The organism is Prevotella sp. OH937_COT-195, assembly GCF_003932845.1.
Taxonomy (GTDB): Bacteria; Bacteroidota; Bacteroidia; order Bacteroidales; family Bacteroidaceae; genus Prevotella.
Genome location: NZ_RQZH01000021.1, coordinates 1 through 48882 on the forward strand (window position 1 = coordinate 1; position 48882 = coordinate 48882).

General features: G+C 46.5%; 55 protein-coding genes and 1 pseudogene. 9 read left to right on the forward strand and 47 right to left on the reverse strand.

Translation table 11 applies throughout. From position 1 onward, the window contains the following. The 3 genes and pseudogenes from EII32_RS08415 to EII32_RS08425 form a co-directional block, all read right to left on the reverse strand. Positions 1 to 491, reverse strand: a pseudogene (locus EII32_RS08415) (hypothetical protein); the annotation flags it as partial. Continuing rightward, positions 488 to 3160, reverse strand: coding sequence for a hypothetical protein (locus tag EII32_RS08420; protein ID WP_125234988.1), 2673 nt, complete (start codon positions 3158 to 3160; stop codon positions 488 to 490). The gene EII32_RS08420 and the pseudogene EII32_RS08415, both read right to left, overlap by 4 nt. A 2-nt stretch (positions 3161 to 3162) precedes the next feature. Next, complete coding sequence (locus EII32_RS08425) at positions 3163 to 6033, reverse strand: hypothetical protein (protein WP_125234989.1); 2871 nt, start codon at positions 6031 to 6033, stop codon at positions 3163 to 3165. A gap of 71 nt (positions 6034 to 6104) precedes the next feature. Between EII32_RS08425 and EII32_RS08430 the strand changes: the two genes are divergently transcribed. Beyond that, on the forward strand, positions 6105 to 6338 hold the full coding sequence (locus EII32_RS08430; RefSeq protein ID WP_125234990.1) for a hypothetical protein: 234 nt from the start codon (positions 6105 to 6107) through the stop codon (positions 6336 to 6338). On the opposite strand, the gene EII32_RS08435 is transcribed toward EII32_RS08430, so the two are convergent. The 14 genes from EII32_RS08435 to EII32_RS08500 form a co-directional block, all read right to left on the reverse strand. Further along, positions 6319 to 6726, reverse strand: coding sequence for a hypothetical protein (locus EII32_RS08435; protein WP_158611157.1), 408 nt, complete (start codon positions 6724 to 6726; stop codon positions 6319 to 6321). The two genes, EII32_RS08430 and EII32_RS08435, sit on opposite strands and share 20 nt — an antisense overlap. Then, complete coding sequence (locus EII32_RS08440; RefSeq protein WP_125234992.1) at positions 6663 to 6968, reverse strand: hypothetical protein; 306 nt, start codon at positions 6966 to 6968, stop codon at positions 6663 to 6665. Before EII32_RS08440 ends, EII32_RS08435 begins: the two co-directional genes overlap by 64 nt. Before the next feature lie 13 nt (positions 6969 to 6981). Continuing rightward, positions 6982 to 7431: a phage tail tube protein gene (locus EII32_RS08445; RefSeq protein WP_125234993.1), complete on the reverse strand. Its 450-nt coding sequence runs from the start codon at positions 7429 to 7431 to the stop codon at positions 6982 to 6984. A 7-nt stretch (positions 7432 to 7438) separates the two neighbouring features. After that, entirely contained in the window at positions 7439 to 7834 is a 396-nt protein-coding gene (locus EII32_RS08450) for a DUF3168 domain-containing protein (protein WP_125234994.1), read from the reverse strand. Positions 7835 to 7837: 3 nt separating this feature from the next. Next, the gene (locus tag EII32_RS08455) at positions 7838 to 8353 is read right to left on the reverse strand and encodes a hypothetical protein (RefSeq protein WP_125234995.1); all 516 of its coding nucleotides are present in this window, start codon (positions 8351 to 8353) and stop codon (positions 7838 to 7840) included. 16 nt (positions 8354 to 8369) lie between these two features. Next, the gene (locus tag EII32_RS08460; protein WP_158611159.1) at positions 8370 to 8675 is read right to left on the reverse strand and encodes a head-tail adaptor protein; all 306 of its coding nucleotides are present in this window, start codon (positions 8673 to 8675) and stop codon (positions 8370 to 8372) included. An 11-nt stretch (positions 8676 to 8686) separates the two neighbouring features. After that, positions 8687 to 8995 carry a head-tail connector protein gene (locus EII32_RS08465; protein ID WP_125234997.1) on the reverse strand — a complete coding sequence of 103 codons (309 nt, stop codon included), beginning with the start codon at positions 8993 to 8995 and terminating at the stop codon, positions 8687 to 8689. Between the two features lie 35 nt (positions 8996 to 9030). Further along, positions 9031 to 10197 carry a phage major capsid protein gene (locus tag EII32_RS08470; protein ID WP_125234998.1) on the reverse strand — a complete coding sequence of 389 codons (1167 nt, stop codon included), beginning with the start codon at positions 10195 to 10197 and terminating at the stop codon, positions 9031 to 9033. A gap of 42 nt (positions 10198 to 10239) precedes the next feature. Further along, positions 10240 to 10923, reverse strand: a complete 684-nt coding sequence (locus EII32_RS08475; protein ID WP_125234999.1) for an HK97 family phage prohead protease — start codon at positions 10921 to 10923, stop codon at positions 10240 to 10242. After that, complete coding sequence (locus tag EII32_RS08480; RefSeq protein WP_158611160.1) at positions 10910 to 12196, reverse strand: phage portal protein; 1287 nt, start codon at positions 12194 to 12196, stop codon at positions 10910 to 10912. Before EII32_RS08480 ends, EII32_RS08475 begins: the two co-directional genes overlap by 14 nt. A 207-nt stretch (positions 12197 to 12403) precedes the next feature. Next, positions 12404 to 12604 carry a helix-turn-helix domain-containing protein gene (locus EII32_RS08485; RefSeq protein WP_125235001.1) on the reverse strand — a complete coding sequence of 67 codons (201 nt, stop codon included), beginning with the start codon at positions 12602 to 12604 and terminating at the stop codon, positions 12404 to 12406. Then, on the reverse strand, positions 12601 to 12855 hold the full coding sequence (locus EII32_RS08490) for a hypothetical protein (RefSeq protein WP_125235002.1): 255 nt from the start codon (positions 12853 to 12855) through the stop codon (positions 12601 to 12603). Before EII32_RS08490 ends, EII32_RS08485 begins: the two co-directional genes overlap by 4 nt. Next, positions 12852 to 13070 (reverse strand): hypothetical protein, encoded by a 219-nt coding sequence (locus tag EII32_RS08495; protein ID WP_125235003.1) that lies wholly within the window; start codon positions 13068 to 13070, stop codon positions 12852 to 12854. Before EII32_RS08495 ends, EII32_RS08490 begins: the two co-directional genes overlap by 4 nt. A gap of 23 nt (positions 13071 to 13093) precedes the next feature. Beyond that, positions 13094 to 14101, reverse strand: coding sequence for a Rha family transcriptional regulator (locus tag EII32_RS08500; RefSeq protein ID WP_125235004.1), 1008 nt, complete (start codon positions 14099 to 14101; stop codon positions 13094 to 13096). Positions 14102 to 14421: 320 nt separating this feature from the next. Here EII32_RS08500 and EII32_RS08505 point away from each other — a divergent pair, with 320 nt between their 5' ends. Together EII32_RS08505 and EII32_RS08510 are read left to right on the forward strand one after the other, a co-directional pair. Continuing rightward, positions 14422 to 15513 carry an exonuclease domain-containing protein gene (locus EII32_RS08505; protein WP_125235005.1) on the forward strand — a complete coding sequence of 364 codons (1092 nt, stop codon included), beginning with the start codon at positions 14422 to 14424 and terminating at the stop codon, positions 15511 to 15513. Between the two features lie 12 nt (positions 15514 to 15525). Next, the gene (locus EII32_RS08510; RefSeq protein ID WP_125235006.1) at positions 15526 to 15948 is read left to right on the forward strand and encodes a hypothetical protein; all 423 of its coding nucleotides are present in this window, start codon (positions 15526 to 15528) and stop codon (positions 15946 to 15948) included. Here the strand turns inward: EII32_RS08510 and EII32_RS08515 are convergent. Next, positions 15897 to 16196 (reverse strand): hypothetical protein, encoded by a 300-nt coding sequence (locus EII32_RS08515; RefSeq protein ID WP_125235007.1) that lies wholly within the window; start codon positions 16194 to 16196, stop codon positions 15897 to 15899. The genes EII32_RS08510 and EII32_RS08515 overlap by 52 nt on opposite strands. 222 nt (positions 16197 to 16418) lie before the next feature. On the opposite strand from EII32_RS08515, the gene EII32_RS08520 reads away from it, so the two are divergent. After that, positions 16419 to 16658 (forward strand): hypothetical protein, encoded by a 240-nt coding sequence (locus tag EII32_RS08520; RefSeq protein WP_125235008.1) that lies wholly within the window; start codon positions 16419 to 16421, stop codon positions 16656 to 16658. A gap of 31 nt (positions 16659 to 16689) precedes the next feature. On the opposite strand, the gene EII32_RS08525 is transcribed toward EII32_RS08520, so the two are convergent. The 25 genes from EII32_RS08525 to EII32_RS08630 all read right to left on the reverse strand — a co-directional run bounded on the left by EII32_RS08525 (position 16690) and on the right by EII32_RS08630 (position 36749). Next, the gene (locus EII32_RS08525; protein WP_125235009.1) at positions 16690 to 18435 is read right to left on the reverse strand and encodes a terminase large subunit domain-containing protein; all 1746 of its coding nucleotides are present in this window, start codon (positions 18433 to 18435) and stop codon (positions 16690 to 16692) included. Continuing rightward, positions 18398 to 19288, reverse strand: a complete 891-nt coding sequence (locus tag EII32_RS08530; RefSeq protein ID WP_125235010.1) for a chromosome partitioning protein ParB — start codon at positions 19286 to 19288, stop codon at positions 18398 to 18400. Before EII32_RS08530 ends, EII32_RS08525 begins: the two co-directional genes overlap by 38 nt. Next, on the reverse strand, positions 19285 to 20004 hold the full coding sequence (locus EII32_RS08535) for a phBC6A51 family helix-turn-helix protein (protein WP_125235011.1): 720 nt from the start codon (positions 20002 to 20004) through the stop codon (positions 19285 to 19287). Before EII32_RS08535 ends, EII32_RS08530 begins: the two co-directional genes overlap by 4 nt. A gap of 8 nt (positions 20005 to 20012) precedes the next feature. Then, positions 20013 to 20747: a hypothetical protein gene (locus tag EII32_RS08540; RefSeq protein ID WP_125235012.1), complete on the reverse strand. Its 735-nt coding sequence runs from the start codon at positions 20745 to 20747 to the stop codon at positions 20013 to 20015. 162 nt (positions 20748 to 20909) lie between these two features. Beyond that, positions 20910 to 21242 carry an HNH endonuclease signature motif containing protein gene (locus tag EII32_RS08545; protein ID WP_125235013.1) on the reverse strand — a complete coding sequence of 111 codons (333 nt, stop codon included), beginning with the start codon at positions 21240 to 21242 and terminating at the stop codon, positions 20910 to 20912. Between the two features lie 13 nt (positions 21243 to 21255). After that, on the reverse strand, positions 21256 to 22653 hold the full coding sequence (locus EII32_RS08550) for a DEAD/DEAH box helicase (RefSeq protein WP_125235014.1): 1398 nt from the start codon (positions 22651 to 22653) through the stop codon (positions 21256 to 21258). Between the two features lie 14 nt (positions 22654 to 22667). Beyond that, complete coding sequence (locus EII32_RS08555; RefSeq protein WP_199741417.1) at positions 22668 to 23039, reverse strand: VRR-NUC domain-containing protein; 372 nt, start codon at positions 23037 to 23039, stop codon at positions 22668 to 22670. Beyond that, the gene (locus EII32_RS12150) at positions 23036 to 23209 is read right to left on the reverse strand and encodes a hypothetical protein (protein WP_158611161.1); all 174 of its coding nucleotides are present in this window, start codon (positions 23207 to 23209) and stop codon (positions 23036 to 23038) included. The genes EII32_RS08555 and EII32_RS12150 overlap by 4 nt, the downstream gene beginning before the upstream one ends. 325 nt (positions 23210 to 23534) lie before the next feature. Then, entirely contained in the window at positions 23535 to 25967 is a 2433-nt protein-coding gene (locus tag EII32_RS08560) for a virulence-associated E family protein (RefSeq protein ID WP_125235015.1), read from the reverse strand. Then, positions 25964 to 26176 carry a hypothetical protein gene (locus EII32_RS08565; RefSeq protein WP_125235016.1) on the reverse strand — a complete coding sequence of 71 codons (213 nt, stop codon included), beginning with the start codon at positions 26174 to 26176 and terminating at the stop codon, positions 25964 to 25966. The genes EII32_RS08560 and EII32_RS08565 overlap by 4 nt, the downstream gene beginning before the upstream one ends. A gap of 4 nt (positions 26177 to 26180) precedes the next feature. Beyond that, on the reverse strand, positions 26181 to 26741 hold the full coding sequence (locus tag EII32_RS08570) for a DNA cytosine methyltransferase (RefSeq protein ID WP_148096819.1): 561 nt from the start codon (positions 26739 to 26741) through the stop codon (positions 26181 to 26183). Between the two features lie 37 nt (positions 26742 to 26778). Then, the gene (locus tag EII32_RS08575; RefSeq protein ID WP_125235018.1) at positions 26779 to 27639 is read right to left on the reverse strand and encodes a DNA cytosine methyltransferase; all 861 of its coding nucleotides are present in this window, start codon (positions 27637 to 27639) and stop codon (positions 26779 to 26781) included. Beyond that, positions 27636 to 28544, reverse strand: coding sequence for a phosphoadenosine phosphosulfate reductase family protein (locus tag EII32_RS08580; RefSeq protein WP_125235019.1), 909 nt, complete (start codon positions 28542 to 28544; stop codon positions 27636 to 27638). The genes EII32_RS08575 and EII32_RS08580 overlap by 4 nt, the downstream gene beginning before the upstream one ends. 6 nt (positions 28545 to 28550) lie before the next feature. Continuing rightward, a complete protein-coding gene (gene dnaN / locus EII32_RS08585) occupies positions 28551 to 29747 on the reverse strand; it encodes a DNA polymerase III subunit beta (RefSeq protein ID WP_125235020.1) in 1197 nt (398 codons plus the stop codon). Further along, positions 29744 to 29944 carry a hypothetical protein gene (locus EII32_RS08590; protein WP_125235021.1) on the reverse strand — a complete coding sequence of 67 codons (201 nt, stop codon included), beginning with the start codon at positions 29942 to 29944 and terminating at the stop codon, positions 29744 to 29746. Before EII32_RS08590 ends, dnaN begins: the two co-directional genes overlap by 4 nt. Before the next feature lie 259 nt (positions 29945 to 30203). Next, positions 30204 to 30479, reverse strand: coding sequence for a hypothetical protein (locus tag EII32_RS08595; RefSeq protein ID WP_125235022.1), 276 nt, complete (start codon positions 30477 to 30479; stop codon positions 30204 to 30206). A gap of 66 nt (positions 30480 to 30545) precedes the next feature. Continuing rightward, positions 30546 to 31247, reverse strand: a complete 702-nt coding sequence (locus EII32_RS08600; protein ID WP_125235023.1) for a hypothetical protein — start codon at positions 31245 to 31247, stop codon at positions 30546 to 30548. Between the two features lie 294 nt (positions 31248 to 31541). Further along, positions 31542 to 31718 carry a hypothetical protein gene (locus EII32_RS12155; protein ID WP_158611162.1) on the reverse strand — a complete coding sequence of 59 codons (177 nt, stop codon included), beginning with the start codon at positions 31716 to 31718 and terminating at the stop codon, positions 31542 to 31544. 5 nt (positions 31719 to 31723) lie between these two features. Beyond that, positions 31724 to 33673 (reverse strand): DNA polymerase, encoded by a 1950-nt coding sequence (locus EII32_RS08605; RefSeq protein WP_125235024.1) that lies wholly within the window; start codon positions 33671 to 33673, stop codon positions 31724 to 31726. Positions 33674 to 33777: 104 nt separating this feature from the next. Further along, complete coding sequence (locus tag EII32_RS08610) at positions 33778 to 34338, reverse strand: DUF2815 family protein (protein WP_125235025.1); 561 nt, start codon at positions 34336 to 34338, stop codon at positions 33778 to 33780. Positions 34339 to 34408: 70 nt separating this feature from the next. After that, a complete protein-coding gene (locus EII32_RS12725; RefSeq protein WP_255416458.1) occupies positions 34409 to 34531 on the reverse strand; it encodes a hypothetical protein in 123 nt (40 codons plus the stop codon). Positions 34532 to 34542: 11 nt separating this feature from the next. Continuing rightward, entirely contained in the window at positions 34543 to 35706 is a 1164-nt protein-coding gene (locus tag EII32_RS08615; RefSeq protein ID WP_125235026.1) for a DUF2800 domain-containing protein, read from the reverse strand. 3 nt (positions 35707 to 35709) lie between these two features. Then, the gene (locus EII32_RS08620) at positions 35710 to 36216 is read right to left on the reverse strand and encodes a hypothetical protein (protein WP_125235027.1); all 507 of its coding nucleotides are present in this window, start codon (positions 36214 to 36216) and stop codon (positions 35710 to 35712) included. A gap of 129 nt (positions 36217 to 36345) precedes the next feature. Then, positions 36346 to 36552: a hypothetical protein gene (locus EII32_RS08625; protein WP_125235028.1), complete on the reverse strand. Its 207-nt coding sequence runs from the start codon at positions 36550 to 36552 to the stop codon at positions 36346 to 36348. Then, entirely contained in the window at positions 36549 to 36749 is a 201-nt protein-coding gene (locus EII32_RS08630) for a hypothetical protein (RefSeq protein ID WP_125235029.1), read from the reverse strand. The genes EII32_RS08625 and EII32_RS08630 overlap by 4 nt, the downstream gene beginning before the upstream one ends. Positions 36750 to 37009: 260 nt before the next feature. Here EII32_RS08630 and EII32_RS08635 point away from each other — a divergent pair, with 260 nt between their 5' ends. The 5 genes from EII32_RS08635 to EII32_RS08655 all read left to right on the forward strand — a co-directional run bounded on the left by EII32_RS08635 (position 37010) and on the right by EII32_RS08655 (position 40127). Next, positions 37010 to 37390 carry a hypothetical protein gene (locus tag EII32_RS08635; protein WP_125235030.1) on the forward strand — a complete coding sequence of 127 codons (381 nt, stop codon included), beginning with the start codon at positions 37010 to 37012 and terminating at the stop codon, positions 37388 to 37390. A gap of 28 nt (positions 37391 to 37418) precedes the next feature. Continuing rightward, positions 37419 to 37955, forward strand: coding sequence for a hypothetical protein (locus tag EII32_RS08640; RefSeq protein ID WP_125235031.1), 537 nt, complete (start codon positions 37419 to 37421; stop codon positions 37953 to 37955). A 1-nt stretch (position 37956) separates the two neighbouring features. Beyond that, entirely contained in the window at positions 37957 to 38535 is a 579-nt protein-coding gene (locus tag EII32_RS08645; RefSeq protein ID WP_125235032.1) for a hypothetical protein, read from the forward strand. 61 nt (positions 38536 to 38596) lie between these two features. Continuing rightward, positions 38597 to 39352, forward strand: coding sequence for a 3-oxoacyl-[acyl-carrier-protein] reductase (gene fabG, locus EII32_RS08650; protein ID WP_125235033.1), 756 nt, complete (start codon positions 38597 to 38599; stop codon positions 39350 to 39352). A 103-nt stretch (positions 39353 to 39455) separates the two neighbouring features. After that, positions 39456 to 40127, forward strand: a complete 672-nt coding sequence (locus EII32_RS08655; RefSeq protein ID WP_125235034.1) for an RluA family pseudouridine synthase — start codon at positions 39456 to 39458, stop codon at positions 40125 to 40127. A 25-nt stretch (positions 40128 to 40152) separates the two neighbouring features. Here the strand turns inward: EII32_RS08655 and EII32_RS08660 are convergent, their stop codons facing one another. From EII32_RS08660 to EII32_RS08675, 4 genes are all read right to left on the reverse strand, one after another. Beyond that, a complete protein-coding gene (locus EII32_RS08660) occupies positions 40153 to 40899 on the reverse strand; it encodes a hypothetical protein (RefSeq protein WP_125235035.1) in 747 nt (248 codons plus the stop codon). A 518-nt stretch (positions 40900 to 41417) separates the two neighbouring features. Then, on the reverse strand, positions 41418 to 43793 hold the full coding sequence (locus tag EII32_RS08665; RefSeq protein WP_125235036.1) for a BamA/TamA family outer membrane protein: 2376 nt from the start codon (positions 43791 to 43793) through the stop codon (positions 41418 to 41420). Beyond that, positions 43771 to 48414, reverse strand: coding sequence for a translocation/assembly module TamB domain-containing protein (locus tag EII32_RS08670; RefSeq protein ID WP_125235037.1), 4644 nt, complete (start codon positions 48412 to 48414; stop codon positions 43771 to 43773). The genes EII32_RS08665 and EII32_RS08670 overlap by 23 nt, the downstream gene beginning before the upstream one ends. Positions 48415 to 48598: 184 nt before the next feature. After that, positions 48599 to 48882: hypothetical protein (locus EII32_RS08675; protein WP_233582352.1), on the reverse strand; the 284-nt coding region annotated here is incomplete at its 5' end.

Sequence of the window (48882 nt, forward strand, 5' to 3'; positions counted from 1 at the left end):
GCGGTGAAGAAGTCCGTTATGACATGGCTCCTACCCTCTGCGTCCTCCCACATCTTGAAGCCCTTGTCGCTCAAGATGTCAGAGCCGGTATATCCTTTGCTCGTCACGCTGTCCGCAGTGATGTCGTCAGCGTTTATATTGCCGAGCGTGGCATTACCTTCCGCGTCAATACCCTTGTTTCCTTTTCCGAATAGTATGCCTTTGATAAACTTGATAATTCCATTGGCAACATCGTCATGCTTACGGCTTAAAAAATCTTCAAAGGCGGGGCTGTCTTCAGATAAAGTTTTCGCCTCATCTGAATACGCGGACCTTGATGAAAAGCCTGAACGTTTGGCATACTCTGCGGAATCTGAAAAATCGGCTTTGTCGGCGTGAGAGGCGTGTTTCACTTCCTGTAACACACCTACATAACCACGCCCCGCGCCGGTAGAACTACCGTCACCGTTGCCCATTCCCTTTGGCTTTTTTATAACTTTTACGTCAATCATTCATCAATCTCCTTAATTTTTAAATCCGCGCGCCCCTCAATCAAATTTCGACTGATGCCTTGAACAAAAAACGCCTTGTTCAACGCTGGGTGCGTGTAATGATAGAATAAACCGATAATGCCGCCCCTGTCTAATAGTTTCTGCTCCATCAGGATTCGGGGCAAATGGTATTCGGTGTAATAACTATCCACGTAAATTTGTTCAGGTTTCGCCTGCTTGCCTTTATTGTAATCGTAAATAGTCAGCACGCCGTCTTTAGTTTCAGTATTTATAGGCGTGGAAATATTTATAGTACTTACCACGCCCAACTCTTGACACTCCGTAACTGTCAAAGCCGAATTTATCTTAAACTCTAAATTATCTTTCTTGTTGGTAAATTCTTCGCGGGTGTCACTCATATAGATAATGTCGTTATCTTTTACGTTATTAGTTAATCCGTTGTCGCTGTAAACCTTGACTTCAAATTGCTTAACCATGATATTGCTAACGTGCGCCAACAAAGGTACACTATCAGTGCTCCATTTTGTACGTCTAAAGAAAGTAGGATGCCTGCGTGTTATATTCCCCCAAATGGTATTAACCGGTCCGAGAACCATAAACTTTACTTGACCGCTCAATTTGTCAGATTTTCGGACGGGTATTGCTGTGCCCTCTGTATCAACCCCCATAGTGTAACTGATATTATTTTGCAAATCAAACTCAGTGCCTACTAATTTATCGCCTATTTTGGGGTTAAAACCAATATAGAAACATTGTTGGTAATACTCGTCATCATCGCGGCATTGTTCACGCGTTTTGTAAGTTTTCCACTCAAAATCGCTCGTTTGCCCTTGCGTACCTGATTCCACTACGCACTTGTCGCCGATAATAAGCATACACGCTAATACAGATATCTTTGATATATTGTCTGTGCTATCACCTATTGCGCTATATTTAAATTCATACCTTTCGGGGCCTTTGCCCGTAAATGGCACTAAGCCATAATCAGTGCTCGCATCCCACGTAACTTCGTCTTTAGGTTCAATCGCTTTCCAATATTTACGTGTATAGTATCTTCCGTCGCCGTTGTCACGGCTGGGTACCGTTTCGTGCCACCATTTTGGAATCATCAATGCTATGCGCCAATCCGTGTCCGTGTGTAACGCTCTATACGTATCTGTCATTTTCATGACCGGATTAAGCACAATTTTGCCAGATAACACGATGTAATTAGTTACCTTATCATCGGCGGGTGAAAAATTGCCACCCGCGTTGTTTCCTGTATATACTGCATATGGTATGTTCGGCTTAATATCGTTAGCGTCCGGATAATACTCGCCCTCTTTATCACTATCATTGCCATTTACCGAAACAACTAAATAATTAGTCATGTTAACTTTAGATACAGGGCTGTTGTCGTTTTTTGCGGTGTTAATTTCAACGTTGCCTATGGACAATATAGCTGCTCCGAGATTCTCGCCCAACCAATTTGGTAAAGTTTGTTGGTTCTTGCCCGTACCATAAAGCGTAGCAAGATCAACTGCGGTGTTTCCGTTCTTTGGAAAAATCCACGCACTATTTGCCATTACTTGTATAAACCAATCTGTAATACGCCCCGCACCATAATCAGTAGGCTTGTCATGACACATCGCCTTAAAAGCGTTGTACGCGCTTTTGCCCTCACCATCTGCCGAAAACTCTGTGCAATATTTCTGCCAATAGAAAAACGGCGATGTTAGTAAATCCTCGTCCAACGGACTTTCAATTACTCTTTCTACGCTCTCGATCTTACAAGTTAAAAGTAGTTGGTTGTAAACCTCTCCTACGTTTATGGTCGTGTCGCAATCGGCTACGTTATCGTTGCAAATTGCCACAGCCTTAAATGCCGTTATGTCAATTTGCCCATTTACAATGTTGCGCCACGATATAGCGGCGTTGTCTTTAACCGATTCCCATGAAAAGATATAGAATGTTAAGCCGTCCTGAACTATGTGCAAATTCAAATAGCGCAAAATTTCTTCTAACACTTCGTCCTGTTGCCAAACATCATCTTCTTCTCCGCCGAAAAATAGTAACTCAGAAATTGCAAGATGCTTAAACACGGTGTAGCGATTACCGCTTTTGTTGTCAACGGCTTTACTCCCATCATACAGATAACGGATAGACCGCCCACCCACGATGTCGATACTGGACGTGATGCCATTTAAAATCTCGGTTACAATGTCATAGAATGTACGTTGTCCCGCTTCGGCTTTGGTGAGTTTATAAAGTACACCTGCACTGCCCACATTCTTATACTTGGAATATTGCAAAGCAGAAAGCGCATCGATACAATTCAATTCCACCTCGTCGTACACATCGTTATATGGTTGACTATAGGTCTGCGGTTCTATAAATCCGGCAAATAGACAAACGCCATCGCGATATATGTTCACGACGGCATCCCTACACGATGCGCAAAAGAAATCGGCTATAAAATCGCGCGAAAGCAATCTTATAGATGCGCTTTGGCGTAATAGGTGGTCGAATGTGTCGTTTACCTCGCTTTTAATCTCTACTGGGTCGGCGGTAAAGAATATGCCCGCCGCATCCGTACCAACTTCTATGCTGTTGGTACGGTCGGCGTTAGTAACGATATGCACCGCTATTGTGTCGCCCTGCTGATTTACAAAACTGCCGTGTAAATACATCGTTATACCTTTATGTTTGTTCGTCTGCCTGATTTACTACTAATTCTTGTTTCGTTGGCAATCACTCCCACCAACTTTCTACCGTCAATCTCAAAACGTACCGTGCCGCCTACGCCGCCCGCCGGTTGTATCATAGTGCGCAACTTATCCAGCGGCGCAATAACTTCGGGGTTGTTGGCCGCTCCGGCATACTCGCCAACAAGTGCCAACGTGGGGCCGCTCACTACGCCGCCGTTGGCAAACGCCGTTACTTGCTTCACGCTTGAAATCATCGCGGCCAGTTGTGCCAAACCAGTAGCAGCAAACGCTATCCACGCCCACGGCCCCAACGTGGCGGCCTGCGTGGTAGCGGTGGCGTAGCCCGCTGCCATCGTCGCTATTGCCTGGGCGATAGTTCCCGCTATATTCAGTTCGGGCAACTCCAAAGCGCTGCCCATCCCCGAAAAGGCTTGCCCCATTGAGGCAATAGCATCCGTCGCGCCTTGGAACTTCTCTTTAGCCTTTGTAATGTCTTCGGTCATCACCTCTATTTCTATCGGCTTCATCCCTAACTTTTCAAGTGCTATGTTTAGTTCCGCGATTTCCTCCAATGCCTTGTCTTTGCCTACAATCCCTATTTCGTAGTCTTGTTGTATGCGGCTTGCCTTTTGCTGGGCGTTGGCGTAACTCTGCCGTTTGTCCGCGTTGCTGCCCTGCTCGATGTAGGATGGTTCAACCTCTGCGCCGATAGACACTTTGCCCCTTGTGGCTTCGTCTATCTGCGCCTGTATCTCGCTGACTTTCGCGGCGGCGGCTACCTTTGCTTCCACGGTCACGGCGTTGTCGAAATCACGCTGTGCCGCCGTTAGTTCGCTCTGCATCTGCTCGGCAACGGTCTTTACCTCCTCTTTTTCGGGCTGCTCCACGCCGATACGTACTTTATACGCCTTAAACTCCTTTTCTACGGCCTGATAGTCGGCTTGCAGTGCCTTTGCCACTTCCTCATCGCCTGTGGCCTCGATGTTCCTGCGTAATTCCTCTAACCGCTTCTGATACCAGTTAATGCTGCCCTCGGCAATAGGCGTTTCAGGTGTAGCCTTTTTGTCGGGCTTCGGCGTTGTAACCGTTGTGCCGCCTTTTGGCGGTACTACCGTTAGCGTGGTCGTAGCCTTAACATCGTCTGCCAACCCTGCTTCAAGCCTTGCCGTGCGTTCCCGGCTCTGCCTCAAAGCCTCCTTGTTGGCTTTGTCCTCGGCGGTGTTCCCAATCCATTTCTTGCTGTTTTCCCTGTCCGCTCCGGCTTGGGTGTATCTGTAAGCACCGTCGTTAGCCAGTTCTATATACTTGCCGTCGCGCTTTCTGTCCCACGACGTTATATTTGCCCGGTCGCCCGCGTTTACGTGGTGGCGGGCCTGCGCCGCACTGTTGGACGTGTCTATTTTTTCGGTAAGTTCGTTCTGTAACTTATATTCTTCTGTCAGTTGCGCCAGTCTTGCCGCTGCCCTTGCCCTTGCGATAAAAGCCTGTACCACGGCATCGGTATTCTTGACAAAGGCATTTTCCGCGTCGCTAACGCCGTCTATCTTCAAGCCCAACGCCTGAAACTCGCTTTGGTTAGCCTTAATCCACGCTATTTTCTGATGTTCGTCGCCCAATGCTTTCCACCCGGCTTGCAATTTCTTATAGTTAGTCATCAGGCTGCTATAAGTCTGTGCGCTTGTGCTCTCAAAGACATTCTGCACGCGCTTGTATGAATCCGCCACGGTGTCGGCTTTGTCCGCAAACTCCCCTAATTCGTCGGCTGCGTCGCTTGCCGAATCGCCGAATAGTTCCACCGCAAACGATATAGCCGCAATAATTGCACCGATAATCGACGCGACTTCTAACGCCCTAATCGCCCACGTTAAGCCTTTTACGGCAATCGTCGCCCCCTTGATGCTGACCGACGACATATTCATAACCGTTGTAAACCAACGCACGACATTACCGGCAATCTTCGTGTTCAGGCTTGCAAGCCTGGTGGTATTCGTCCAAAGTGACAAAGCGCGGGTAGCACCTAATATGCCGCCAGCGGTAGTTATAATGGCGTTCAGGGCCAGCCCCATTTCACCTATTTGCACAATAAGCGTTTCGTAAGGTGCTATCAATGCGCCTACTTCTTCCCGCAAGTCGCCTATATAGTTTGCCGCCTGCTTCACCTTGCCCGCATCGGTCTGGGCCAACGACGCATTCATGCCGCCTACCGCGCTTTCCACGACCTCGGCAAGCACGGCGGCGCGTTCTTCCTCCGTGCCAAACTTCAAAATCTGCTCTTGGACTTCATCGAACTTGTAGCCGTAGCGTGAAAGTGCGCCGGTCTGCCCCTCCATCACCTTACCCAACATAGTAGCGATATTCGCCGCGCTCTCCTGCGTGGCATTCAGTCCATACTGCTGCGCTACCATATCATTCATTACGGGTATAAGTTTTTCCAAACTCGACTTTTTTTCAAGGTAGGTGGCTAACTCCTGCGCTCCCGCCAACTGCACTTCGTCGCCGATTACGCCTAACCGCTGCTGGGCGGCGCAAAGTTCCTTAATGCTGTCTATCTCATCGTCGGTAGCGTCCATCGTGTTGCGCATATTGTTAGCCAACTTCGTTTCGGCCTCCACCTGTGCGGCACTTGCTTGTGTGAGTTGCTGCATAATACCCGTAATCTGCTGCAACCCCGAAAAGGCATTCTGAAATACTTGCGTAACGTTATTAAACCTCAACATCGTATTACGCAATTCGTCCGCCCTTGTTCTGGAAATGCCTAACTTATTGGCTAATTCATGAACATTGGTAGTTGCCGTTACAAGTTGTTCCTTGCCATCAAGCGACAAACGGACGTTAAATTTTATTTCTTTTGCCATTTTTTAGCGTTACTTACTTACTCATTCCAAATTTTATTTGTATCTTTGCATCAGAAAAAGACTTTATCGTTATGCAGACACTAAAGAACATCATCCGCGTAGTGCTTTGGCTGCTGACCGTCGCCGCTTTCTCGGTTATGGTTTCCGGCTACTTCATCAAGCCGTCCGTTACCGGTTTCGTGGCGATGTGGGTGTTTGCAATCCTCTTTGCCGTTTCCGTCTTTGCCTCGCTCCCTATCAGTGAGAAAGAAAGTTTAGGCTTTGACGATGCCGCTAACGACAACATCAACCTTTTAGGCTCTTAGGCGTTTCCGTTCTCTTTGCCAATTCCTCAAACCTTTTCAGGCTCTCGGCGGCTGTGAGTTGTTGGGCTTTGCCCCGCTGCTTTTTGGTCGTACTCTCCCACGGTAGCGGTAAGAGTTTCTGCGGTGTAACCTTTTTCTTTAGGTGCGGTTGTATCACTATCGCCGCTAACATTCGCATACGCTCCCATTCGTCTTTGTAGGCGGCATCTTGCCTATTTCTGAACTCCTTATAAATGTGTTCAAACTCTATCGGCGTCAGTCGGCAAAAATCATCATACGAAAGATGTATGCAGCCCAAAGCAATGCCCAATATCTCATAAATGGCTATTCCGTTTTTTTTTCTCCGTCGCCGTCGTGCTGCGCCTCGGTGGTCGTGCTGTCGCTCCACGCTTGCATTTCGTCAGGGCCTATGCTGTCGGCAAATTCCATCAGCGACAAATTGAACTCTACGCCGTCGGACTTACAAGCCGACACGATGCAGCACCAAAGGAACGTACAAAGGTCTGCGAGGCTGCCCGGCTCGATGTCGGTTACTTCCTTGCCTGTTTCCTGCTTGAAACGAAGCATGGCCCCCATCGTCTGACGACAGGGGTATGCCTTACCGTTAATAGTGATTTCTAACTTACTCATAATGCGCTACGTTTTATTCGCCGCTCTCCTTGCCCGGGTATGTTGTCGGCTCTCCGTCGTTCTCCAAACTTACGCTGTAAGTGGCATCGTCCTGCGCGGGGCTTGTTTCTTCAAGTGACGCAATCACGAACTTACCCGCAACGTACGGGGCTGCGTCGCCGCCACGCTTAAACGCCTTGACTTCTACGCTATCACCCTTTCCCCAAAGCGGCGCAATCTGTTCGTGTCCGTTCTCGGTTTCGTCGTAGAAGCGCAAACCCTCTGCGCTGATTGAGATACTAAGGCCCGTAACGCCCTTGCCTTTCCAAAGCCCGCTACTTTTAGCCGCACTCGCGACCGGCTTAACGGCGCGGTCTTTGGTTTCGCTGTTAAATGTCAGCGTGTGACTTGTGCAGTGTCCTACGGCTTTGCCGCCAACCATCAGCAACAAGTCGCTACCATTGATATAACCAGTGTTTGCCATAATTTAATTATAATTTAATAGTGAATGTCATATTTTGTACACACGCATCATCTTCCCAACCCTCTTCGCTGTCGGTAAGCGTACAACTGCGCATCTTCAAGCCAGAGATTTCACCCTGCGCGTAGTCTAACGCGGCGCGTACCGCCTCGGCTAACTCCACGCCCTCGCTATATGCCGCCGTATATACGTTTACTTCCATCTGTACGGTGTCTGCTCCGGGCTGCCCGGCTTTTGTCGGATTGTGTTCCAAAGCGGCCCGTCGATAAAGGATATAGGGCAATTCCGCTTTATCTATGACTATGGGAAAAATCTTTTTGGTGCGCTGCGTTACTGCCTCGCTTTCCATCAGGATTTTACGAATAATCAAACCTGCGTTTAATGATGTTTTGCGTACTTCTGCCATAGTTTACAATAGTCCTTTCTTCCTTGCCGCTCTCTCCAAATTCTTTTGGAAATCGCTAAACAAATTTTGCTCAACAATCCGTGTTGCCTGTTCATCGGTTTTACGCATAAATCCGTAACGTTTCATTCGCCCGGTAACGTGGCCTTTGCGCTTGCGCACAAACACCTTTGTTTTGGTCTTTGTCTTACGGTATTTCGTGCCATCCTCTGCCCACATAAGTACCGGCTTTTCTTTGCCTTGCCGGTTGGTGTGGTAGCCCCGTTTTTTATTAGGCTTAACCGATAGCATAAAGCCCGCGCCGAACTTATCAGGATAGACGCGCATACGAATACCCTTTGAAAATCGTTGCTTTGTGCCTTGCCCGATTCCGCTACTTTGCAATTCAGTAATAGCGTGTTTCTTCAAGCGGTTTCCCTCTCGGCGCATTGCGCCGCGCATCGCCTTACGCTGGTCTTTCAAGTCCAGCGCTTGGAATACGTCGTTAAACGGCTTTTCAATATCTACTATCTGACTTACCATTGCTCGCGGATTATCTTTACTCGTTTACTCTAACACAAATCAGGGTCTTAAAGCCCTTATCGAGATTTGGCACGATGTTCGTAACGGTGTATAGGTAGCCTCCTAATTGCTGTGCCCGCCAATTTTCTTGCACCGGGTGGGCGTCCCTTATATTGAACTCTGCGCGATAGTCCGGGAAATGCTCGCCAACTTCTTCGCTTCGGTTGCCACTCTGCTTTACCCTCTCCGCGTGTACGATGCGGGTTTCCGCGTAGGTGGTTTTTTCCTCGCCGTAGTCGTTGGTCGCCTTTACCGGCTCTAACAACATAAGTTTATATTTCATACGTCCGGCTATCATTCTACCAACTTTCTAAAGGGTTTAATCAGGGCCTGCAGTGAGTCGGGAACGCTGTGCATTTGCGTAGTGCTGTCGCTCTCGCGTTGGTTGTACCAATGTGCGCCAATCAACAAAATAGCGTGTTTGAGTTCGGCGGGAAACTCCCCGCCGCCCATTTCCACTAATTCGTCTTTGTCGCGGTTGGTTACGCGGATAACGTGCTTTTCTGCTGTATCTAAAAGATGCTGCAAATATACATCATCATCGGCGAAATCATCTGCCCTGACGTGCTGCTTGAATAATTCCAAACTCACCACATTAGCCATAATCTAAACCTCTGATTTGTCACTTCACTTTTTTATCAGCCCGCTTTTTTAGTCAGAACTGCAAATGCCTCTTGGCGCAGCACTGTAATAGCGTAGTCCACGTTAAGCACAAAGTCAATTGCATTCTTACGCGCCTGACTGTATGGGTCAACGATAAATACCATATCGCCAAACAAGCCCTGCGGTGCATACTTGAACACGCCAAAATTAACGGTGCCGTCGGCAACCTCGTTGGTAGTAAATACGGGTACACCGTTAATCTTACCATTTTCGTCAACAACGGCGACATTTGAGCCGCTCCACTTAGGCGTTGCCTCCAAAAGCGCCTTTGTTGTTTCGCTCATCACGTAGCACATACCATCCGCCTGCACATTGGTTGTAAGTACAGCGGCCTTCAGAGCCACCAAATCTTTAAGTGCAGGAGCGTCGCCTGTGTACTGTAATTTCTGCGCGGCTTTCAAGTTGGTAGTGAGGAATGGACCAACAAGATTCGTAGCACCCGTTACCTTTGTGGGGCTAAACATAATCTTGTTCATCAAGGTAGCGATAGCGACAGGCATATACTGCGTTGCCACAACTTGCAGCAAGTCGTCGGTTTCGTTAAGTGCCTCGCGTGTGATAGGCACGGCGATGCCCAGACGCTCCGGCTTAGCAATGAGTTTGCCAACGGGTATCTTAGTGTCGCCCAGGGCTGCGCCCTCGTCGTTAATAGTGGCGGCGAAAGCCTCAACTACGGGCCATTGGTGATTACCCTTTAAGCCGGTAAGAAGTGGCGCACCGATAGCCGAAAGCACGGTTTTGTTATAAAGCGGCTCTACAATGTCGTGCGTAGTCAGTGCGCCTGGATTCGTAGATGCTGCGGGGTCGGCATAGCCCGATGCGTTGCCCTTGAAAGAAGATGCCACGGCGCGGCTAATCTTCAACTCAAAACGCTGTCCTTTCTCCAGGCACTCGCGAATTTGGCGGTTAGCCTCTGCGATGTCCTCGCGCTGCGTAACCTCGATTGTCGGCGTATTAGCCTTAATCTTCATTTCCAAAATGTCGAGTTCGCGGAAAAGCTGCCTACGCTCGCCCTCCTCTGCCTCTGTGAACGCCTCGCGCTCCTTGTCACTTTCGAGATTCTGCGCCATCTCGTTCAGGCGGCCTTTGATTGCGTCCACGCGCTCGTAGGCTTCACGAAAATTAAATCGTTCCTTTTTCATTTGCAGAAACTTTTAAGAATGAAACATATAATTAAGTACCGCCTAAACGGTGCGGTTTATTCGCTCCTTGATACTGCGTATAGCCTCGCGTTTCTTTTCAAGGTCTATCGTCTTAGGTGTGTCGGGTGTCGGCTGCTCAAACACTATGCCCGCCGCCTCAACCTCACGGCGTGTTACGTTGGTCTGCTCATAAGCCGGGTCAGTAGTCAGCGTAAAGTCGTAAACGGCATCAATGCGCTTAACGTGACGTAGCAAAATATCTTCGCCGCTATCCGTCTTTTCGTCCAGCCGCTCGTAACTAACGGCGTTCTCGCTGTCGCCCTCGTCGGTGCTGTAAATGAAAGAGCATCCGGCAATATCGCCGCGCTGCACCAACTCTAAAGCCTTGTCGCCGTCCACGGTCTTAGGCATTTCAGCCCAAAACTTCACGCCGATTTCGTCCACCTCGTAATTAAGTGTGCCAACGCCCTTGTTACTGCGGGCTAAAATCAGTTGGCGGTCGTGGAACATCGTAAGTTTGATGTCCTGCGCGTCTAACATTTCGCGGGTAACGCTGCCTGGCTCCAGCACCTCAAAATAGTAATCCCACCAATCGCACAAAAGACGGCTTCGCACACCGAATTTAAGTGCGTAGCCCTCTATGGTGCGGCTTTCGCCTCCGTCGGTGGCTTCACGGACTTGCAGATTAACCGCAAATCCCATCGTCCTTTTGTTAATCTTCATCATTGCTATTATTGGTTTTATTGGTTTTATTGGTTGTTGTCGCTCCGCCTGTCAGTTTCTCACTATTCAGGGGTGCAAGGTTTGTCGAAACTAATACGGTGTCGCCGCCCTCTACTTCGGGTTGGTTCTCGATACGCCGCCAATCGTTAATCGTGTAGATGCCGCTTTCTATCGTCTTTTTCTGATAGTTTGCCATTGCTTCCAAATCCAAAGAATAGATGCCCTTACGGTCAAACTTGAAAATGCGCTTACAACAAAGCGACGGCGCAATAAGTTTGCGACTAAATTCGGCTTCTATGCGTTTCAATATCGGGTCTAAAGTCATAGACAAAAACGCCACATTCGCCATTTCTGCCGATTTATAGTTATTGCTGGTATCGTCAAACACGAAAGATGGATGCACACCGAAAAAGCGGCAAATCTCCCTAACGGTAAACTTACGGCTTTCCAAAAACTGCATATCGGTAGAACTTAACGAAATCTGCTTAAAGTCCACTTGTCCAGGCAAACTAACGATATGCTCACCGTTGGAAAAGCGGCTATCTACATTCTCGGCAGTTTTCTCTAACTCTTTATCCTGATACTCACCAAAGCCAATCGTGCTTTTGTCGTTGCTGATAATGCCGCGCACATTGCCGCCGTTGGTAAAGCGGTTGGCAGTTTCGTTGTCGCCTGCCGATGCTATGCCGATGGTACGCCGTGCGTGGCTAATCACGCTTTCGCCGGTGCGTCCGTCTGACGAATGTAGGTATAAGTGTATAATCTCGCTTTCATCGAATGTACCATAAACGCCGTTATAGCCGTCCGTAATGGTGTAGCGGTTGTTTATGACGCTATGCGCCACGCTGCCTTTGCTACACAAAACAAGGTCTGTGAGTTCGCCCATAACGCGGCGCGGATAGATGTAGGCGTTACCCTCTAAAAGCATCAACTTAACCGCCATACTCCAAAAATCAAAAATGGATAGTTCGGGCTGGGGCTGTACGGATAGCAAATAATGAATGGGGGCATTTGTGTCCTCTTGGTATCGGCTGCCTTTCAGTTTCATATACTGCAAATGCAAACCTGCTACGCTATCACTCAAAAGTTGCACACACCGATAGACGGTGGCAATAGATAAAGCGGTGCTTTCGGTGAGGTAAAAGTATTGCAACCCTGCGCCGGTACGCGGGGTTGTGCGCGTGGGTGTCTTGGTCGCGGTTCGCTCCGTTTCCTCACGCCGCCAAAGTCGGGTAATATCCCACCATTTTGCCATATTTGCGCTAACTTTTACCACAAAGTTACACCTATTATTTCGTGCGAAAAAATGCCGTTTGGTGCATCGTGGAACACTACGGCGCAGCGTGTCTTAATTTTGACTTTTTTAAGAAATTATTTTTGCAGGGGCACGACGATTTAGGGCAAATCGGGTGTGATTTGTCCGAAAAGGACGGGGCGCAACTTGTCGGCTGCGCTCCCGCCTTTGGTTAAACTTCAGTTGTGATTAGAACACCATGCCACCCCAGGCTTTAAGTATCTCGCCGCCGGGTATGACGGTCTTACGGTCTGTGCGCCTTACTCGCACATTGATATACCCCTGCTTCACGTACCGGGCTATGGTGTGGCGGTCAACTCCCAATGCCCTTGCTGCCTGTGCCTGGCTGTAAAGTCCCTTGTACTCTACGTTTGGTCTTGTGGTAATCATGCCGCGCCTCCTTTCTCCGTGTCAGTTATCACGGCTTCTTCCAATAACCAGTCTAACGGCTCAAAGGCGCGGGCGGTGCTTTGTAGGCTCAACGCTACGGCATCCGTCAGCGGCGTTTCTGCTGGGTAGTTGCTCAACAGATAACGCAAATACTCGCGTGTTCCCTTTATGGCTTTCGTAAACGTGTCGGCATCGTAAGGCATAACGCCGTCGCGGTCGCGCAATTCAATAGCGGTTTCTTTTCTGCTCATACGATACCCTCCACACGACTTTTAACGGTTCTGAACTCTACTTCATTCAACAAGTAATCAAGTGGCATCAGTGCGAAAGCAAGTTCACGCGCCGACACGTCGGCTTTATCGTCCAACTGCGCCGCCATGCCAATAATGAAATTACGCAAATTAGCCAATTCCTTAACGATTGTTTCCGACTCGTAGGATAATGTCTGACCCTCTTTTGCCTGCATTATAAATAAATTCGTTTTCTCCATTACTTGTTTCCCCCATTCATTAAGTTAGACACTTGGTTTACATCTACGCCCATCATCACCGCCATTGCCGTAACGAAACGTTGCATCATGTCGGCGGGTGTCTGTGGCAAATTGAGTGCTGCCTGCTGTGACTGCGCCTCCTGCTCCGGCTTGGCTTCCTGCTCTGCCTTTGGCTTTGAAGGGTTGGGCTGTCCCGGGCGATTCTTGCCCTTTGCCTTGTAGAACTCTGCCAATACAAGTTTTGCCACATCATCGCCCAAAGCGGCGGCGTGTGTTGTCATTGTGCGGAAGCCCTCAATGGTGATGTAGTACACCACGCCGTCGTTTCGGTCATAGCCCGCGCCGTTACCCCGGTGTACGGTGCGCGTCTGGCGGATAAACAGCCGATTAGGGCGTAACGTGTACTTGAACATACGGCGCACACTGGCGCAAATGTTCTCATGCTTACGCCCTGTGAGCCTTGCAAGCGTTACGGACGAAACGACGCGCTGCTGCCCGAAACACTCGATGATAGGTGCTTCGTACTCCAGGCTCTCGCGTACCATCGTCGGCATTTCTGCCATTGTACGCGCGGGCTGCTTCTGCTTTAGGCGGTGTTCTTCCTCCTGTTGGCGGCGCAAACGCTCTTCCATCACGTTAAAGGCGTTAATGTAGGCTTCTTTGAACTTCGCGGCGGTCTTGCCCGTGAAACCCATCACAAGGAACACAAAGCCATCGCGGGTAATAAAATAATAGGGGTCTTGGCGTTCACCCATTCCGTTAGGTAACGGCCTGATTTTTAACGACGGCGCAAAATTGCGCCCTCGGAAATCGTCGCTGCAATCTAAGCCGCGGATTGCTCTTAAAACGTCTTTGTGCTGTTTGCTGAAAATTTCCGCAACGCGAAAGGACGTTGTTACTACCTGGCTGTCCTTAATTTCGCATAAGGTAGCCACTTCAACGCACGGTTCAATCGTAGCCGTACCGCTGACCTGAATAACAGGATTTGATAAAATTTCATTCGCCATAGAATATAGGACATTTAGGCGTTACAGGGCAGAAATGAAAAACGGCTGTCCACTTCCCGTTGTCCTACACCTTCTACTGGCAGTGGGCGCATTAACGCTCCACACAGGGTTAGACAGCCGCAAATAACTTGCAACGCCTCGCGATATAGGCAAAATAATAGCCTGCTCGCAATCGGCAGGCTTTATGTCGCCCGCCAGTAGATTCGTATGTAGGACGCCGCAAAATTACGCTTTTTACCCATATCTACCAAATTTTTCAGCGAAAAAGTTACTTACTTATACCAAATTTTTGTAATTTTGCACCCCAAACAGCACTATTTATGGCAAAAGAAATCTATTTTAACATCAATCTTGATGTAAAAACAGACAGTATAAATGTAGATAACGAAAACCCATTAGACAAAATGCTTAGTGGGCTTTTACCCAAAAACGCTTTTAGCCGTGAAGATGACAACAGCGCATTTAATCTTGAAATGCCTTTTTCTGAAAATGGTATCAATTTCGTAGCTATTGACCTCGAAACAGCAACAGAAGAAAGAGACTCTATTTGCGAAATAGGTATTGCTATTGTCGAAGACTCCAAAATCAAAGAAACAAAGTCATGGCTGATTCAGCCGCCCGATAATGAGTACGACGATTTTAATATAGAAATTCACGGCATACGCCCACGAGACACAAGAGACTGCCCGGAATTTGGCGAGATATGGCCCGAAATATTGCCATACCTTAATGGGCGTGTAGTTGTTTCGCACAATACGGCTTTTGATATGTATGTGTTAAGGGATTCGTTTTTATGGAATAATATTCCGTTTCCAAATTTTGCCTTTTTCTGCTCCTATCGGACATCAACAAAATTAGTAAAGGGCTGCTATAGTTATTCGCTCCCCTACGTATGTGAGACACTCGGAATACCATTTAGCGGACATCATCGGGCGGGTAATGACGCTGCCGCTTGTGCAGAAGTATTCATTAAGTGTATTCAACTCTCTGGGTGTAATTCCTATGTTGACTTACAAAAGGCCTGTGAGTTTAGGTGCGGGCGCTTCTCTGACAACTACTTTAGGCCTCAATTATCAACCCATCAAGGCGGTAAGTCATTCAAGGTTGAAGATATTAAGGGCGACCCGTCAAAGATAGACGAGGGTAACTATTTTTACGGAAAGCGTGTGTGCTTTACCGGCACGTGTATGTATGGAATAAGGAAAGAGTTATTGCAGAAAATTGCCGATGTCGGTGGTATTCCGTTGGATAGCGTAACCAAAAGCACCGATATACTGATAGTAGGGCAACAAGACTACAAGAAAGTCGGTGAAAGCGGAATGAGCAATAAACAAAAAAAGGCTATGTCTTTGAAAGATGCAGGTGCTGAAATAGAAATTATGTCGGAAAAGGATTTTTTGAATAATATATAACCGCTTTTGCAAATGAAGAAACTACTATATCTTTTCTTGGCGTTGGCCCTGCTTGGCTGCTCATCAGACGATGACGAAACCAACAACTTATCGGGCTTTGAACAATACGAAGGCACTTGGGGGCCTGCATCCTATACGCTCGACGGTGTGGTGTACGACTGCGACCCAAACAGCCCAGGCGTTACAAACATCGACCGTATCGTGTTCCTTAGATACGAGGGCGACGAAGTGATAATGCGCACGGAATACGCCGTTAGTGGCGGTTGGAAACACCGGCGCGACAAAATGCTGTATTGGGTAAACGGTGCTTTCCACGAAGTAAGGCTAAACGGCGATAAGGTAGAAGCGGGCAACCTCTACACCGCCATCACTATTTCCGGCGGCTATCTGTATGACACCGACCACCCCGGAATGAAATTCGTAAAAGTGAAATAAACGAAAGCAGCCGCCCCAAGTGAGGCGGCTGCTTTGGTTAATCTATCGGGATTATTTAGTTTATACATTCGCCGGGTGGTGGGCTGATTCCCAAACCTGGCATCTATCAGCGTCATATCGGTAATAAGTGCTACCCAATAATCGCCGCGTGTTGGGGTTGTGTATGTTACACGGTAATGCCCGCTACCGGCAAATCTAAAATCAAAGCCGGATAAATCGTTTGCCCTGTAATTACTAAAGTATTTCATATCGTTGTTTGATTTATAGGCGGGGCTTTATGCCCCTGCCTGGTTAATACTAATCGTTGCTAATTCTCAAATTCTCCATTTCGTTAGCGTCAAAGGTGTAGCCGTGTCGTGCCATAGCTTTAACCGCTGCACGTTTCGCACCTTTTTCAGTCTTATAGAACTTCCCAACCGTAAACCAATATTCGCCGTATTGTGTGGCAAACCGCTTAAAATCTCGGCTGTATGAACGAATTATTACAATACCGCTACGATGTTTTAGCCTCTCTTTATTGGTCGCCTTGCACCGATAAGGAACTAAACAACCGGGATTTTTGTAAGCATCTGCCGTTATGGTACATTCATCAGATATTACAGACTTTAGAATGCGACGGGTTTATATTTGAACGCAAAGACGGCGTATATAAAGCACTAAAAGGAAAAGCACGGATAGAACTAAATAGACGTGGTTACGAAATAGACTAAAAGCGGCGGGTTAAGATGCCCGCCGCCTCTGTTATCGCTCGTAGGTGTATAGTTGCCCCAAAGTCATAAGCACCGTAATCGTACCGTCTATTTTACGATACTGCGAAATCTTCAGCGGCTTTTTATTCTCCAACCTATCTTCATCTATCACGCAATTAGTGAGGCAATAGACGTTAATCGGGTTGTTGTTTAGCACAATCCGGGGCGGCTCGTCGTATGCAAGCATTTCAAAGGATTCTACCGGCAAATTGAAACTGCCGTAAGTCTGGGAATATGGCAAAAGCGCGTTGCGCGCTCCGACGGTTGCCAATATGTTTACTAACTCTTGGCTCTTGTAAGCATCGTAACCGACACGGATAATATGCAGTTTCTTTGAACGTGCTATAATATCACCTGCAATCATTCTGACATCAATCTTTTTGCCCTTGCAGAATTTCAAATAGCCTTTTTCGTTCCATACCCTGTATAGTTGTTCGTTGGGGTGTCCTTTGAGCGCACCGATAGGAAAGTAGTAATCTGTATGTGAGTAAAACCGCTTGCTTTCCGACGAGTATAGGGTGTACGATACGGCGCTAAAGTCATCGTGTACAGATAAGTCAAACGCTACGGCGCAATCAGGATGCCCCGCCGCGCTGTCTATGTCGAAATCGCCGCAAAGTTCTTTCGCCTTTTCAAAGCCAAACCACGTTTTAACATCGTTCACCGTGAAGATGTTTAGCAACTTGGTACGAAACGCCAACATATCTTCGACTGACAATAAAGCATCTTGGTAAGCCATTTCGTAGTAGTCGGCTTGCACCGTTATGCCTAAATGGGGTTGCACCTTTGACCACGTTACCGGGTCGCTTTCTTCATCGTCCACATCAGGCATAAACAAATCGGCAAACATCGTATCGTTTTCAAGCTCGCCGCGTAGTACCTTTTTTGCGCCCTCTATCTCATTGTAACACGGCCCGTCTATCACATCACTTGCCGTTGTGATAATCACCGTTAGCGGCTCTTTGCGTGGTCCCATTGAGGTAGTAAGTACGCTTTTCAGGTCTGCACCGTTCTTGTTGGCGGTGTTTCGTGCCTGTGCGTACTCGTCCAATATCGCCAACGATGCAAACAAACCATCTTTCGTTTTTGCGTTGGCTGTTAAGCATTGTATCAGGCTGTCGCGCCCTCTGTCCTTAAACGTAACCAATTCGCGGTTAATCCTGAAATGCTTTTGGCTGGGGTCTAAATCAAACATTATTGCCCGTACTTCATTAAAGCACTTTTTCGCCTGGTCGTATGAGTTCGCACCTACATACGCTTCGGCGTTGTTATCGCCAAACAACAAATCATCTACCGCCAAAAATGCCGCCCACGTTGTTTTACTGAATTTACGCGGTACGAATATGTACGCCGTGCGTATGAGCCGCCGCCCATCGGGTCGAGCAAAGCCGAATATATGCGCCATCTGGAACACTTGCACCCGCGTAAGTTTGTAGCGCTGTCGCCCTGTCGTACCGCTGAACTTCAACCGCTCATAAAGTTTAATTTTCCGTTGCACTCGCTTAGGTCGCCATTCCCATCTGTCGAGTAACCTGAAAAAGCGGAGTATCTTCAATAACTCGTTTACGTTGTGGCAGTCAGGGTTGTCTATCACACTAAACACGTAATCCGCTATGCGTTTATCCGTATCAATAAGCGCATAGCGGTATTGGTTGGCGTATGTTTCTCGCCCGGCTTGCAGTTCTGCCACAGCGTCTGCTTTAATCTGCCTCTCCCTGATTTTCTCTTCTTCTGTCATTTTTTTCTAACTCTTTAATTATTTTCATCTCTCTTTCCGATAATACGATTTTAATTTTTTCCTCCTCAAATCCAGCCATTTCTTTTTTCTCCTTTGCCACTCGCTCCTTTGCCACTCGCTCCATAGCCTTTCGATTCGAAAATAATATCCCCCCCCCAAATAAACTTCGCCCCGCCCGACGTAAACAATCAAGATTAGAAATCATCACGCATTCATCTTTCTTAACCCTAAATTCTGCACCCCTACTCAATAATTTACCTAATAAAGCAGAAGATGCTACGTTGGCAGGATAATCATAAGTAATTTTTTTACGGCTGTACAACTTATTTAAATCGTCAATAGACCTTCTTAGTTCCGGTGCTAAAATAATTCGATAATTAGAAGGTAAATTTGTCACAAAAGATGTTTTAACTTTAGCGCCATTTTCATACGTAATCTGCGCGTCAGCGACGATATATGTGACATCGGCTTTTTTAACAAACAAGGTTAGATGTGGGCCAAATAAAAAAAAGCGAATACCCTGTGATATATACCACCGCACTATTTCACTATAAATGCTAAAAGGCGGATTATCGACAACCACACAATTTTGAGGGTACAGGCAATTTTTATAGTCGCCCCCTGGGTAAAATGGTCTAACAAATTCTGCATCAATCAAATTAAATTCCCGACGAACATAATCCTCAATAACTTTATACACGTCTGGTGGCGTGTAACAATCATCTGTAGTCTTTTTGGTCTGAAATTTTTCTACAAACCTCTCATAATCAGAAAATATTATCTTTCTTTTTTTCGCTCCTATAGGATTTGGTATCGACTCAAAATCCTCCGAAAATAAATCTAATTGCTTCATTCTTCGCTAAACTCCTTTAAAAAATCATTAAATGTATCATTGTCACTTTTACGCTCTTTAGCATCCGTATTCATACCCAACGCCCTTAACGCCTTTTGGCTCTGCTGCACAAAGTCCAAATATAACTTTTCCTTTGGGCTGATAGTCTTACGCTCGTTGCCCTCGCGCGAAATCTCCACGTTTACGGCTTCGTGTTCATCCGCCAACACTTCTTCGGCTAATATCTCGGTGCGCACCAACAACTGCGCCGTTATCGTTACTTGCATAGATAATTCGGCGGTGTATTTGCCTTGCTCTTTGAGTAACTTAACGATGTAGTCTTTTTTATTCTTAATCCGCTTCGTTATCTTCACCTTTGATGTTTTCGCCGCCTCTGGTGCCGGTAACGCGGGCAAAGATGTATCGGGTTGCGCATCGGTGTTAATAGCGACTATCGGCTGTTGCTTTTCAGTCCAACCACGCTTCTTTCCTTTCGTCTTTAGGTAGAAAATCGTTGCCGTCGTATCGTTGGCGTTTATCCGTTCCATCAATTTGCTTTCCACGAAATCTATCTGTGCGTCCATTACTTCATCTACCGCGTCGGCAAACTCCTTATCGCTTTCCCGCCATCGGTAATACGTGCTGCGATTTATGCCGGTGCTTTCACACGCTACACAGATAATGCCGCCCGATGCTTTCAGGTTGTCAATAAACATTGCTTTTCTATCTTCTTTCATATCTGCGCCTATTTTTCAAATGATTTAATGCCGTCGAAATACTCCTTATAAAAGTCGAATATCCCTTTGTCTATCGTAATGCTCCCTTGCTCCGTTCTCGGATTGGTGTTTATGTTCGCGCTGGTCTGTATGCCAAAATAGAAATTATCGGCTACATTGCAACCGGCGTAAATTTTGCTGTGGTTCTTGAATATCGCCGCCCGCCCTGCTTCGGGATGTTCGGCATAGAATTTCTTAACCATCGCCCATTCAATTTTGTAACTGCCTGGGAATATCTCACCTAAATACATATCAAGTTGCTTAATGCGCCCCGCCTCGTACCACTGTTGCACTTGCAAAATATCTTCTGCTGCCATACACCACGTTGAAAGCAACACAAAATCTAAATCGTGTTGATTCAGTACGACTTTAAGATAAGTCAGGCTATCCACATCGCCCGCCGTTATGAAATTGTAGGTAACGCCGTTTTGCAACTGAACGTATTGCATGGCCTCTAACATCTTAACTTCGCTAAATGCGCGTCGATACTCGTACCGTTGGGATAGTTCGGTACATTCCTTTGTACGATGGTGCGCCCGCTTCGCTCTGTCGGTTGTTTCGGCTGCGCTTTCTTCGTCGGTGTCTGCCGGCTGCTCTGTCGGCTGCTCTGTCGGCTGTTGCTGATTGCCACCGATACTGCCAAAGCCGAAACCGGCAAAGCCTCCGAAACCGCCGCCAAAATTGAAATCTCGTTTATCTTTCATATCGCGTAATTTTATATACGTTGCTTTTGTTGTCTGTCAGGGTGGGGGGCTTGTTTCCGGGCAAATCCCCCAAAGCCTAAAAAATTGCTTCGCGTGTGAAGAAAGGGGTTGGGGAGGTTTAACCACCTACCCCGTCATTTCAAAAACACCCGCCCCCTCCTCTCACGACAAAAATTTTTTTATAAATTCTTTCCGATGTTCTGCCGCTCTACGTTTGGCGTGTGCCTTGCCACTTCGCCCTAACTCCGTGTGAGTCTTAACGTGGCAATCGTGACACAATGCTTGTAGATTGTGCGGGTCGTACATCAACGTTTCTTTTTCTCTCGCTGTCAATCCATCTTCAACCGGCTTAACGTGGTGTACCTCTTGGCTCGGTGTTATTCTTCCCTCTGCCTGGCACCGCTCACAAATCGGGTTAGATGTCAGTTTGGCACGGCGTAGCCGTAGCCATTTGTCGGTATGTATCATTCTGATATAATCTTTGTCCTTTGCCATATCCTTTACTTTCTTATTCGGTTGCTACTTTCATAACTGCACTATGTTTCCGTATTAGGTAGTTGAGGCTATCCAATAGGCTTTGTTGTACTCCTTTCTTGTTATCCAACGCGGCTTCGGCTCTTTCATCTACCGTGTTAGCGCAAACTAACTTATAGACTTGCACGGGGTATTGCTGTCCCTGACGGTGCAAACGTGCGTTAGCCTGTTGGTATAACTCCAAATTCCAACCCGTGCCAAACCAAACTATGTAGTGGCCGCCTTGCTGCATATTCAACCCAAACGCCGTGCTTGCCGGGTGTGCTAATAGTACGTCAATCTTACCGGCGTTCCATTCCTTTAGTTGGCTTTCATCGGCATAGACTTTCACGGTGTAGCCTTTCAGTTTCTTAACGATGCGGTCTATATCGTGTTTGAACTGATAGAATACTAACACACTATTGCCGTTTGCCGCTTCTATAATTTCGGCTAATCGGTCTAACTTTTCATCGTGTACATGATGTACGTTTCTATCTTCGTCGTATATTGCACCGTTGGCGAATTGGCTTAACTTATTCATCAATCCCGCCGCACTGTTGGCTAACACGTTTGCGGATTCTTCGGCGTGTTCGTCGGCAAATTCCAAAACCTTTTCTTTCTCAAACTTCGTGTAAGCGGCCATCGTTGTCGGTATCAGCGCCACTTTAACGGTGTGGGTCAATAGGTCGGGTAATTCCAAATAGTCTTTTGCCAGCATCGACAAACATATATCCGCAATCTTACGCCTAATAATATCCTCACAACCTTTCTTCACATCGCAACGTACTACGATGTTATTCCACTTGTGCATTTCAAAGTAGGTTTCGCGATACTGGGTTACTGACTTTCCCAACCTCTCGCCCATATCAATACAATACATCTGCGCCCACAAGTCTATAAGTCCATTCGGCGCGGGTGTTCCTGTCAGTCCGATAACACGCTTAACGGTTGGTGTTGCCATTCGCATAGCCTTAAATCGGTTGCTCTTTGAACTCTTAAAACTCGTTAGTTCGTCAATAACCAAAACATCGAATGGTAGATTACCGCCATAAACGCCAACAAGCCATACGAAACTATCCCTACCGATAACGTACACATCTGCTTTGGTCGCCAACGCTAATCTACGCTGCTTCTCTGTGCCCATCACCTTAACCACCCGTAGGGCTTTCAGGTGTTCCCATTTCTCGGCCTCGGTAGTCCACGTTGTTTCGGCTACTTTCTTGGGGGCTACTACCAACGTCCGGCTAACCTCTGCATCGTCCATTAGTTGCTGTATTGCTGTCAGGGTGCTAACGGTCTTACCCAATCCCATATCAAGGAAAAGCCCACAACGCGGATTATCTATAATCCATTGCATTGCCGTTTGCTGATATTCGTAAGGTCTGTATATCATAACCAATTCAATTTTTAGTATATACTTTTTTTTTGTTCAAAATCGAAAGCCTCCTTGTTGTCTGCTTTGTACTTTTGCAGTTCCGTAACAAGTTCGTCAATCAGTGGCTTATTATCAATCACCCATACAACGTGTTTCAGTTGCTTTAACTCTGCTATCCTCAACTGCTGTACTTTAGTCGGTTTCTTCCCTTTGCTTTTCAGTTCCACCCACATAACGATGTTACACGGTAACACTATAAGCCTGTCCGGATAACCTACCATATTCGGGTTTGAATACTTCAAGCACGGCAAACCAATTTCTTTCATTCGCTTGCACAAATACTTTTCTATTTCCTTTTCCGATACCTCGGCATGATGCACTATGTTTTCTACGTTCTTTTTCATTTTGCTTTCTTGTTTACTTCGATTACTATGTAATTGGGCTTTAGTGGCTCATGTCCTATTCTTATTTTGGCGGGTTTTCGCCGCAATATCTTAGACGCTTTGATAAAAATTTCTATCTCTGCATCGTTTGGCAAATCTTTTGTTGCTTCTATGAAATCTTGCTTTGTCATATTCTTAATTTGTTATGCCGGTAAACCGTAACCGCAGTAAACCGACTTTTCCTATATATGCCTATATTATACTTGCGTTTCCTGCGCGTACGCGTTAATGCTCTTTCTATACCCGTTTTTATATATATCTATTAAACAATACATTTTTATATTATTTTTGGTTTACTTGGTTTACCTATGTTTTAACCGCCTTATTTTCAAGCCGTTATCGGTAAACCGAGCACTTCGATTTTGGTTTACCTTTGGTTTACTTCGTTTACCTCGCTAAATGTTAAAAAATGTAGTTTGGTTTACTTGGTTTACCTTTTTCCGGCTTTGGTTACCTCTAAATATCTTCTTCGTCTGCATCGTCAAATATCCGTCTGAATGACTTTTGCACCCCGTAGATAGATACGGCGTGTTTTGATACGCCCATACGTTCCCAACCGCTCATATCGTTCATTAGTTTACCAACCTTACGGGCTAAATACTTATACTCCTTATCTCCCATATCGCGCCCTAAACGCTCGCAAATAAACTCGGCAGCGCATACTCTTTCGCGTATCTCCGTGCCTGTAGCATCGAGCGGGTCGGGGGCTGTTATGTAGGCGCGGCGGCGTTTCAAATCCCACGTCTGCCACTCTCCGGGTAACTTCATATCCAAATAACCGCGTAGCATATCTTTCATTGGGTCGTCGCTATCGTCGTTGTACTCGGCTTGCTTCTGTCGTGCTTCGGCTTCAAGTTCGGCGGGCAAATAAAGCGTTTCACCCTGCCGCCAATACTCTACCGCCTCGGCCCAAAGTTGGTCGCGGTCGGCTATCAGGTCGGCTTTGAAATTGACGTGCTTTCGTAGGCTGCTATCTACTGCCATCACCCAAAAGCGGCGGTTTCCTGTGTCGCCTTTCAAAAAGAACATTTCGTTAGTGGTTCCGCAAAAAACGCATTGGCGTGGGTGTTTTTCTACTACCGTGCCGTATGCCGGTCTGTAAACATCATCTTGGCGGCTAATGTAGGCTTTCACTTGCTCTACGTCGCTTCGTTTGATGCTGCCTAATTCGGGTAATTCAATCACCCAGCCACCGCGTGCTTGCTCCATGCCATTTTTGCCCTCCATTGTAACAAGACTATCGTTAAACCAATCACCGCCCATAACGCTAAATAAGGTGCTTTTTCCGATGCCCTCCGCTCCGGCAATAATCAGGCAATAATCGTACTTACAACCGGGATTCATCACGCGAGCAACCGCCGCCGTAAAATGTTTACGTGTCATAGCGCGGTTAAGCGGTGTATCTTCCGCGCCTATATAGTCAATAATCAGCGTTTCAAGTCTGGGCGTACCGTCCCACGTTAGGCTATTCAGATACTCCCTTATCGGGTGTACTCTGTGGCGTGTCAGTACCGCGTCTTTAGCGTCTTTGATTTTGTCTTTGCCGGTTACGCCGTAATTTTCTTCAAGGTAGATACGCAAATTAGCATCGTCGCGGTTTCCCCATTGGGTTGCTTTATTATCCCACGGCAAACCCTTTGTGACTAAATCAAAACCGCTAAATAGGTCGTGCCAAAGATGCCCTGCCAAAAGCGGGTCGTTTTCCAAAATGCAAATAATGTTCTTTGCTGTGGATTTTATCGCGCCTTTTCGGTCGTACTCCAAATTAGCCATCCAGTCGGTGTTAGATACTGCGCTATCTTCATCGTCGGGCAAATCCACGTCTGCAAAATCGCTCTCTGCGTCTGCCCTGCGCTCCTTTGTGAGTAGTACGCGCACGGTCTTATCGGCGGCGGCGAAATCTTGCATTTTCAGGTACGACGGCAAACGTGTAATGTCGGTTACTCTGGTACCCTCATCGTGAACGCCGAATTTGTGAATACGGCAAAGGTCGAAAGCGTTGCAAAGCTGCCTACTTGCCGGGTCTGTTTCGTGGTGGCTGTATGCAAATTTACCCTCGTAGCAAACCAAACCGCCCGCTACGCTGCCTAATTTGTAGGTGTAGCGTCCATCTGTAGCCGTTTTCTCGTAGGTGTCAGTCAGGAATTTGTCTATAACATCTTCTATCGTGTACGCGCGGCAAAACGCGCCTATAAGTCCGGGCTTTTCCAACGGGTCGCCCGCTTTCCTTATTTCGTGGGCTATAACGTCGCCCTCTCTGCTTGATACGGGCCACTCTGATACATCTTGGGGATTTACATAAGTAGCCAAAATTTCATCTACATTGCAAGCCGGGCCGTCCTGTACCTCAAATATATAATCACCGTCGCGGCTTGTGCTGGGCCAATAGAAAAGCCGTGATAATTGGTATGTCGTTATGTCGAATAGGTCTATACCAATCGCCGCTGCTATCTTTCTGCAAAGTGGCTCATATTCGGCGGTCTTTACGTTTCGGCTTAGTGGGAAAACAAGTCGGTAGCGCGGTTTGTCTGCCGTGTGTTTGTGGGTGCTGTATAGCATCGCGGCAAAGTCAAACTGCAACGTGAAATCATCCCACACGTTAGCCGTTCCGTAGTCAATATCGAGCGTTGCCACACTTCGCCACATCACGTTAGCGGTTTTTCTGGTGCCGCCTGAAAGATACCCCCCGACGAAACCGCCAACATCTTTAATGTCGCTTTGTTCCTCGCGGGTCATTTTCAAATACTCTTTCACGCTTTCGCCTGTCCGTTTCGTTTCTTGGCATCGGGCTACTAACTCGCTCCACTTCCATTTTTTATTTTTCCACTTTTTAGATAGGCGGCTGTGGGCTGTCGCTATATCCAAAGTGAAATCGTTTACCAACTTCATACGCCCTTACATTTATTGAGTACATTGGTAAAATGCTGTATGTGCTGTGGCTCTGTGCTGATTGTTACCAATCTTTCGCCCTTTGCCGCTTTTTGCACTCTCGCTTCAAACGGTGTTTCCTCTGATTCCAAAACATCGTATATGCGTTTTAGGCTGTCGGCTTTCAAAACCGCCGCCGTATTCTCTGTGTATTTTTTTTCTTCTGCCATACGCTTACTTTTTTAATCTGTCAGGCAAAAACGAAAATATGTGTTTGATAACCTCAACCGTCCAACCATTACCCAACATCTTGTATTGCTGTGTTTCTGATACGTTCCACTTATACCACGTTGGGATAGTCTGTAAGCGGGCGCACTCTGTCGGCGTTAGTCGCCTTATCCGTATTGCGGCGGTTACATCCTCCCCCGCCAATATGCTAATAGTTCTACCACCGTGTCCGTTCATCAATGCCGGGGCCTGTCCGTCGGTATCGTACACCCTGTTTTGCTGATAGGGTTGTGTGCCGCCGCTTTCCCGGCTTGGGTTAAGTTGTCTTACACTATCTTCTTTCATTGTCACTACTAAATTATTTTGTTCCCACGCATTAACGGATAGGGTGGGCGATTTGTCGGTGTGCAAACCACCCTTGTTCGCTCCGCGTGGTCGCTGTAATATCAAGTTGTCTTTTGCAACCGTCGTTAGACAATTCGTCTTACCTACTTCCGGGGCTGACTCTAATTTCGGCTGCTCACCTCGGTAGGTTCTGCCGCGTTGTGCTACGCAAATCAAATCCATATCACTTTGGTAACTCTTGGTAGATAGGCAATTTGCTTTACCCTGATTCGGTGAGATTCTGCCTTTGTAATCCATCTTTACAAAATCTTTCATTTTCTACTACAACTAAATCGTATATACTTTTGCCGCCTACTTGTAGCGCGTTCATCTTCTCCCCCCCCCGTCGGGGCTTAATTCCGAAACCGTTACCGGCTTCTTTGTTCCGCTCTCTGTGGGCTAACAGATTTTGCACTACTTCATCTTTAAGGTAATAGCGTTCCGGCACTTCATCTTCTAATATGTGCTTTAGCAAAATACCTCTGTCTTTCGGTTGTGGTATTGCGCTGTCAGGCGGTGCAAACATCGTACTTTGAAATGTCTTTATATTCGTCCAATAGATGCGCTTTCTAACTTGTGCTGACACTAACGCCGAATTGATATGTATGCCCCTAACGCCTATTGCCTGGTTAATCACTTCTTCCCATTGCTTACCCATTTCCACATTTTCAAGCAAAAAGTAAACATCGGGGTTTTGTTCTCTGACTTGGTGTAAGATTCTGATATACTCCCAAAATAGGTAACTTTGCCCCTCAAACTCAAAGCCGCCCTGTTTTAACTCCAAATAACGGGATAGGGTAACAACCTTTTCGTTTGTGGTTGTACTCATACCTACACGTTTACCGGCGAAACTGAACGATTGGCACGGGCTACCGCCTATAAGTAGGTCGATGTGTCCTAAAATTCTTGCGTCAATATCTCGCACGTCGCCTAACTGCACCGTATCGGGAAAATTAAGCATCGTGTTTTGTATCGCGTACTTATCTACTTCGCTTGCGTAGTATTTTTCAATCGTTACGCCCATATCGCGTAAAGCGATTTGCCCGCAACTCATACCGTCGAATAAACTTAATACAATCATAAGCCGTTAATTTCTTCGTCACTAAATAATTTGTACTGCTTTTTGTTTTCGGCATACCATTGTTTGATACCCTTTTTGCTTACCCACCATCTGAACACCTCGGCATCGGTTAGGTCGGTGTAACAATTCATATAGCCGTTTTCGCGTAGCCTGTGGATAGTTCGCATTATCAGGGCTTTGTATTTTGGGTAATCCCCCCCCTGCCTTGCTATTTCCTTTTGGCTTGCCATCGGGCAAAACAAACACCCAATACGCCGCCAACCTCTATCGTATAACTCGCAATGATTTACTTTGGCTACATTATTGAGGAAATACCAAACATCGGCTTCGCTCCAATCTATAATCGGGTTAATTACGATTTTGTCATTTCCTCTAACACATTGTACGCCCTCAACCTCTTTTGTTCGCGTGAACTGGTCGAATTGCTCTAAAGTGCCGGTAAACTTATCATCTTTACGGCGGGTTAGTATTTCGGCTTCGTTTCTGTGGCTTCGTTGCACGGATTCCGCACGGCGTACCCCTGTAAGCGTTACCGTTCCCGCGCCCTTTGTTTCTTTCAAAACTGCACAACAAAACCGCATTGGCATAGTAGGTAGTGCTTTCTTCTTCAAACAAAGTTGTGCAAAAGTCATTTCGGACCTATCCACGAAAACGCTTGGATAGTTGGCACGGATAAACCGCACTAACTCCGGCGGGTCTAACGTGGTAAGGCTGTAATGTGCTTCAAACTTCACGCCCGCCAACTCTGTAACGTGGTAAAGTGCTTGGCTGTCTTTGCCGCCACTAAAAGCCAAATAAAAGCCTTTATCGTAGTAGCGTAATGCCAATGCCTCGGACTTCTGCAAAAGTTCGATGCTGTGACTTAATTTAGCGTCAAAGTTGGCGGGCTTGTGTAATATTTTCATATGGCATCAGTCTTTAAGTAACATTGGCATTATAAGCATCGTTAATTCTTCGCTATCCGGCTGCGGCTTGGGTGCTATGATAACCGCCCGCAATGCGTCCACGATGCTAAACGTAACATCAGGCGCGGTTAGGTTTTTGAGGATAGACAACAAAGACGGTATTTTGAAACCTATACGGAATTTGCCACCGTCGTATTGGCACGGTATCTTCTCGTCTGCCTTTGTTTCAAAATCCACGTCCTCTACTGCCATACCCATAAAGCCGGGTGTTAGCGTAACGGTAACTAACATTGAACTATTATTAGCAAAATGTATCAGGCGTTCAAACGATTTTATCAGGGCTTGGCGATTTACGCTAAAGTCGAAACTAAAGCGGGTTGGTATCACGCTTTGATAGTTCGGGTATTTGCCGTTTATCGGTCTAAACACGATGCGCACACCGTCCATATAGATAGCACACACTGCGGCGGGTACTTCCTCTTTGCTGTTGGGGTCTTGGGGTATGTACTCGTTGAACGCCATTTCGATAAAGCCGGTTTTCGGTGTAATGGCTTGCAGTATGCTAACCACTTGGCGCGGCATTACCATATCTACCGGGCTTTCACACTCTAAGATTGGGCGTTTACGGATTCGTGCTAAACGGTGTCCGTCTAACGCTACAAAGTCGGTAAACTCTTTTGTAAAGCGGAAACATACGCCATTCATAACTGGGCGAAATTGGTCGTCGGCTACTGCGAAATCGCACCGATTAAGGATTGAGCGTAAGCCGGGGGCCTCAAACTTCAACGTGTACGCTGTTGCGTGGCCAATCATCGGCTCTTTAAGTGTGTCGAATATCGTAACATTACCATCCAACGGAAAAGCAAAACTGCCTATTGAATGGGTAACGATAATCTGATATTCCAAAACCTCGACTTGCAGATTTTGGCTTTCAAGCGTCTTAATGGCTCGTAGGAATGGGCGGGCCTCAACTGCAAATGCCTTTTTCTCTGCGTTAGGGTTGCCGATACTTACTGCCTCGCTCATAAACACTTCTAAATCGGTGGCTTTGATTGTGAGTTGGTCGTAATCAGCATCAAACACAAAGCATTGGTAAACGCTGTTACCTCTAACGGTGTTGTTTGCTTTCTTGGCGGTCGCTACGCCGTAACTGATACGCTGTAAAGCCGCAAGCAATATGTTTCTATCTATGTGAAAAATCATACATCTAAAGTTTTAGTGAACAAATTAAGTTGCTTCGGATATTCCACCGTTAGCGGGTTGGTGTAGGGTCGCTTTCCGGGTTTGGTCTTAACCAATCGGGCGCGGATAGCGTCGGCATTTTCGCGGCTGCAAGGTGGTGAAATTATTTGCTGTTCTCCTGTTAGTCGGTTAATCGCTGTAACACAATATCGTTTCATAGTCAGGGCCTCCAAATTCTGTAATACCGCCAATCTATGCAGCCGTGTGCACACTCGCAAACCAAACAGCCCGATACGGCACAAGTTCCGTAGCCTGGTGTATCATCATCGGGCGTGTAGGCTATGCAAGTGCGGCACAATGCTACTTTCATTTTACGGTATTGTTTTGTTGGTTACTGACTTGCTCTCCCCCCCCGTGTGGTTAGCGTATTCCGGGAATAATTCGCCCTACACCCATTGGCGATGTTTATTGCTGTCGTTATTCATCTTCTCTACTCTCCAACTTTTTACACAATTCCTTTGCACGTTTCAGGATATACGGGCGCGTGTCGCCGTCCGATATATCGCAACTTTCACTAACAAGCGTTACCCAAAACCATGCTACTTTTACTTCTACCTTGACGATAAAGTACACCGGCAAATCGTCCGTCGGGCCGTAGTTCGTTTCAAAGTCGTTAGGTAACGTAATGTGCTGCAAGCCCCGTACTTCTTCCACGATGCGCACACGCCGGCTATATCTGTTTATTATCTTCATATTTCTTGCTTTGTTATGCCCGCCTTTCGGCGGGCTAAAGTTTAATAACTAAAGATTAAGAACTAACTAACTAATAAATGCTGAAACGGCCCTAACTCGATAGGTGTCCGAAGCCTTAGTAGTGTAGTTGTTGGCGTAGCCGTTGTTGAGGATCAGAAACCAGGCGTAGGGCGCGCTGCACTCGGTAGATGTCCAATACCAATCGTCGGCAATCTCTGTACCGCCCACAAATGCCAAAGCCTTGTTAATGGTACGGCAATTCAGGAATACAAAGTACAATTCGCCTAAACTCGGAATATACCAACCATCAGGCAAAGTAATTTCGCCGTTAAGTCCGATTTCCTTTAGATGCTCCGTGTTGGCTTTACCGTTCCAATCTGCAACAGCATCTAAATACGTGTTAATGTAGCCGCCGTAATTGGTAGTGTCTTTGTTGGCGGTTAGTGTGATTTCTTTGCTGTCGGCTTCGTCGTTAAGTGCAACCATTACTGATTTGCTGCCCCACTTAACACCAATACCGATGCAAGCGGCGCAATCGTCGGCGTTGTTGTCGCCGGTAAACAGAACGTGCCTACCACCGTCCAATACCAAATAAATACCGTCCGGCTCTTGGTCGGCTGCTACTACTGTGCCCGCCTGTGGCTGTGGCGTTGTTTCGTTCTCTGCCAAAAACTCGTAAGCCTTACGGCAAAAATCTACGGTTTCGGGCTTCTCGATGTTTGCAAACTCTTTCAAAAGTTGCAACTTTACTTCTTGTTTTTCTGTCATAACTTTACTTTTTTAAGATGTTATTAAACAGTGCTTAAATGCTCCAAAGCCATATAGCCGATTTTATGTCTAACACTAATAAATTGACTACAACGATAATTGCTATTATCGTTCCGATGCAGCCTAAACTACACCCGGTTGATTCTTTTCTGTCTTGCTCGTTCATATTACCTATATTTGAATTGTTAAAATTTTGCTAATTTCTCGTTTTGGGACGTTTCTTTTCGTCAGGTGTGTAGTTGTTCACCCAACTACTTTTATCGCGTCCTGTGGCGTTTTCTGTTTGTCCTACGTTTACTTTACGATGTCTTTTAGTGCCGCCGTTGCAAACTTGCTTTCGTCGGCTTGGATAAATTGCACCGTGCTTGCAATGAATTGTAGCGTTATCGGGTCGGCGGTTTCGCCTATTAGGATTTCGCCGCCTTTGCCAATAAAATATATCTGTGCCTTTGCTATATCTTTCGTTGTCATACGCTTTAATCTTTGAGGTAGTACGGTGTCGTGTAACCTGCACCTTTCAGGGGCAAATCTCTACACCATTCAATCGGTTTGCTAAATAAAGCCTCAACATCTGCCAAAGATTGGTCGGGGGTTGCTTCTACTACTATTTCATCGTGAATATGAAACACTATATCTAAACCGGCTTTCTTGGCGCGTAAAATCACGACGCCTAATATATCGCGGGCAATGGCTTGTACTATATTCTCGGTCAGTTTACCGCCGTAAGTTCTTACCTTTCCCCATTTCTTGGTAGTCTGGTTCAATCCCTCGTACTCTATTATTTCGTGGTCGCCTCTCCAACCGTCGTTATATTCTGTGCCAACCTCGGCGCGTGGGTAACAGATAGTACGCCCTGACGGTAGCGTTATCAATAGCATACCCCAACGCTTACTAACCACGATACCACGATGCACCGTTACGCTGCCGCCTGTCTTTAGTGCTGTCATAGCGGCTTTTTCAATAATTGCCCACATCTTAACGATACGCGGGTTACTATTGCGCCAAAGGTTTACGATTTCCTTTTCTTCTTTCTCTGTCAGTCCTAACCGGCTACCGCCCATTGCTTCCAAAGCCGAAACGCCGCCGCCCCAGCCTAACGCCAAAGTAGCGATTTTGCCTTTTTGTCGTAGTTCCGCGTTTTGTCCGTGTTTCTCTACGGGTACTTTGAACATACGCGACGCTGTTTCACAATAGATGTCGCGCCCGCTCCTGAATATGTCCAATACCCATTCTTCACCGGCTAACCACGCAATAACGCGGGCTTCAATAGCCGAAAAGTCGCAAACGTGAAATGTGTGATTTGGTGCAGCGATAAAGGCTGTGCGTATTAACTCGCTTAATACTTGGGTAACATTGGCGTAGTTTAGTTCAAATTCTTCTAAATCGCCCTGTCGTACCAACTCGCGGGCGTAGTCCAAACTTTCCAAATGGTTTTGTGGCAAATTCTGAACTTGTACCAATCTACCCGCCCAACGCCCGGTACGGGCTGCACCGCAAAACTGCAAAAGTCCGTGTATTCGTCCATCATTGCAAACGCAATTTTGCATAGCGCTGTACTTCTTGTTTGAGGTCTTACCCATTTCGCGCCGAATGGCTAAAACTTTCTGTGCTTTGGCCCAGTATTTAAGTTGGCTTTCCAAATCGTCTAAATTCTTTTTATTCAGGCTTTGAATAGTGAAACCTGTTGTACGGCTCAAATACTCTTTTATCTGTGTGGGGCTGTTGGGGTTTTCCATTCTTGTAAGCTGCTGCGCCTCGGCTAATAACTTCGCCTTATATTCATCGTCGAAACGTGCGGCGGCATCAACCAAAACGCGGTCAATCATTACGCCCCTGTCGTTTATTTCTTGGTCGGCTGTATATAGTTCTTCGTCAAAGGTCGGCGCGGTCAGTCGGCGAACTTTGGCTAATATCTGCTGCTCTACCTCAACATCGCGTATATTGTATTTCTTGAAAGTTTCCCAACGGTCGGGCGCGTCGCTTGGTAGGTGTCTGCCGTTCTTGCCCGGTACGCTAAAATATCTAATCAGGGTCTTACCCTCTTGCATCTTACCGGCTTCCAACTTCAACACCTCGCCGCATTGTCCTAACGAAAGCGGCAAACCCATTCGGGCGGCTCGTACCATTGTGCAACGCCATTGGGCGGGGTCTAACGGCTCGGCAAATCCATAATACTTGCTTATACAGATTCTTTCAAAAGCGGCGTTAAATGCCGTCTTTGTAATTGTGGGGTCTGTGAGGGCTGCAAAGATTTCATCGGGCAAAGTTTCCCCCTGCGCCATATCCACGCATTGCACGTCGCCGCCATCTACACTATACGCAAACAGCAATATAGTAAAGTCTGGCGCCTCGACGTACTTATACACTCCGCAATTAACAAGGTCGTTACTGCTATAAGTTTCTATGTCTATGCCTATTTCTCGCATTTTAATTTCTCCTTTTCTGCGCCCGCCGCCACATCTTCACCGGCGGCGGGTGCGCGTCAAATTAATAACCTATTTTAACCGTATGAACAAAAAAGTTTTTAGGTTTACAAATCGTCGTCATCTTCGTTGTCAAACTCAACGCCGCCAAAGTCGCTTTCGGCTGACACTCTGCCGCCCAAACGGTCGTCGTCTTTGAACTTCATAATGTTGTTAAGCCCACAAGCCACGCCACGATTACCGCTTACGTCGTAACCGTAGAATGTAACAGACACAACCGCCCAAACGCCGCTATACACTTCTTCTTCGTCCACGATAGGCACTTTGTTTTTATCAACAATACCGGGGCGTGTGTTGCTCTTGGCATTGACGAAAAAGTGGTCTTGGTAAATATCATCTTCTTTTTCGTCGCCATCGCGTAATGGCATATCAAGTTTTTTGGGTTCTTTGCCTCCCCACTTGGCTACTATAGCGGCTTTCTTGGCGGCTTCGATAGCCTCCTGCAAAGCCTTAATAGTTTCTTTCTCACTCTTTGGGATAAGTACATTTGTCATATACTTACCATCTTCCGCGCTTCCATCAGGGTTGTACTTGTTGAAAACGTGGGTGTAGGATAGGCGGCACGGGCCAAACACTACCTTACCATCTTTTACAATCGGTTTAATCATAATTTGAAATGAATTAAAATTGTGAATAATTGGTTTACTATTTCATCGGGTTTTCGCCGGATCCCTGTAATCATAAGATAGCGTTTTTCACGCCCTCTTCGTACATCATACCGGGGTATTTGCTTTCTCCTAATTCTTCGCGCTCTGAACACTCGTTAAGTACGTTGCCGATTTCGTTTTCTTTTGGTGGCATACGGATTCTATTTAATCGTTAATACTGATTTCCTTAAAATCGTCGGCGGCGGCATTGAACGCCGGGCGTTTGTCGCTGTCAGGTGCTAACGTGGGCTTGCCTTGTGGTTTGTCTATGTAGTCTTTGCATAACTCGGCAAACCGTTTCTTACCAATCAACTTTTCAAGGTCGGTGATAGCCCTTAATTCAGTAGGTTTGGTGTATGATTCCGCGGCAAAGCCGTTATTTGCCAAAAGCTGCATCACGGCTTTGGGGTCGGTAATCTTCCGAATACTACGCCCTGCCACAATCTTATAGCCGGCATACTGAACACCGCTTAAAGCCTGTTGCAACGCATATTCTTCGATACCGGCTAACCACGTCTTAATAGTGGCTATCTGTGGCAAAACGATATTTTCCATATCCTCTTTGCTTACTAATAGCGGGTTGGCGTGTTCGGTGGCTGTCTTAACGCATGTTGCTGCCAAAGCCTTGCAACTGCACTTCACCTTACAGAACTGACACCACTCGCCAGGTTTCTGTTCACCTTTACCGCTAAATGCTTCTTTGGCTTTCGGCATAAGTTCGTAAGTAGCCCATCTAAGCAAGTCGGTGGTAGATAGTTCAAACTCCGAAAGATTATCTATTCTCGGCTGCACGATAGTCATTTTTACGCGGCTTATATTATATTCAAAACAGAATGCTTCATAAGCACCTAACGCATAAATTTTCATTTGCGGGTTTTGGTATGCTGATACCTTAACGCCTTTGCCGTATTTGAAATCTATAATCTCTAAACAGCCATCGGCAATAATCATCGTGTCGGCTGTGCCGAAACCATCAGGAATGTATTTAGTAAAGTCCAAACGTACTTCCACCAATAATTGTGCGTCGGGGGTCTTTGCACGGGCGGCGTTGAACTTCTCTAACACGATAACTTTGTACGTGTCCGTGTATTCGTCCATTTCGCCCGTGTGATACTTGTCGAATAACGGCACTATTTCCGCTTCTTCGTCTTTGGTCGGCAATCCCAAAAACTCTTTAAGGCGCTTGGTACAAAAAGCGTGTGCTAAAGTGCCTTCTTCCGCGTATGCGCTGCCCTTGTCCTCTACTTTTTCTTCAAGTCGCGGGGCGGCGGTGCAATTCATCCACCTATGGGCTGCGCTGGGGCTTAATACTGCGTGTAGTCCAGGCATAGTCTAAAACGGTGCTTCAGTTATTATTTCTCCGTCTTTCACTATCAATTCGTCGCACTGCTTAATAAACGATTCGCGCTTATCGGCGGGCAACGTGCTTGGCTTGTCACTACCCAACAGAGCGGCAATATTCTTGAACGTAGCCGTTAGTTGTTTGTGATACTTTTTGTAACCCTCGCTATCGGTATTGTTCTTGTAGTCCTCGCCCTCGATACGTTGGCGGGTACGGTGCATTGCCTCCCTTACATCTTGTTCGGTCAGTTCCTTACCCTCTGCCGATGCTTCGGGCGTTGGTGCTACCTCTGCCTCGGCGGTTGTGTCGGGTGCGGGCTTCGCTTTACCTTTGCCGCGTTTTCCCTGCGTCGTGGCTGCGCTCTCTCCGGGTTGCTCACTTGTCGCCGGTGCTATTTCAGTCGGCGGCGTTCTCTGCAAGATAGACGTAACTAATTGTACGACTTCGGGCGTTACTCCGATATTCACTTGCACGTTAATACTAAAATCTGTTTTCATAACTAATAGTGCTTTTTAGTTAATACTTCATTTCACGGTGTAGGGTGTATATGTCATATATTAATACGCCCATCAGAAAGCCACAAAGGGCAATTTCTATGATAGTTCCAATTATCGGCATAGTCGTAATTATTTAATTGAGTACATACCATTCCAACACTTGATAATCTCCGCACCGGTCGTAACCTTTACCTTACCTGCCTTTCGTACTCTAAACTTAATAAGTCCGTCGGCTTCGTACCGTGCGACGGTGTGCCGGTCTATGTGTAGGGCTTCGGCGGCTTGCTTTTGGTTATACAATCCGTCAGGGTTTACTATCGGCTTATCAATTATCATATAGAGTTTTTGGTAATAGTCAGTTTGTTACTTGTGTAGTCAGTTGAAACACTGAATTTACACCTTAATAAATTCTGCATTTGATAAGCAACAGATTTTCCGTTGTCGCAAGCCTGGGCGTTAGGCAAATCAAACACTTTGGTTTCGCCCATCTGCATTCCTCGCAAATCTTCGCGCGTTACTTTTTCTACTTCCATTTTACTTTTCTCGAACTTTTAGTTAAAATCACTTATTTACTTACTTATATCTTTGGCGGAAAAGAAAAACTGTCGTATCTTTGCAAATGGAATTACATTATAGTTGGGCGCAGATGTCCGACAGTCTTTCTTATGTTCGCGGTTAAATAGTTACTTACTTATACCGAGTGCAAAGATAGACGTTTTCGGGTAATTGTCCAAACATTTAAGACAAAAATGTCTAATAAATAACCTTGTTTAACAATTTGTACCGTAAGCGTATGCAGACAGAAAACGACGTAAGAAATAGAATATCAGTGGTTTTTGCTGAATTTGGCGAAACGCAAAACAAATTAGCGGGCGGCGATTCGGCTACCCAAAAACGTCTAAACCGCCAACTTTCCAATAATGGGGCGGCAATAACGGTAGATACTTTGTTGCTCATACTGAATAAGCACAACGACGTATCGGCTGAATGGCTGTTGCGTGGTATTGGTGATATGCGCACTTTGCCCGCCGGTATGGATGCCCCGGAAGATGCCGAAATAGCAAATCTTGAAACCACCGTAGAAACTTTGTCGAAAATGGTTGCAAAATACAAAGCGCGTATAGACGAATTAGAAGCAATGTATTTGCCCGAACAAAAAAGGAATGTAGGATAATTCGCTTTATACCAAAATACAGAAAAAGATGAAAAGGGTATTTTTAACGATGGCTTGTTTGGTCTGCCTGGTAGCCAACGCCCAAAACTACATTACGGATTTAGACGATACTACAATAGCCGGAACGTGGAACGCCGATATTACAACAGGCGATTTTAACGCGGGCTTTGATAATGAGTATTGGGATATTAAACCAACCGGGCTAACGCTTGCTGATGGTGGGTATAGTATAATATCATTTGCCAATGGGTCGCAATGGTTTTTCAAAGGATATTGGGTTACAACCGCGCCCAATGGCAAATCGTTTCTGCATCTAACGCCGTGGAATAGTGGGCAAAGTAACGTAAACTTTCGGATAGCCCAATTTGATAACGGCAAAATAATACTTTACACCTACAATGGCAACGGTAAAATAGAATTGTCTAAAGATACATCGGCGGGCGTATCAGCTGCCCGCGTTAATGCCGCCAAAGCCAAAGCCTACACCCTTGACGGCGTAGAACTGCCAACGCCAAACAGCGTTAGGGGCGTAATCATTCAGGGCGGCAAAAAGGTAGTTAGGTAGTATGGCAAATCAAAACAACGAAAGTTCGGGTGTGGGCTGTGGAGCGTTTGCCCTTATTATGGGCGGTGTCTTTGCAGCGATTGGCAAAAGTTGGGGCCTTGTCCTTTTGCTTTTAGGCGTGGTTGTCATTGGCGTTTCTATCTGGCTTGCTTATCAGGATAAAGCGGCAAAGGAGAAAGAACGAAAACGCAAAGAACGGTACGCCCAAAAAGCAAGCCGGTTGTTTGAACTGCAAGAAAAGCAATCGGGCAAATCGCCAATCAGCATAACGGTAACAACTGACGATAACGCCCAATACCTATATAATATAAAAGGTATTAACTACTGCGGCGTTACCGATTCTATGTTGGGCGATTTTATAGGCACGGCACGGGCATTAAAATCCAACCCTCACGACCCCTACGCAATCGGCATTTATCGTGGCAATAAGCGTGTAGGTTTCTTGCCTGGTGGCAATAGTGAGTTGCACACTAAAATAATGTCGGTTGGCGGCTCTGTTGATGCTGACGGCTATATAACAAAGTCAGACGATGGCGGGTGCATATTTTATTACGGCAAAGTCAATCTGTTAGGTATTTAATAATGCGAATTTTCAGCAAATCAAATTACAGACAAATTAAAATAGTAAAAATCAATAAGTTATGAACGGAACAAAATTACTTACAGGTAAGACCGCGCTTGTTACCGGCGCGGCACGCGGTATTGGCAAGGCCATCGCGTTGAAGTTTGCCGCAGAGGGGGCAAACGTTGCATTTACAGACCTTGTTATCGACGAGAACGGCAAGGCAACCGAGGCGGAAATCGCTGCTCTCGGCGTGAAGGTCAAGGGATATGCCAGCAATGCTGCCGACTTCAGTCAGACCGAAGAAGTGGTAAAACAAGTGAAGGAAGAGTTTGGCAGTATAGACATACTCGTAAACAATGCCGGTATTACCAAAGACGGACTTATGATGCGCATGACCGAGCAGCAGTGGGATGCCGTGATAGCGGTAAACCTCAAATCGGCATTCAATTTCATTCATGCATGTGTGCCGGTAATGATGCGCCAGCGTGGCGGTTCGATAATAAACATGTCGTCGGTCGTAGGTGTTCACGGCAATGCCGGACAGTCTAACTACGCTGCATCGAAAGCAGGACTGATAGCACTTGCCAAGAGTATCGGTCAGGAGATGGGACCGAAGGGTATCCGTGCAAACGCCATCGCACCGGGTTTCATTGACACTGCAATGACACAGGCTCTGCCGGATGACATACGTAAGGAGTGGATAGGGAAGATTCCATTGCGCCGCGGTGGCAACGTTGAGGACATTGCAAACACCGCGTTATATCTTGCGAGTGATCTTTCAAGTTATGTAAGCGGTCAGGTAATACAGGTTGATGGTGGAATGAATATGTAAGGTTCGCCAATTATCCATAAATGTAAATGTGTCAAAATGTTCAACCACCGGTCACCATGTTGACGATGTTTGAACGTTTTGACACAAATTATTTGACATTACGATGGAAGTAGTTTACGAAGACAATCATATCATCATCGTCAACAAGTCGAGTGGCGAGATAGTGCAGGCAGATAAAACGCGCGACCTCCCTTTGTCAGAGATGGTGAAACAGTACATAAAAGAAGTTTATGCAAAACCCGGTGCGGTGTTTATCGGTGTGGTACATCGGCTTGACCGTCCGGTATTCGGACTTGTGGTATTTGCAAGAACTTCAAAGGCTCTGACACGTCTCAACGGTATGTTCCGTAACGGTGAGGTGCGCAAGACTTATTGGGCAATAGTTCAGAATCGTCCTGCCGCCGACGAGGGCGAACTCGTGCATTGGATTTATCGTAACGAGTCGCAGAACAAAAGTTATGCCCTCGACCATGAGGAGTATGCAGCCAAAAAAGCCATATTGCGTTATCGTGTCATCGGCACTTCCGACAACTACACACTCTTAGAGGTCAATCTCCTCACGGGACGTCATCACCAAATACGCTGTCAGTTGGCTGCCATTGGCTGTCCAATCAAGGGCGATCTGAAATACGGTGCGCGCCGCAGCAATCCCGATGCCAGCATCTCGCTGCTTGCCCGTCACATAGAGTTTGTCCATCCTGTTTCGCGTAAACTAATATCCATTGATGCTCCTCTGCCCAAAGATAATCTCTGGCAGAGTTTTGCGGGTTTGTAAGAAGAATCTACGCGTGCGGTATTAATTACTTATTGGAGATTACAAAAGTGTATGCGTTTTCTTGATGGTCAATAGCATATATTCGATTGTCTTTTACCTCAATATATTGGCATGCAGATCTAAGCAACACCTTTGAAAGTACTTTGCCGTCTTTTTTCCTTACGAGAAACAGGTAGTCTTTTTCGTTGGTAAACCCGTATCCGCAGATGATGTAGTCGCCGTAAATTATGAAAATATCATTGCTTGTCAGGTATGGCGTACTCCATAACACCTCTTTTTTCGTAATGTCAAGACAATAGAGTGACGAGCATGCTCCGTTCAATCCGGACGAATATGAGGGGCATGCGAAATTGTAATATACTCGTCCGTTCTCGTATCTCAAATCTTGTATTTCGCAGTTGTAGTTGTCGGATACTTCGTTCAGGTCTATCTCGTCGAACATGTCTGCTTTTTCGTTGTACAGCGTCAAGATGAACGAGTACTCGCTACTCCCCAAACTATTGCGATACATTGCGTAATATCCGAATTCTGTTTCTCCTGTTATTATTTGTTCCATGTTGCACGTCCTCGGCGTGGGTTTCAGGAATTTTACTTTTATGTCCTCACGCAACCTGTAGAATGTTCCGTTCGGCTTGTTGGAAAATGTAAGTCCCAATGTTTCTTTTGGATTCTTGTTTTCCGGAATGAATTTAATCAGTTTTAGTTTTTGTGCCATTGCACTTGAAGTAATCAGTGCAAGGAGTACCATCATTATTGATTTCTTAATTTTCATAATTGTTTTTTGTTAATGTTAATAATATGTTGGAAAAGCATTGTACCACCCATTGGTAGTACCAAAATTCCTATTTTTCTGCAAAGTTATTGAAAAAAACTAACATGCAAAATTTATTTTGGTATTTTGATGTGTTTTATTAAACCCAAATCTGTCATTAGACCGCATTTTCTTAGAATTACTATTGTGCGTTACGCTTCCCAACTGCTTTAGCCCGCTACGCCTTCGATGAAACGGCTGGACATCTGCTCAACAATCGAACAAAATCGGTTGAGGGTTCTAATGACCGATTTGGGTTAAAATCGTTTTTAATACTTTATTGTTTGTATTCTGATTGTCGTTTTGTTGTTTCTTACTAAATCAATACAACAAGAAATGTTTGTTATGCCGCTAAACGGATAATTACAGATGTTCGTATCTCACGATTTACGGGAAATAATTTACTGTAGATTATCTCATTATGTTCGGTACGGTGATTTCTTTAATTCATATATCTTAATTCCTATTGAAAACAATGTTCAGAAAGGATAACCCACGGCGAAGTTCAGCGACTGCATGTTTCGGAATCCGCGAATGTTGAAATATCCATGATTTCCGGTATTATATGGCGAGTGTAGAGCGAATCCCCAATCTATGCGTAGCACGAGAAATTCAAGGTCGTAGCGGAGTCCGAAACCCGTTCCGAGCGCGAGGTCGCGCGGCAGTTTGTTGAGTTTGAAGCGTTCGTTGTCCATGCTGTCACTGCTGATGTTCCATACATTTCCTGCATCAATGAATAGTGCCCCGTTAAGGCTGCCGAATATGTTGAAACGGTATTCCAGATTTGCGAGTAACTTTATGTCGCCCGTCTGCAGTAGATAATTCAGGTCGCTGTTGTCGGGTATTGTGCGTCCCGGACCAACACTCCTTACCGGGAACGCCCGGATACTGTTTGCACCACCAACGAAGAATTGTTCGCTGAACGGCGAGTAAGTGTTGTTGCCGTAACTCCATATTCCTCCCGCATTGAGATGTGCGACGAGTGAAGTTTTCTCTCCGAAACGCCAACGCTTTACGAAATCGGTGCTAATTTTCAGGAACTGTGCATACGGGTTTTTGAAAAGTTGTTTGCCTCTCTCCGTCCATTTCCTTCCCGTTAACATGAAACTGAGCGACACAATGTTTCCTGCTTCCGACACGGTCGTTTCCCATGCAATAGGGTTACGCGTTCCTTTCGGACTGGAATAGGTGTAGGTGTATGTGAGTTTGTTTACGAACTGGTCAGAAAGGGCTTGTGTGAGATACGCACTGTTTCCCACGATAGAGTCGAAGAGATGAGTGATTTTGTTTTTGAACTGATAGACTACCGTCAATGGTGACAATCTGTGGGTTGATGTCGGTGTGGATTGCCATTTGTATGTCAATTCTCCCGAAGCGGTGTGCATGCGGAAATAGTCTGACCGGCTTTCAATGTCAAATCCCAATTTCAGCATTGTTGTCGGTGGCGATACATAATGTTTTCTTCGCAAGTTCTTCTCGCGCCGCCTTTGGTTAAGTGCTCGTCGCTGACTGTTTAATATGTTGAAAGGTGTCACTATTCGTGGGAATGTGAGTGATGCGTCAATTCCCACTTTATAAGTGGCCATGTCCGAGTAGTCAACGAGTTTCTTCGTTGTGCGCCATTCGTACAGACCATGCATGTTTATGTCAAATGTCTCTCCTCCGCGGAATATGTTCCGCTTGGTCAGTCCGAGCACCAATTCCGGCCCCATCCGTCCCGTGGTGCGTCCGTGCATGTTCGTTTCGATGTAGAAATCATATTTCTTGTCGAATATGCATGATATGTTAAGGTCGAGCGTATCACATGTCTGCAAACTGTCGCGTGGCGTTAACGTGAAATTTACCATGCTGAACAGTCCCGAAGATGATATTTTGTTCTCTGTTTCGAGTAAGTCATCGTAGCAGAACGTTTGTCCTTTCCGAATGTTGATTTCCCGTCCCACCACAGCCGTCCTTATAGGAGGTCTGCGCCCGTTGAAATACACCGTAAACTTATTTTTTTTCACAGAGTCGGTCGGAATGTCAGTTACGAAACGTTTAAAAGTAAGTCCGACTCGCCCGATATACCATTTGTGCTTTGCTTTCTCGGGAATACCGTCTGCGAGTTGGAAGCGCAACCGCACCTTTCCCGGCATCATCAGAGTGTCTGCCAGATATGATGCGTAAGAGGGTTGGTAGTAATAATACCCGTTGTTGCGGAACAAATGTGATATTCGTGAGCGTTCCGCATCGAGTGCCGCAACGCTGAATGGTGTTCCGCTGCGTATTATCGCATCGTCCATGGTTTGCTTTATCAGATTGCTGCTCACTGCCGGGAAACCGGTATATTCAACGGAATCTATCGTATAGAGATGGTTCATCTCTATATTATAGCGTATTTTACCCTTCTTCGGGTTTCTCTGTGTTATTTCGTCATAGCCCACCTTGCCATGGAAATATCCGTGGTTGTGCAGTACACTCTGTGCCACTGTGGAGCGAAGTGCGCCGTTTGCATCGCTCATTAGAACCGGTTCTTTCCCGAAAGTTCGTGTTATCCACTTGCCAAACTTACCTTCGGAGCGCGAGAAAGCGTTCCACACCCACAGACCTATCGGGAACGGTGAGCGAACCGACGAACTCCCGAAGAGTGCACCGTTGGGTTCGCATGCCAATACTGCTTCCAATTCTTCCTGCATTGCATCGAAATGCGGACTTGGTTCGTAGTTGGTATAGTTTATTTTGTCAATTCCCACATACAACTGCTCTCCCTCTGTCAGCGCACTCGTGGTGGAGCATGCCGCCATGATCACTGCGCAACACAGCATTATGGTCGGCAGTGCAAATATCGTTTTGCTATTCCTTTTCTGTCGTTCCATTTGCTTTGTTGTTTATCGTGTCTTGTATTGTGTGCATTTTGTCGAGTTTCATTCTTCCGTCGTCTTTATCATTTCTGAATAATTCCTGAAAATGGTTCACTTTGCGTCTCCATATAAATCCCACTCCGTATTCGCTGTTTTCGCCTTCCAGCCAGTCGTATGCCCCGTGGTCGTAGAAAAGTTTCAGGTATTTGTTCGAAGTCTGACTCATGCGGTACTCGAACGTGACGTTGTCGAAGAATGCCTGATCGCGGTTGTCAAGGTTTGACCCCGTGGATATTTTTCCACCTACAACCACCCGCAGCCGGTTGTTCCAGAATCTTTTTGCGAAGCGGAAACTGTAATCGGTGTACATGTCTCCCGAGGCATCGAAAGCATTGTCAACTCCGAAACTTATGTCGATTGTGCGCAGAGCATTGCCTGCAATGTTGTTTATCTCGCTTTGCAGGAACGAACTTAAAGCGTTGTTCATGGACACTCCCGTATTATTTCCTCCCGAGAGATACATTCCTGTGGTCAGCATAGCCACTGCCAGTTTTCCCCGTTCCTCTTCGCTCATTATGTTCAGTTCGTCTTGTACCGCCATGTCTTCCGGTGCCGATATTACGAACTGCAGTCCCATGTCCTGCATCGTCTTGCTTATCACCACTCCGCATTCAAAATCCACACTACGGTTTTGTTCGCCGTTTGCCACAGTCGATTTTGTATGTTCGGTGGCGGTAATGTTTAGTCGCGGATTCATCGGGTCGCCGGTAAACTCAATGTAACTGCCGTCTTTTATGGTAAATGTCTTGAGCGGAATTACCGGCATCGAGTATTTCATCTCACCATTGTTCAGTGTGTATTTCCCCCTTATACGGAAACTCTCCGAAGGTGTGTAGCGCAGTCGCAGCGAACCGTCTCCCATTAAATCTACATAGTTGGAGTGGTCGGCTTTCAGATAGCATACCACCCGTGCCGCGCGGTCGATGTTTATTGTCAGATCCATATCGAATCCCATGGGTACGTTGTGTTGTACGGCGGTTTGGGTAGTGTCGGCAAAGTCGGTAAAGCGCACGAGTTCTTCAATCCGGTAGTCGGTTGTAATAGGATTGTCTCGCAAGATGTATGACATGTCTGTCGTTCCCAGTACATCCATTCTTCCGCGCATTCTAAGATAGTTCAGCGAACCTTCCAGCGACCCTGCGAAGTCAACATTGGCTTTTCCGAACGCTTCGCTGCGCCGTGTCTCCTTTGAGTTTATTATTTGGAAGTTTCGTGCAGCCATGCCGATGTTCAGTGTAATGTCTCCGAGGTCGGAGAAATCGATGTTGCCGTTTACCGACATCGGTGTGCCGTTGGTGGAGTATAGGCTGAAATCTTTGAACTGCACCTTACTCCCGATTACTTTTACCGGCATCGTGTCGAAGCGCATGTGCATGCCGTAAGGTTCGCTAACGAGGAAAGCGTCGGTTAGTGCCAACGAACCGTCAACCTGCGGTCTGTCCAATTGTCCGCGTATGTCGAGACTGCCGTCTGCCACACCTTCGAAGTTCACAATCCTGTCAGGCATCATTCCGTTGAGTATGCTCAGCGGCATCTTCTCCATGTTCAGCACGGCATCAAGGTATCCTCCGCCCTCCGATTTGTATGTACCACGCACCGTTGCCACCTGTGTCTCGTCGTTGTAAATTATTCCATCTATATAGTGTGAGCCGCCGTCTTTCGGCATATATACGAACTCGGTTCCGAGGTTTCCTATCGGGCTTCCTTCGTATGTCATCTCTTTCACGTTGATAGTCGTACTTACCGAGATGTCTTCCTCGGTCTGTATGAAGTGATAGTCGCAGTCTATCGTTCCCGACATGCGTGGCATATATGGCACCACGGCAACGATGTCCTCTATTTTCAGTTTGTTTATTGAGAGTGTAAGATCCTGAAGTGCATCCGTATTGTTGTCGGTGGAGAACAACTGCACATAAACGCCATCGGCCGAGTTCATTCTCAAGTTTGCAGACAATCTTCGGTCGTTCCCCATGAATACATAATTGTCTTCATTGACGGCGAAATTCTTGTAGCCGATAACGGGGTTGTCGGTAATCAGGCGCATGCGAATCCCTTCCTCTTCCATTTCTGCCGTTGCTCCGAGTCTTATTCCCATCACATCGCGATGGTCGTAGTAGCGCAGGCTCAGGGCAAGTCCTTTCTCAACCAAATATCCGTCTATGAGTGCATTGAATACATATTGCGGATTTTTTTTGTTGTTGCGCACTTGACCATTGAAGCGGAACTGTCCGGCATCCGAATACATTATGAGCCGCACCGTATCGAGTTGTACGCTGTCGGCAAGCAATCGGTGGACTTCCATTTTTCCGTTTAGTCCCGTTTGTGGAGACGAAGTGATGTCTGCCTTGGCAGCATCGAACGAGTAACCGAACATCTGCAGAACTTTGTTCACGAAATTGTCGCTGCCCGATTCGATCATTATGCTTGCCGTGGGGAGTTTCTCCCATAGTGCGGATTGGTCTATGACCTTGTCGTCGAGATCTTCCTTTATCTGTGCCACCACATTGTCTGTCTGCCTCATCAGCGTCTTGTATCCTCCGCGTGCATCAATGTTTACAAAGAAATCGCCGTTGGTTGCCGCGAGGCGTGTGGTATCGTTGTTTGTGAGTAGGTATATGTTGATGTCGTCCGGAAAATATTCTTTACCGCCTTCATGCACAGCGAGGTCGCTCACAGTGCCTTTTACATCGTACGACCGGTTCATGTCCGTTGTCATGTTGATATGTGTACAGAAACCGGCCGACAGCGGTGTTTCTGCAAGTTTCAGTCCGTAGAAATCAATGTGCGACATGTCGGCAGTCAGCGTTGCTTTTATCTCTCTTGAGCCGAGTTGTGCATAGAATATGACATCGCCCTTTATAAGCGGGTTGTTACTTTTGATATTGGCAAGGGCATGCCCGTTTTGCATAGTTAGTTTTCCACCCATTCCGCTGAGGTCGTAGCCGGAATATCCGAATTTTGTTATCTCCACGTCGGCTTCTATTCGGGTGTTTGGGGAATATATGTCCGTTCCACCGCCTTTCACTGCAATCTTTCCACTGAACGGTCCGAGTCCTTTTTTAGGAACGAAATGTCCGAGATTCAGTCCGCGGGTCGTGAGGTTTGCGTTATATGTCATGTTCCCTGCGGTGTTGATGTCGGCATGCCCGGTAATCGTACCTCCCCCCTCGGTGGCACGGAACTCGGTCTTGTATCTTTTTCTGTCGGCATAGAATTTTCCCGTTATGCCTATTCCGCGTGGAATTTCCATGCCGTCGAGCGTACCGGCCGGCAGTGTCGATGTGGCAAAGTCAAGGTTATAGGTACGTGCATCGGCAAACAGATTTGCTCTGATGTTGGCAGGGTCGGAGATATTGTCTATTGTCCCGTGGGCGTTTATGTGGAAGGCGGTAGGCAGATCGGCGACAAGTCCTGCCAGCACCATGTGTCGCATGTTACCCTTAAGTACCGTTTTCACTTTCAACGGCAGTGCCGGCCATTTCCGTCTGAAAGCCTCCGGCATGTCTGCCATGAACAACATGATGTCTTGTTTCCCGATATATCCGTCCGCTGTAAGATGCATCTTTCCGGGTATCGTTTCGCTGAAAGTGTTCTTGTCCATTACGAAATGCACTTTCATTTGCGACTCCGAGGTGGTAAGGTTTGCGTTCGGGAGGTGTATTTTTTCGGCATCGATGCCGAAATGTGATGTGAACTCACGTACATCGAGTCCGCTTTTTTCTTTGAATGAAGACTGTCTTATGTTAATTGCTATCTTCGGCGAACAGAAATCGAACGAGTCAGCTTCGAGCGTTATGTCCGTCAGTGCGAGATGACTGAAGTCAAGTCCCTTACTGTGCGGTTCGTAGTTGTAGTCAAGTCCGAATGCGCCACCGTTCCATTTCAGGTGTCTCACGCTGTATTGGCTTCGGTACAAATCGATATGTGCATCTGTTGCCGCCGCCTTTTCGATTGCCACTTTTACCGACATCGTGTCGCCGGGCATGTGCAGTGCGAGTCGGCTCTGTTCTATGTGGAGACGGTCTATGTTCACCTTCCATCGGTTGTCGCTTGCCGTGGTGTCTTCCGGTACGCTGTCGGCAAGTTCGATGTTCAGGTCGGCACCGTCGAGCATTGCGTTATTCACGCGTATTGTTCCCTCGCCGATGTATATGCCGTGACTTTCGAGGTACAGCCGTTCAAGGCTTCCTCTTATACGTGAGGATTGTATCAGTCCGTCGGTGTTCACCTTCACTCCGTCAAATTGCAAAGCATCAATCTCCACGTTCCCCCCGAGCAGCGGCAGCAGCCTCACGTCAACCACAAGTTCGCGTGCATCGGCGATTGTATCTGTCAGGTTGGGTATCGAGTCGTTTGGTTTCTCAACATGAAGTCCTCCTATCTTGAGATTGAGCGGAAAACTGAGTCCAACACGCTCAATCTTTATGTCCATTCCTGTCTGTTCCGATGCATATCCGGCAATTTTCCCGACAGCCCATTCTTGGAACGGTGGGAAGTATATCATTGCGGTAAGAGCCGCAACCGTAATAATAATGGCAAGTATGGTAATGCCTGTCCTCTTTATTCTTTTCTTCATTTATATACTGTCGTAATCGCCACTATCGCAACAACGAATGATAGTTTGCGAGGCATAAAAGCGAGTGCAAATTAATAAAAAATAATTCAGATAAACGAATAAAAGCAACAAAAAGATTGCTCCTCCTCTCAAAAAACATTACCATGACGAGGCTTCTCTTCTATGTCATCACGACTCTGTTTTGTCAGTAATGTTCCTTTGTGATAAATTCTCCGACATCTTTTTTGCATGTTGCCGATGACATGGTTGTCTCATAACTTGCATTAAACCCCAATCTGTCATTAGAACCCTCAACCGATTTTGTTCGATTGTTGAGCAGATGTGCAACCGTTTCATCGAAGGCGTAGCGGGCTGCGTTGGGATGTAATGGCTGCGCAGATGTCAGCAAGCGGGCTAAAGCAGTCGGGAAGCGTAACGGCAATGGCAAATCTAAGCAAATGCGGTCTAATGACAGATTTGGGTTAAACA

Excerpts from the sequence above, each read along its gene's own strand:
- EII32_RS08420 (WP_125234988.1), bottom strand. The coding sequence starts at position 3,160 with ATGTATTTACACGGCAGTTTTGTAAATCAGCAGGGCGACACAATAGCG.
- EII32_RS08425 (WP_125234989.1), bottom strand. The coding sequence starts at position 6,033 with ATGGCAAAAGAAATAAAATTTAACGTCCGTTTGTCGCTTGATGGCAAG.
- EII32_RS08430 (WP_125234990.1), top strand. The coding sequence starts at position 6,105 with ATGCAGACACTAAAGAACATCATCCGCGTAGTGCTTTGGCTGCTGACC.
- EII32_RS08440 (WP_125234992.1), bottom strand. The coding sequence starts at position 6,968 with ATGAGTAAGTTAGAAATCACTATTAACGGTAAGGCATACCCCTGTCGT.
- EII32_RS08445 (WP_125234993.1), bottom strand. The coding sequence starts at position 7,431 with ATGGCAAACACTGGTTATATCAATGGTAGCGACTTGTTGCTGATGGTT.
- EII32_RS08450 (WP_125234994.1), bottom strand. The coding sequence starts at position 7,834 with ATGGCAGAAGTACGCAAAACATCATTAAACGCAGGTTTGATTATTCGT.
- EII32_RS08455 (WP_125234995.1), bottom strand. The coding sequence starts at position 8,353 with ATGGTAAGTCAGATAGTAGATATTGAAAAGCCGTTTAACGACGTATTC.
- EII32_RS08460 (WP_158611159.1), bottom strand. The coding sequence starts at position 8,675 with ATGAAATATAAACTTATGTTGTTAGAGCCGGTAAAGGCGACCAACGAC.
- EII32_RS08465 (WP_125234997.1), bottom strand. The coding sequence starts at position 8,995 with ATGGCTAATGTGGTGAGTTTGGAATTATTCAAGCAGCACGTCAGGGCA.
- EII32_RS08470 (WP_125234998.1), bottom strand. The coding sequence starts at position 10,197 with ATGAAAAAGGAACGATTTAATTTTCGTGAAGCCTACGAGCGCGTGGAC.
- EII32_RS08475 (WP_125234999.1), bottom strand. The coding sequence starts at position 10,923 with ATGATGAAGATTAACAAAAGGACGATGGGATTTGCGGTTAATCTGCAA.
- EII32_RS08485 (WP_125235001.1), bottom strand. The coding sequence starts at position 12,604 with ATGATTACCACAAGACCAAACGTAGAGTACAAGGGACTTTACAGCCAG.
- EII32_RS08490 (WP_125235002.1), bottom strand. The coding sequence starts at position 12,855 with ATGAGCAGAAAAGAAACCGCTATTGAATTGCGCGACCGCGACGGCGTT.
- EII32_RS08495 (WP_125235003.1), bottom strand. The coding sequence starts at position 13,070 with ATGCAGGCAAAAGAGGGTCAGACATTATCCTACGAGTCGGAAACAATC.
- EII32_RS08500 (WP_125235004.1), bottom strand. The coding sequence starts at position 14,101 with ATGGCGAATGAAATTTTATCAAATCCTGTTATTCAGGTCAGCGGTACG.
- EII32_RS08505 (WP_125235005.1), top strand. The coding sequence starts at position 14,422 with ATGGCAAAAGAAATCTATTTTAACATCAATCTTGATGTAAAAACAGAC.
- EII32_RS08510 (WP_125235006.1), top strand. The coding sequence starts at position 15,526 with ATGAAGAAACTACTATATCTTTTCTTGGCGTTGGCCCTGCTTGGCTGC.
- EII32_RS08515 (WP_125235007.1), bottom strand. The coding sequence starts at position 16,196 with ATGAAATACTTTAGTAATTACAGGGCAAACGATTTATCCGGCTTTGAT.
- EII32_RS08520 (WP_125235008.1), top strand. The coding sequence starts at position 16,419 with ATGAACGAATTATTACAATACCGCTACGATGTTTTAGCCTCTCTTTAT.
- EII32_RS08525 (WP_125235009.1), bottom strand. The coding sequence starts at position 18,435 with ATGACAGAAGAAGAGAAAATCAGGGAGAGGCAGATTAAAGCAGACGCT.
- EII32_RS08530 (WP_125235010.1), bottom strand. The coding sequence starts at position 19,288 with ATGAAGCAATTAGATTTATTTTCGGAGGATTTTGAGTCGATACCAAAT.
- EII32_RS08535 (WP_125235011.1), bottom strand. The coding sequence starts at position 20,004 with ATGAAAGAAGATAGAAAAGCAATGTTTATTGACAACCTGAAAGCATCG.
- EII32_RS08540 (WP_125235012.1), bottom strand. The coding sequence starts at position 20,747 with ATGAAAGATAAACGAGATTTCAATTTTGGCGGCGGTTTCGGAGGCTTT.
- EII32_RS08545 (WP_125235013.1), bottom strand. The coding sequence starts at position 21,242 with ATGGCAAAGGACAAAGATTATATCAGAATGATACATACCGACAAATGG.
- EII32_RS08550 (WP_125235014.1), bottom strand. The coding sequence starts at position 22,653 with ATGATATACAGACCTTACGAATATCAGCAAACGGCAATGCAATGGATT.
- EII32_RS08555 (WP_199741417.1), bottom strand. The coding sequence starts at position 23,039 with ATGAAAAAGAACGTAGAAAACATAGTGCATCATGCCGAGGTATCGGAA.
- EII32_RS12150 (WP_158611161.1), bottom strand. The coding sequence starts at position 23,209 with ATGACAAAGCAAGATTTCATAGAAGCAACAAAAGATTTGCCAAACGAT.
- EII32_RS08560 (WP_125235015.1), bottom strand. The coding sequence starts at position 25,967 with ATGAAGTTGGTAAACGATTTCACTTTGGATATAGCGACAGCCCACAGC.
- EII32_RS08565 (WP_125235016.1), bottom strand. The coding sequence starts at position 26,176 with ATGGCAGAAGAAAAAAAATACACAGAGAATACGGCGGCGGTTTTGAAA.
- EII32_RS08570 (WP_148096819.1), bottom strand. The coding sequence starts at position 26,741 with ATGGATTTGATTTGCGTAGCACAACGCGGCAGAACCTACCGAGGTGAG.
- EII32_RS08575 (WP_125235018.1), bottom strand. The coding sequence starts at position 27,639 with ATGATTGTATTAAGTTTATTCGACGGTATGAGTTGCGGGCAAATCGCT.
- EII32_RS08580 (WP_125235019.1), bottom strand. The coding sequence starts at position 28,544 with ATGAAAATATTACACAAGCCCGCCAACTTTGACGCTAAATTAAGTCAC.
- dnaN (WP_125235020.1), bottom strand. The coding sequence starts at position 29,747 with ATGATTTTTCACATAGATAGAAACATATTGCTTGCGGCTTTACAGCGT.
- EII32_RS08590 (WP_125235021.1), bottom strand. The coding sequence starts at position 29,944 with ATGAAACGATATTGTGTTACAGCGATTAACCGACTAACAGGAGAACAG.
- EII32_RS08595 (WP_125235022.1), bottom strand. The coding sequence starts at position 30,479 with ATGAAGATAATAAACAGATATAGCCGGCGTGTGCGCATCGTGGAAGAA.
- EII32_RS08600 (WP_125235023.1), bottom strand. The coding sequence starts at position 31,247 with ATGACAGAAAAACAAGAAGTAAAGTTGCAACTTTTGAAAGAGTTTGCA.
- EII32_RS12155 (WP_158611162.1), bottom strand. The coding sequence starts at position 31,718 with ATGACAACGAAAGATATAGCAAAGGCACAGATATATTTTATTGGCAAA.
- EII32_RS08605 (WP_125235024.1), bottom strand. The coding sequence starts at position 33,673 with ATGCGAGAAATAGGCATAGACATAGAAACTTATAGCAGTAACGACCTT.
- EII32_RS08610 (WP_125235025.1), bottom strand. The coding sequence starts at position 34,338 with ATGATTAAACCGATTGTAAAAGATGGTAAGGTAGTGTTTGGCCCGTGC.
- EII32_RS12725 (WP_255416458.1), bottom strand. The coding sequence starts at position 34,531 with ATGCCACCAAAAGAAAACGAAATCGGCAACGTACTTAACGAGTGTTCA.
- EII32_RS08615 (WP_125235026.1), bottom strand. The coding sequence starts at position 35,706 with ATGCCTGGACTACACGCAGTATTAAGCCCCAGCGCAGCCCATAGGTGG.
- EII32_RS08620 (WP_125235027.1), bottom strand. The coding sequence starts at position 36,216 with ATGAAAACAGATTTTAGTATTAACGTGCAAGTGAATATCGGAGTAACG.
- EII32_RS08625 (WP_125235028.1), bottom strand. The coding sequence starts at position 36,552 with ATGATAATTGATAAGCCGATAGTAAACCCTGACGGATTGTATAACCAA.
- EII32_RS08630 (WP_125235029.1), bottom strand. The coding sequence starts at position 36,749 with ATGGAAGTAGAAAAAGTAACGCGCGAAGATTTGCGAGGAATGCAGATG.
- EII32_RS08635 (WP_125235030.1), top strand. The coding sequence starts at position 37,010 with ATGCAGACAGAAAACGACGTAAGAAATAGAATATCAGTGGTTTTTGCT.
- EII32_RS08640 (WP_125235031.1), top strand. The coding sequence starts at position 37,419 with ATGAAAAGGGTATTTTTAACGATGGCTTGTTTGGTCTGCCTGGTAGCC.
- EII32_RS08645 (WP_125235032.1), top strand. The coding sequence starts at position 37,957 with ATGGCAAATCAAAACAACGAAAGTTCGGGTGTGGGCTGTGGAGCGTTT.
- fabG (WP_125235033.1), top strand. The coding sequence starts at position 38,597 with ATGAACGGAACAAAATTACTTACAGGTAAGACCGCGCTTGTTACCGGC.
- EII32_RS08655 (WP_125235034.1), top strand. The coding sequence starts at position 39,456 with ATGGAAGTAGTTTACGAAGACAATCATATCATCATCGTCAACAAGTCG.
- EII32_RS08660 (WP_125235035.1), bottom strand. The coding sequence starts at position 40,899 with ATGAAAATTAAGAAATCAATAATGATGGTACTCCTTGCACTGATTACT.
- EII32_RS08665 (WP_125235036.1), bottom strand. The coding sequence starts at position 43,793 with ATGGAACGACAGAAAAGGAATAGCAAAACGATATTTGCACTGCCGACC.
- EII32_RS08670 (WP_125235037.1), bottom strand. The coding sequence starts at position 48,414 with ATGAAGAAAAGAATAAAGAGGACAGGCATTACCATACTTGCCATTATT.